Genomic DNA, 48,481 nt, shown 5'->3' on the forward strand with positions numbered 1-48,481 from the left:
TGACAGGACCCTTGAGCGACACCATCGCCTATCGCCTGAACGCGGCGCATGACGAAGGGCACAGCTTCCGCGATACGGTGAAGGTCGAGCGCAGCCTGTTTGCTCCGTCCTTCCTCTGGCTGGTGGGCGAGCACACGACCGTGTCGTATGAAATCGAAGCCGTGCGGCAGCGCGCGCCGTTTGACCGTGGCATCGTCGCCGTGAATGGCAGGCTGGGGGCGGTGCCAGTGTCGCGCTTCCTGGGCGAGCCGGCCGACGGCCCCATGACGGTCAAGTCGCTGGGACAGCAGCTGTTCATCCATCACGCGCTGTCCGACGACTGGACGGTGCAGGCGGGCGCTTCCTACCGCGACAGCGAATTGCGCGGTTATTCGACCGAGGCGAGCAAGCTGCTGGCCGATGGCCGCACCTTGCAACGCCAGCGCCGCCACCGCGATTTCTCGGCCACCGACGTGTCGGCACGCGTTGAAGTACTGGGCAAGTTCAGGACGGGCGCGTTGGCGCACGAGGTGCTGGCCGGCGTCGACGCCTATCATTTCGACGACCACCGGGTGCAGCTGCGCCGCAATCCCTCGGCCGCGAATGCCTATGCCATCGACATTTTCAATCCCGTGTATGGCGGCAAGGCCGATCCGCTGGCCTTGGCCGTCGACACGCAGGAAGGGCAAAAGGCGCAGGGACTGTATGCGCAGGACCAGATCGACCTGGGCGCGCAATGGAAGGCGCTGGTCGGCGTGCGCCGTGATAGCTACACGCAGGACGTGACGAATAATCGCCTGCACGTGAGCAACCGCCAGTCGCTGTCGGCCACCAGCCCGCGCGCGGGCCTCGTCTACCAGCCGTCGAAGGCGTGGTCGCTGTATGCGAGCGCGGCCAAGGGTTTCCGGCCCAACAGCGGCATCAGCATAGCCAACCAGGCGTTTCCCGCAGAGCGCAGCCGCTCGTATGAGCTGGGCGCCAAGCTGGAAACGGGCAAGCTGACGGGCACCGTGGCCGTGTACGACATCCGCAAGAGCAATGTGCTGACGACGAATCCCGCCAACACGGATTTCGCCGTTGCGGCGGGCGAGGTGGGCAGCCGGGGACTGGAGCTCGACGTGTCGGGTGAAGTGGAGCGCGGCTTGCGCGTCTCGGGCGCCTATGCCTACACCAACGCCACCGTTACGCGCGGCGACAATACGATCGTGACGGGCAGCCGCTTCGCCAATGTGCCGCGCCACAGCGCCAACCTGCTGGCCACGCAGCAATTCGCGCTGGGCACGGGCACGGCCAGCGTGGGCGGCGGCGTGCAATACGTGGGCGAGCGCCTGGGCGACGTCGCCGTCAGCAGCAAATTTACCCTGCCGGCCTATACGACGGCCAAACTGCTGGCGTCTTATTCGCCGACGGCGAAACTGCGCCTGGCCCTGAACGTGGAAAACCTGTTCAACCGCAGCTATTATGCGAGTTCCTACAGCCAGCTGTGGGTGGCGCCGGGGGCGGAGCGTACGGTGACGGTGAATGCGCATTACAGGTTTTGATGTATTCCCCCAACAGCAAAGTGCTGGGGGCGGACCTTAAGGTCCGACCCCAGTTTCTGCCGTTGGGGTACGCACGCGACTCTTACCCTTACATTAAAAATGAATAAATGACTGTTTCCCTGACTTCCCCCGCCACCCTGCGCACCCGCATCGCCGTCATCGACGTCATGCGTGGCCTCGTCATGCTGATCATGCTGTTCGACCATGTGCGCGAAACGTTCTTTCTGCATCACCAGGTCAGCGACCCCATGGATGCGGCCCACGTCGACCCGGCCCTGTTCTTCACGCGCCTGGCCGCCCACGTGTGCGCGCCCATGTTCGTCTTTTTGACGGGTTTGTCCGCCTGGCTGTATGCGCATCCGGCCGCCGGTCCGCGCAATGCCAGCGGTTTCCTGTTCAAGCGGGGCTTGCTGCTCGTCGTGCTGGAACTGGTGTTCGTCAATTTTGCCTGGATGGGTACTTTCACGCCGGCGATCCTGTATCTGCAGGTGATCTGGGTCATCGGCCTGGCCATGATGGCGCTGGCCGTGCTGCACAAGCTGCCGTTGAAAGTGCTGGTCGTGCTGGGCGTGGCGATCAGCGCCGGCCAGCATTTGTTTACCTGGCTGCACGCGGAAGAGGGTAGCCTTGGCTACTATCTGCTGACGGTATTGCTGCAACGCGGTTATCTGGTGGCCGATGGCGCCATGAAGATCAAGGTCAGCTATCCGCTGTTGCCGTGGATAGGCGTGATCGTGCTCGGCTATGCGGCCGGGCCCCTGTATGCACGGGGGCTGTCCGCTGAAGGACGCCGTCGCTTGCTGCTGGCGCTGGGCGGTGGCAGCTTGCTGCTGCTGGCCGTGCTGCGCGGCTTGAATATCTATGGCGAAACCTTGCCGTGGCTGGCCGGCGACACGGCCTTGCGCACGGCCATGAGCGTGCTGAACTTCACCAAGTATCCGCCGTCGCTGGACTTCCTGCTGTTCACTCTGGGCCTGGGCTTGCTGGGCATGGCCTGGCTGGAAAGCGTCGATAACTGGTTTACGCGCGCTTGCGCCACCTTTGGCGGCGCGCCCATGTTTTACTATTTGCTGCACCTGTATCTGCTGCTGGCCATCGGCATCACCTTGACGGCTGTGCTGGGCGCCAACCATGGCAACCGTTATGGCGTCGAGCACATCTGGCAAGTGTGGCTGATCGCGCTGGCCCTGATGCCCGTGCTGTACTTTCCTTGCCGCGCGTTCGCCAATTACAAGCGCACGTCGAAGCAGGCGTGGGTGCGCTACTTCTAAGCTCGCCTACTTGCAGTACAGCCTGTCAATGCTGTGCGACGATGCCAAGTAATGCCGCGTCTGCCACCCGATGGCCACCCGGTAGGCGCACGGTGGATCGAGCGCCACGTTGACGGGGAAGCCGCCATTGTTGCCTGATAAGTGAGGCCCGCCCGCGCCGCCGCGGAACAGGTAATTGCTCGGTGGCGGTGGCGGGGTGAAGCTGGCGGCCGGCAGCGGTGGCGGCGGGTGCGTGATGCCATTGTTGTTGGAAATCGTGATATTGAAAAAGCGCAGATGCGGGTGGTCGATCGTGTACAGGATATGCACGAGGCCGCCGGCGATGGGGTTGCAGGCATTGCTGCGCAGCTCTTCCAGGTCCAGCGCCACGATGACGGGCGAGTTGTCGAAGACGATGGAATCGAGTCCGTCCGTGGCCACGAGCGCCAGGCTGACGCCGTCGCGCACCTCGAAGCCCAGGCGGTAGCGGCGTATCGGTTCGCTCTCGGCCGCCGTCAAGCTGCGCCCCGCGTCGAGGATGGGCAAGCCGCCCGGCAGCTTGGCCGGGTGCAGACTGGTGATGGCCGGCGTATTCACGGTCAGCAAGTCAAACGTGCGCAGGAAGATGTTGGGCGCCACATTGACGATGGCCGTCGTGCCGTCGCGCATGTCCACGGTGACGGGCTTGCCGTCCACCCGTATCCAGCCGCCCGGTTTCAAATCGCCCGCATCGATGATGACGGGCGCCGAATCGCCGAGGCCCAGACCGTTCGTATAAAACACATAGCCGACGTGCGTGCCGAGCACTTGCGTCAACGGCGCCAGATTGGCGGGCGCCACCGAGGGGATGGCGGCCGGGTCGTCGCTGCCGCCGGGCCAGGTCCATTCGCCGATGAGAAAACGGTATTCCAGCGGGTTGGCGGGAATGGCGCTGTTGCGCAGCGGACAATTGCCCTTCAGGGTGACGCCGCCGGCGAACACATACGAGGCGCCGGGGCCGCCCGCATAGCCTTGCGCGGAAAAGCCTGCCAGCGAGGGAAACGGATGGATGTCGAAGATTTCCACCTGCTGCCAGTGGGGCACGCCTTCCACGTCCGGCGGCAAGACTTCTTTCGAGCACAATTCCACGCAGAAGCAGTGACCCACGTTTTCGCGCCCTGGCTGGCGGCCGTTGGCCTGCGTTTCCGACAGGATGGGGACGCTGCCCAGCTGCGCCGTGAAATACACGTCGGGGCCGCTGGCGAATTCCACGTTGATGAATGGAGAGAAAGGCGTCAAGGTGAAGTCGGACGTCAGGTAATCGATGCGGAAGTGCCCGCTGGCGTCCGTCACCGCGACACCGAGCGCATCGTCCTGCAGCCAGTCGGCGTCGAACGCCCGCACGGTGGCGCCCGCGATGGGCGCGTGGGGAGCGTCGCAGGTGCGCAGCCGGCCGCAGATGGTCCAGGCGCCGAAGCGGGCGCGCACGAGGCACCAGAAGCGTTGCGGCAGGCAATAGTCCCAGATGGCGAGGAAGTCGTTCTCTACCTGGCGCCAGCGGGGCTGGATGGTGGTGATGGAAAATTGCAGCGGCACGGGGTCTTTCGGCCCCGGTTTCAACCGCGGCACGGTAGGGCACAGGATATCGACTTCCACGGCCTCGCCCCGGTAATCGCCTGCCAAGGTGAAACTGTAGTTCCCGTCCTCGTCCGTGCGCGCTTCGGCCAGCAGGAACGGTGCTTTCGCCTGCACTTCCTCGTCGGTGAGGATGGCGAAGGTTTCCTTGGCGCTGGCCATGGCCAGAGCCGTGACGTTTTGCGACTCGCGCGGCCGGTACAGGCGCACGATGACGTGCGACAAGGCTTCAGGACACTCGGCACAGATCAGGCCGCACAGCTTGCCCCGCAGGATATAGGCCATGATGGCTCCCTTGCTGATGTGGACGGCGCGCCGCTCGGAATGGGGGCGCTGTTACCAAGCTAGCAAATGAGCAGCCGTCGGGCTTGATCTGGCTTAAACCTGCTTTCTATTTAATCAGCGCCAATACCTCGCGGAAACGCGGGTGCTTGCAGTCCCGCAGCCATTCGAAGGCCAGCATTTCCACCGTCACCAGATGGGCGCCCAGCTTGCCCAGGCGGGCCAGCGCCGCGTCGCGGCTGGCCCCCTGGCGCGAACCGACGGCATCGATGGCGATGATGACCTCGTACCTCAGCTCCAGCAGGCCGATGGCCGTCTGCAGCATGCACACATGGGCTTCGCACCCCGTGACGACGATCTGTTTGCGCCCTGGCGGCAAGATGTCCTGCAAGCCATCGAAACAGGCGCCGAAATGCGTCTTGTGCAAGGTCCGTTCGCACAGGGCGGCGATCTCTTCCACGTTCGGCCCCAGTCCCTGGCGGTTCTGTTCCGTGCCCAGCACGGGCACGTCGAGCAGCCGGGCAATCTTTGCCAGGCGCAGGTTTTGCGCCAGCACGAGGCCCGCATCGTGGATGGCCGGCATCAAGCGGCCTTGCAGGTCGACAATGACCAGAACGGCCTGGTTCGCATCCATCAGCATGGCGTTCTCCTTATTAGTATGTGGCGACAGTGTAGCGCGCGGCAGCGTGCTCAAGCTGGCCAGCTGGGCGTGGCCGTTTCGCCCATCAGATAGGCGTGATTCAAATCGATGGCGCTGCGCAGGTAGTTCCACAGGGCGCTGACCCGGGCGATATTGCGCCGTTCGCTCGGCGAGATCATCCAGAAGGCGCGCAGCAGGTCGATCTCGCCGTCGAGCACGGGCACCAGTTCGTTCGACTGCTGGGCCACGAAGCAGGGCAGGATCGCCAGCGCCTGGCCCGCGCGCGCCGCGTGGTACTGGGCGATGACGCTGGTGCTGCGAAACGCGCGCAGGGAATCGGGCGCCACGTTGTCCATGTAGCGCAGTTCCGAACTGAAGACCAGGTCGTCCACGTAGCCGATGATCGGGTGCTGCGCCAATTGCGCCACGCTGGTGATCGGCGCGTGGCGCGCCAGGTAGCCCGGCGTGGCGTACAGTTTCAGCCGGTAGTCGGACAGCTTCGTCACGACATACGGGCCGGACAGGGGGCGCTCGATGGAAATGGCCACGTCCGCCTCGCGTTTGGACAGGCTGACGAAACGGGGCACGGCGATCAAGTCCACGCTGATGTGCGGATAGCGGCCGCAAAACTGCGCCAGGTGGGGCGCCAGCACGATGGCGCCGAAGCCCTCGGTGGCGCCCAGGCGCACCTGGCCCGACAGCAGCCGGTTATGTTCGCCCAACTCTTCGGTGGCGGCAAACACCGTGCTTTCCATCGTTTCCGCGTATTCCATCAGGCGGTGGCCCTCGGGCGTCAGCTGGTAGCCCACGTAGTTGCGGTCAAACAGCTGCGTGCCCACCTGCTCCTCGAACTTGCGCATGCGCCGCGACACGGTGGAATGGTCGATGCCCAGCTTTTTCGCCGCATCGACGAGGCCGGCGCTGCGCGTCAGTTCCAGGAAGACCCGTACATTGTCCCAATCGAGCATGGCTTATCCTCTCTGTGCATTTTTGCAAAGGAATTATGCATTAATTTCACTTGAGCGCATATTTTTACACATGCAGAATGCATCTAAACATATAAGAAAACCATCCACCTGGAGACACGCATGAAAAAAACCGTTCTGGCCATGGGCGCGCTGGCGCTCACCCTGTCCTTTGGCGCGCACGCGCAGATTTCCGATGGCGTCGTCAAGGTCGGCATCCTGACCGACATGTCCGGCCCGTATTCGGCCATGGGCGGGCGCGGCTCCGTCGTCGCCAGCCAGATGGCCGTCGAGGATTGTTTGAAGGCCGAATGCAAGGGCATGAAGATCGAGATCCTGTCGGCCGACCACTTGAACAAGGCCGACATCGCCGCCTCCAAGGCACGCGAATGGATAGACCGCGACAAGGTCGACGCCATCGCCGATCTGACCAACTCCTCGGTGGCCCTGTCCGTGCAAAAGCTGATGAAGGAGAAGGGCGGCATCGCCATGTTCAGCGGCCCGGCCACGGGACGCCTGACGAATGAAGACTGCTCGCCGAACGGCTTCCACTGGATGTTCGACACGTATTCGCAGGCGGCCGGCACGGCGGCCGCGCTGACCAAGCTGGGGCAGAAATCGTGGTACTTCGTCACCGTCGATTATGCGTTCGGCCACTCGCTGGAAAAAGACGCCAGTGAAGTCGTCAAGCGCAATGGCGGCACCGTGGTGGGCGCCGTGCGCCATCCGCTGAACGCCTCGGATTTCTCGTCCTTCCTGGTGCAGGCGCAAGGCTCGAAAGCGCAGGTGATCGGCCTGGCCAACGGCGGCGCGGACACGGTGTCGGCCATCAAGCAGGCGCGCGAATTCCGTATCGGCAGCGGCAAGGACCAGCGCCTGGCCGCCTTGCTCGTGTTCCTGTCCGACGTGCATGCGCTGGGGCTGGAAACGGCCCAGGGCCTCGTCTACGCGGACGGCTTTTACTGGGATTACGATGACCGCAGCCGCGCGTTTGCCAAGCGTTTCGAGGCGCTCAACAAGGGCGCCAAGCCGACCATGGTGCAGGCGGGCGTGTATTCGAGCGTCTACCACTACCTGAAATCGGTGGCGGCGGCGAAAAGCGACGACTCGAAGATCGTCGCCCAGAAAATGCGCGAACTGCCGATCAAGGACGCCGTCATGAACAACGCCTCGATCCGCCCCGATGGCCGCGTCATCCACGACATGTACCTGGTGCAGGTGAAGACCCCGGCCGAATCGAAAGGCGCGTGGGACTACCTGAAAGTGCTGTCGACCATCCCCGCCGACCAGGCGTTCAAGCCGATGGATGCGGCCGCGTGCAACCTCGTTAAAAAATAATCACGGAGCCAAACAAATGAACCAAGCCCTCACCCAAGTCCCTACAGTCCCCCTGCACATCGCCGGCAAGCACCATGCGTCAAGCAGCACCGAATGGCGCGACGTCATCAACCCGGCCACGCAGGAAATCGTCGCCAAGGTGCCGTTTTCCACGCCGGACGAAGTCAACCTGGCCGTCGCCACGGCCAAGGAAGCCTTTAAAACCTGGCGCAACACGCCGCTGGCCGCGCGCATGCGCATCATGCTCAAATACCAGCACCTGATCCGCGAAAACATCGGTACTTTAGCCGAACTGATCACGCGCGAACACGGCAAGACCTTGCCCGACGCGGAAGGGGAGGTGATGCGCGGCCTGGAAGTGGTGGAACACGCGTGCTCGATCGCCACCCTGCAGCTGGGCGAGATCGCGGAAAACGCGGCCACCGGTGTCGATGTCTACAACATCTACCAGCCGCTGGGCGTGGGCGCCGGCATCACGGCCTTCAACTTCCCCGTCATGCTACCGTGCTTCATGTTCCCCATCGCCATCGCCTGCGGCAATACCTTTGTATTGAAACCGTCGGAGCAGGATCCGTCCTCGTCGATGTACCTGGTTGAACTGATGTACCAGGCGGGCTTGCCGGCCGGCGTGCTGAATGTCGTGCATGGCGGCGCGGACGTCGTCAACATGCTGTGCGACCATCCCGACATCAAGGCCGTGTCCTTCATCGGTTCCACCCATGTGGGCACGCATGTGTACCGCCGCGCCAGCGAATCGGGCAAGCGCGCGCAATCGATGATGGGTGCGAAAAACCATTGCGTGGTGCTGGCCGACGCCAACAAGGAGCAGGCGATCAATAACCTGATCGGCGCCGCGTTTGGCGCGGCCGGCCAGCGCTGCATGGCCAATTCCGTCGTGGTGCTGGTGGGCGAAGCCCGCTCCTGGCTGCCGGAAATCGTCGCCCGCTCGCAAGCGCTGAAAGTGGGGCCGGGCAGTGACCGCACGGCGGACCTGGGACCGATGGTGTCGAAAGCGGCCATGCAGCGGGCGGAAAAACTGATCCAGGCAGGCGTCGAGGAAGGTGCGCAGCTGCTGCTCGACGGCCGCGGTCACAAGGTGGCGGGCTACGAAGGCGGCAACTTCATGGGGCCGACGATTTTCTCGAAGGTGGCCGCATCGAACTCCGTCTACACGCAGGAAATCTTCGGCCCCGCCATGTGCGTCGTCGAAACGGATACGCTGGACCAGGCCATCGCCTTCATCAACGCCAATCCGAACGGCAACGGCACGTCGATCTTCACCTCGTCCGGCTGGGCGGGGCGCAAATTCCAAAATGAGATCGACGTGGGGCAGGTGGGCATCAACGTGGCCATCCCCGTGCCCGTCGCCTACTTCAGTTTCACTGGCTCGCGCGCGTCGAAGCTGGGCGACCTGGGCCCGAACGGCAAGCAGGCGCTGTATTTCTGGACCCAGACCAAGACCGTCACGGCGCGCTGGTTCGCCCCGGACGATGGCGGCAGCGGCGTCAATACCACCATCTCGATGAAATAAGGGGCTGCCATGGCGACCAACATCGTTTTCATCGGCCTGGGGAACATGGGCTTGCCCATGGCGCAAAACCTCGTGCGGGCGGGCCATGCGGTGACGGGTTTTGACCTGGTGCCGGCCAGCGTGCGGCAGTTTGCGGACGGCGGTGGCCTCGTGTCCGATGACCAGGCGGCGGCGATCCAGGCCGCCGACATCGTCATCACCATGCTGCCGGCCAGCCGCCACGTGCTGGGAGCCTACCTTGGAGACACGGGCATCCTGGCGCAGGCGCGGTCCGGCACCTTGCTGATCGACTGTTCGACGATTTCCACCGAAGCGGCGCGCCAGGTGGGCCGCGCCGCGCAGGAGAAGGGCTTGCCCATGCTGGACGCGCCTGTTTCGGGCGGCACGGCGGGCGCCACCAACGGCACCTTGACCTTCATGGTGGGCGGCGAAGCCTCCGCGCTGGCGGCGGCACGGCCCTATCTGGACGTCATGGGCAAGGCCATCTTCCACGCGGGCGGCTCGGGTTGCGGCCAGACGGTCAAGATCTGCAACAACATGTTGCTGGGGATACTCATGATCGGCACGAGCGAAGCGATACGCCTGGGCGTGGCCAATGGCCTCGATCCAAAAGTGGTGTCGGACGTGATGGCGAAAAGCTCGGGCCGCAACTGGACCCTGGAGGTGTATAACCCGTGTCCGGGCGTGGCGGAAAATGTGCCCGCGTCGCGCGGCTACACGGGCGGCTTCGGCGTCGACCTGATGCTCAAAGACCTGGGCCTGGCCGTGGAAAGCGCGCTGGCCAGCGGAGCCTCCGTGCCGCTGGGCGCCTTGTCGCGCAATTTATATAGTTTGCACAGCAAGGCGGGATCGGGCGCGCTGGATTTTTCCAGCATCTACCAGATGCTGGGCGAGAAGGCTTAAGGCTGTTGCGCCTGCAGGGCGGCCAGTTCCGCCCTGGCTTTTTCCAGCTTGCCTTCCAGCTTGGCGATCTTCTTCGGCTGTTTATTCGCTTCCTGGGCCAGGCGTAGCGAACGCTCCGTCTGGTTCACCTTGGCCTGCGCCTTGACGATCTTCTTGTTGTGGCGTTCGACCAGGCTGCTGTCGCGGCAGTGGGCGTTGACTTCATCGAGCGCGCGCGTGAGGCCCGCGACCTTGTCGGACAGGCCCTGTTCCTGCGCCTGGCGCATTTCGCTGCGGATGCTTTCGCGCTTGGCGGCGCAGCCGGCCAGCTGGGTGTCTGCGGCGCTGGCGCCCACGGAGGCTGCGGCCAGCAGCAGGGTCAAGGCGGTGGTGGCAAGGCGGTTCATGGCGTTCCTGGGTAAGTGGTGAGCCCGTGCAATGTAAGCCCGGCGGCTTGCCCTGTCAAACTTCCCGTACTGTGCGCGCCTGTCTGGCGCGGCATCGGCTACCATGCGTGTTTTCTTCTTCCCGACACCGCCGCATGCCCCAGAAATTCCTCTTGCTGCTGCCTTTTCTGCTGCCGCTGCCTGCCCTGGCGCAAACCTCGCCCACCTTGCTCGACCTGCAGCTGATCGCCATCAAGGCACGGGCGGATGTGGCCAGCCATAGCCCGGAAAGTATCGCCGAGTTTGCCGAGACGCGGCGGCTGGCGGAAACGGGTGACCTGGAGGCACAGCTGGAACTGGCGCGCATGCTGCAGCTGGGCGTCGGCGCGCCGCAAGACACGGCGCAGTCGATGGCCTGGATACGCAATTCGGCCGAAGGCGGCTATGCGCCGGCGCAAGCGGCTTTGGGCTTGGCGTATACCGTGGGCGGCAAGGTGCCCATCGACCGCGTGCAGGGCGAGTACTGGCTGCGCAAGGGCGTGGCGCAGGGCAACGCCGAGGCGCAAACCATCCTGGCGCTGGAATTCATCGATGGCGACAGCAGTGCAGAAGAGCAGGCGCTGGCCATCACCTGGCTGAAGGCGGCGGCGAACGAGCAGCACTTTGTGCCCGCCTACAATGCGCTGGGTGAGCACCTGATGCGCGCCGCCACCGACGAGCAGGACCGCAGCGAGGCTTTCCACTGGTATGACCGATCGGCGCGTGAAAAGGAGCCGGCCGGCATGCGCAACCTGGCCCGCGCGCACGAGCTGGGCCTGGGCGTGAAACAGTCGGACAAGCTGGCCCTGGTCTGGTACGAGCGGGCGGGATGGAGCGGCGACGTGCCCGCCATGCGGCGCATGGTCGATGTGTACGTCAAGGGCGAACTGGGACAACAGGCGAATGCCGAAGACGCCGCCGAATGGCGCGGTAAATTGGCTGAAAAGGAAAACAAATGAAGACCATGCTGTTCATCTTGAGCCTGGCCTTGGCGCAGAGCGTGCTGGCGCAGCCAGCGTCCCTGCAAAAGCCGCGCCAGCATCCGGCGCTCGTGGAATTCGACATGTCCGGCCAGGACGCCATGCGCGCAAAGGTGCAGGCCGTGATCGACCGCCCGGCCGACCTGTCGCCAGAGAAGGTCGCGGCCTTCGACAAGACACGCGCCGCTGCGGAACGGGGCGACACGGCCGCGCAGCTGAAACTGGCGCAGATGCTGCACGAGGGCGAGGGCACGCCGCGCGACTATGACGCCGGCCTGGCCTGGATGAAGAAATCGGCCGAAGGGGGCTATGGCCCGGCGCAGGCTTTCCTGGGCGTGGCCTATACCTTGGGACAGGGCGTGCCGGTCGACCGCAAGCTGGGCGAATACTGGTCGCGCAAGGGCGCCGCGCAAGGCGTGGAACTGGCCAACTTCATGGTGGCCCAGCACTTTGAAAACATCCACAGCAGCCCGGAAGAACAGGCGCACGGGCTGCACTGGCTCAAATACTATGCCGAAAACGGCTTCATCCCCGCCTACAATGAAATCGGCTACCGTCTGATGATGACGGCGAAGGACGAGACGCAGCGCAAGGAAGCGTTCGGCTGGTATATGCGGTCGGCCAAGGCGCTCGATCCGTCGGGCTTGAACAATGTGGCCTATTCGTATGAAGTGGGGCAGGGCGCACGGCAGAGCGACGAGGCGGCCCTGGGCTGGTACGAGATGGCGGCCATCGCCAAAAGCCCGCCGGGGCAGACGGGTTTTGCGCGGCTGCTGGAGCAGGGCCGTGGCGGCCCGACCCGGCAAGGGCCGGCGCCCAAACCGTTTGAGTTGTACCTGCTGGCCGCAAAGCAGGGCGATGCTGAAGCCATCGAACGGCTGGTCAAGGTGTACGATAAGGGCGAGCTGGGACAGGCGGCCGATCCCGCGCAGGCCGCACTGTGGCGTGAAAAGCTCAGGCTGGCCAAGACTCCCTGACCAGGCATGACGGCGTGGAAACGGCATGCTATCATCATTGTTATCGATAACAATATCATGAGAGAACCATGAATCCCGATTTCCGCTCCAAGGCGACGCTCGAAGCGCACATCCTGCATACGATGCACTTTTATCACCCGCGCGCCATCGATGCGAGCGGCGGCTTTTACCACTTCTTCCTCGACGATGGCACCGTGTACGACGCCAGCACGCGCCACCTGGTCAGCAGCACGCGCTTCATCTTCAATTACGCCATGGCCTACCGCCATTTTGGCGGCGACGAATACCAGGCGGCCCTGCGCCACGGCGTGGCCTTCTTGCGCGACGCGCACCGCGACCCGGCCACGGGCGGCTATGCCTGGCAACTGAAATGGCAGGACGGCGTCAAGACAGTCGAAGACGGCGCCAACCACTGCTACGGCCTCGCCTTCGTGCTGCTGGCCTATGCCCACGCCTTGCAGGCGGGCATGACGGAAGCGCGCGCCTACCTGGACGAAACGTTCGAATTGATGGAACAGCGCTTCTGGCTGCCCGAACACGGCCTGTACGCGGACGTGGCCAGCGCCGACTGGTCTGCTCTGGATGGCTACCGTGGCCAGAACGCCAACATGCATGCGTGCGAAGCGATGCTGGCCGCGTTCGAGGCGACGGGCGAGGCGCGCTATCTGCACCGCGCCGAGACGCTGGCGCACAATATCACGGTGCGCCAGGCGGGCCTGGCAAACGGCATGATCTGGGAACACTACACGCCCGATTGGGCTATCGACTGGGATTACAACCTGCACGACAAGAGCAATATCTTCCGCCCGTGGGGCTACCAGCCCGGCCACTTCACGGAGTGGGCCAAGCTGCTGCTGATCATGGAGCGCCACGCCAAGTTCATGGCCGGTCCGTCCGACTGGCTGCTGCCGCGCGCGCGCGAACTGTACGACACGGCCCTGGCCAAGGCCTGGGACGGCGCGCATGGCGGCATCCATTACGGCTTCGGCCCGCAAGATGAAATCTGCGACGGCGACAAATACTTCTGGGTGCAGGCGGAAAGCTTCGCCGCGGCCGCCGTGCTGGCCGCGCGCACCGGGGACGAGGCCTACTGGCAAAGCTACGACAAGATCTGGGACTACAGCTGGCAGCACTTCGTCGACCATGAACATGGCGCCTGGTACCGCATCCTGACGCCCGAGAACCAAAAAATCAGCAAGGAGAAAAGCCCGGCCGGCAAGGTCGATTACCACACCATGGGCGCCTGCTATGAAGTGTTGAACGTGATTGGCGGTGCGGCATGAGCGCCTCTTTTCCAACTTTTGTGTCGGCCGGCGAAGCGCTGACGGACATGCTGCGCACGGGCCCTGACACGTGGAGCAGCCAGGTGGGCGGCTCGACCTGGAACGTGGCGCGCGTGATGGCGCGCCTGGGCGTGCCCAGCGCCTTTGCGGGCGCCGTCAGCCGCGACGTCTTCGGCGATGCGCTGGCCGCTGCCACCGACGTGGCGGGGCTTGACATGCGCTTCCTGCAGCGCCATGCGAAGTCGCCGCTGCTGGCCATCGTGCATGAACTGCATCCGCCCACGTATTACTTCATCGGCGACGACAGCGCCGACCTGCATTTCGACGCGGCGCTCTTGCCGGCCGGCTGGATGCAGGGTGCGCAATGGGTGCATTTCGGCGGCATCAGCCTGGCGCGCGAACCGCTGGCGGGCAAGCTGGTGGCGCTGGCGCAGGAACTGAAGGCGGCTGGCGTGAAAATCAGCTACGACCCGAATTTCCGCATCATGATGGATGAGCGCTACGACGCCACCCTGCGCCGCATGACGGAGCTGGCCGACGTGATCAAGGTGTCCGATGAAGACTTGGCGGGCCTGTTCCGCCATGGCGACATCGATGGCGCGTTTGCCATGCTGCGCAGCTGGAATCCGCACGCCACGTATTTGTATACGCGCGGCGCGCAGGGCGCGGCCCTGTTCCAGGGCGAACGGACATGGCAGGCGGCGCCGCCCGTCATCGAGGTGGTCGACTCGGTGGGGGCGGGCGACGCCAGTATCGGCGGCTTGCTGTACAGCCTGATGTACCGCCCGGATGCCGACGGCGGCCAGCACTTGCGCTTTGCCGTCGCGGCCGGCGCGGGTGCCTGCCTGGCGGCCGGTGCCGCGCCGCCTTCGGTGGAGCTGGTGCAGTCGCTCGAGACACGCACGGTCGTCAGTTAAGTCAGCTTGGGCTGATCTGCATCAACAAGGTAGCCACGTTTGGGCTTGGCCTACCTTGTCGTAAGCCGTGCTCCTACATGGCCGCCGCAGGGCGCTGTCTAGAATGTGCACTTCATGTGTACAACTGGAGACAACATCATGGCCACCCAATCACCTCAGGCAGCTTCCGTTTCCCAAACACAGGCAGGCATGCCGGATATGGACGCGATCGAGCTGCTGACGCAAGATCATCAAACCGTCAAAGAACTGTTCGAACAGTATGAGGGCCTCAGCGACCGTTCGCTCGTCAGCAAGCGCAAGCTGGCCCTGAAAATCTGTGAGGAACTGAGCAAGCATGCGATGGTGGAAGAAGAAATCTTCTATCCCGCCGTGCGCGACGCCAGCCGTTCGAACGAAGATTTGATCGATGAAGCCACCGTCGAGCACGCATCAGCCAAGGAGCTGATCGCGCAAATCGTCGCCATGGCGCCCGGCGAAGACTTGTATGACGCCAAGGTCAAGGTCCTGTCCGAGCAAATCGATCACCACGTGCTGGAAGAGGAAGGCGAGATTTTCCCGCGCGCGCGCGACGCGGAAATCGACCTGGAAGCCATGGGCAGCCAGATCGCGGCGCGCAAGGCGGAAATCGAGCTGCCCGACATGCAGGCGTGAGCGCAATGGATGCGCGTGGCTAGCGCGCGCGTCCCGTCGATGCGCGTTCCATCAAGGTAAACGCCATCAAATGATGCGTGGCCGTCGCCGTTTCGCCGGCGCGGCGCTGGCGGATTTCGTCGATGACGAGACTGACGGCGGCGCGCGCCATGTCGGCGATGGGCTGGTGGATGGTGGTCAGCTCGGGCCAGACGGTGGTGGCGACGGGCGTGTCGTCGAAGCCGCACACGCTCAATTCCGCCGGCACCTGCAAGCCCATGCCGTGCGCCACGGCCAGGGTGGCGGCGGCCATGTCGTCGTTGCTGGCGAAGATGGCGCTCGGGTGCGGTGCCTGCGCCAGCAGCTGGCGCGCCGCGTCCAGCCCCGAACGATACGTAAAGTAACCTTGCGCCACCCTGTGCGGCGCCACTGGCAAGCCCGCTTCCCGCATGGCGTCCTCGAAGGCCTGGCGGCGCAGCAGGGCGGGCGTGTGCGCCGGGTCGCCTTCGACGAAGCCGATGTCGCGGTGGCCCAGCGCAAGCAAGTGGCGCGTCATGGCCAGCGCGCCTTCATAGTCGTCGATGCGCACGGCCGAGACGCCGGGCGAGGGACGCGCCGTGGCCACGGCGATGGCGGGGATGCCCATGGTATTGAGTTGCGCCAGCACGGCGGGCGAATCGCACAGGGGCGGCGGCACGAGGATGCCGTCCACGCCGGCCGCCACCAGGCAATCGATGCCGGCGCGCTGGCTGTCCTGGTCTTCGCAACGCTCGAGCAGCAGCTGGCCGCCGCCCTGGCGGCACTGGTCCATGGCGCCGACGAGAAATTCGCTGAGAAAGGCCGCGCTGGGGTTGCTGTATAGCAGGCCGATGCGCAGGGTGCCCGTGCGGGCCGCTCTGGCCGCCAGGTTGGGCTGATAGTGCAGGCTGGCGATCGCCGCCTCGACCTTGTCGCGCGTGGCCGTGCTGACGCTGGCGCGCCCGTTGATCACGCGCGATACCGTCATGGCCGATACGCCGGCCACGCGCGCCACGTCGTGCACGGTGGCCCCGCTGGCGGTGTCTGGTGCGGCGTGCGCCGCCTTATTCGAGGTGGCCACCGAATTTCAGCTTGCCGCTGATGCGCATGCCGTGCAATTGGCCTTCTTCCAGCTCGGCGGCGCTGGTGCGTTGCGCCGTGTCGCGCCGCGCCAGTCCCACCGACAGGATATCGAGCATCATCAGCTGCAGCAGGCGCACGATCATGGGCACGAAATTAAGGTTGCCTTCCGGGTGGTTCAAGGTCAGCAGCACGTCGGCCAGCTTGGCCAGCGGCGAACCGCTGGCCGTGATCGCCAGCACGCGCGCGCCGCAGCCCTGCGCCACCTTGACGGTGCGCAGCAGGTCGGGCAGGGCGCCCGAGCGGGAAATGACCAGCGCCACGTCGCCCGGTTTCAGCATGGCGGCGCTCATTTCCTGCGCCTGCGGGTCGGCAAAGAAGCTGCTGACGATGCCCAGGTTGAGCAGCTTGTGCTGCATGTCGTCGGCCACCACGCGGGCGCTGCCCACGGCCAGCAGCTCCACGCGCTGCGCGCTGCGCAGCAGTTCGATGGCCGCCGTCAGCGCCTTCACGTCGAGCATGTCGCGCATGGCCAGCGCGGCCGAGGCATTGTTGCCCAGCACCTTGCGCGCCAGTTCGGCGTCGGAGTCCGAGATCTCCACATGGCAGTGGGCCACCGTGATGGCGCCGCCCGTCAGGCCGGATGCCAGCTTCAATTTGAAGTCGGCCAGGCCCTGCACGCCGATCGAACGGCAAAAACGCATCACGGTGGGCTGGCTCACGCCCACCCGCTGGGCGATTTCCGCGATCGGCAGGGTCAGCATGGCGTTCGGTTCCTTCAGCACCCAGTCGGCCACCTTGCATTCCGATGGGCTCATGCGCCCGCGCGCCTGGCGCACGGATTCGAGCACGGGCGCGCCGGTATGGGCGCGCTTGAGCTTTTGCGCCAGGATGGCGGCGATGCCCAGGAAAGTCGGCAGTTCAGCCGTGATCAGGAAGGTGGGAATCTGCGCCAGGTATTCGTTCAGGCGGCCCTTTTGCTCGAAGCGGGCGCGGAACTGCGACTGTTCGAACAGGGGCCCCAGGCGCGGCACGATGCCTCCGCCTATATAGATGCCACCCAGCGCGCCCAGGGTCATGGCTACGTTGCCGGCGATGGAGCCGAGGATGGCGCAAAAGCAGTCCACCGCTTCCAGGCACACGTCGCATTCATTGTTCAGGGCGCGGCTGGTGATGTCGGCCGCCAGCAGCGGCGGCGCATCGGGCTTGCCGGCGCGCTCGGACAGGGCGCGGTAGATCAGTTCCAGCCCCCGTCCGGAAGCGAGACGTTCGGCCGAGACGTGCGACAACTCGCGCCAGGCGAAGGACAGCACGTCCATCTCGCGCTGGTCGCAGGGGGCGAAGCTGACGTGGCCTCCTTCGCTGCCCAGCGCGATCCAGCGGTCTTCCGCGGGGATCATGCCCGACACGCCCAGGCCCGTGCCCGAACCGAGCAAGCCGATGACGCTGTCGGCGCGCGCCATGCCGCCGCCGATCTGCAGGCGCTGGTCGGGCCGCAGATAGGGCAGGGCCATGGCCAGCGCCGTGAAGTCGTTCACCACCAGCAGGGTGTCGAGGCCCAGCGCGGCGCGCATCGCCTCGATCGAGAAGAACCAGTGATGGTTCATCATGCGGATATTGTCGTCGTCGATGGGATTGGCGATGGCGATGGCCGCATGGCGCACGCGCGCCGAACCGGCGGCGCGCGCCTCGCCGCTATCCATATAGGCGGTGATGGCGTCTAGCAGCGAAGCGTAGTCGTCGCAGGGCAGCACGGCTACCGCTTCCAGGTGGCCCTGGCGCGTTTCCAGCACGAAGCGGGCATTGGTGCCGCCGATGTCCGCCAGCAGGCGCGGCCCTTCACTGAAACGCTCCGCCGGATCGCTGCCTGCTACTTCCATTTTTTCATCAATTTTCATGGCGGTGCCTAGTCTCGTATGCGTGCACGGTCATGGCCGCGCACTGTCGTTATGGCAAAAACCAAGGATTTTAATTCGTATACGTGCCGCGTGCCGAAAAATGCGGGTTGCCTGCGCAAATGCTTTTCCATAGTGCCAGATGCGGTGGCGCCAGCGGGAAAAACAGGGCAGTCAACTCGCCTGTCGGTACGCAAATAAAGTGTCGCAGAGTAGTCGTAGGATTACAACATAATATGTTGATATTTGTTCGTAGTATAGTTACTATGTCCCTGCTGGAAAGAATTCTGGCCAGTACATTCGGCCACGAATGACTAGATAAAAAATAACTACTGAGGAGACTTACCATGCTGCATCGCAACATGTTGAAGGCCGTGTTGAAGACACTGCCGGCTGCCATCGTCTTAGCCATCGCCAGCGGTTCCGCTGCCGCCGATCCAATGTACCCATCCGACTCCGAAGGCTTCCACGGCTACTTGCGCGCTGGCGCCGGCAGCAATACCTCGGGCGACGGCGGTTCGCAAGGCTGCTTCGGTCTCGGCGGCAATACCATGAAATATCGTCTGGGCAATGAGTGCGACGCCTACACGGAATTCGGCTACACCAAGTCCGTCGCCAAGTCCGGCGGCGTGAACTACCTGGCCACGATTTGGGTCAACGCCTACGCGCCAAACTCGGATTTCGGCGACAACAAGCTGGGCATCGTCAAAGCCTATGTCGAAGCGCAGGGACTCGATTTCCTGAACGGCGGCACGGCCTGGATCGGTAAACGCTTCTACTACCGTCCTGACATCCACATGCTGGATCTGCAATACATCAACATGAACGGCACGGGCGCCGGCCTGGACCGCATTCCTGCCGGTCCTGGTAAATTCTCGTATGCCTTCTTCAAGGACAACGACATCAACGACCGCAATGCCGACGGCACCATCCGTGGCACCAAGTCGGCCGTGCGCCAGAACTTCATCTACGGCGAAATCCCCGTCAATGAAAACGGCACCCTGGACCTGGCCGCGACCTACATCATCGGCGAAGGCAAGGACACCGACGCTTTTGGCGAAAAGCACAACGGCTGGCAGTTGTCGGCATTCCACCGTCAAGGCAAGGTATTTGGCGGCGGCAATACCTTCGGCGTGCAGTACGGCGTCGGTCCTGGCACGGGCAAGGGCGCGCAGTTCGGCGCGTCGGGCGACACCGGTTTCGGTTCGGACGTGAAACGCACGCGCATCTTCAATGACATGGCGATCCAGCCGATGGCCAACTTCGGCATGGAATTTGTCGCCCTGTGGCAAAAAGACGAGTCGAAAGCCACCGGTTCCTCGACCTGGACGTCGGTCGGCGTGCGTCCCGTGTACGCCTTCACCGACAACTTCAAACTGGTGGGCGAACTGGGCACGGACCGCGTGACGCAATCGGGCGGCCAGCCAGCCAAGCGCTTGACCAAGCTGACCATCGCACCGACGATCTCGGCCGGTCCTGGCCTGTGGTCGCGTCCTGAACTGCGCGCTTTCGTGACGTACGGCAAATGGAACGATGCGGCTACCGCCTCGGTCAACGCGTCGAACAACGGCGGCCCGATCTATAACAACAATACCAGCGGCACTTCCTACGGTTTCCAGGTAGAAACCTGGTTCTAAGTTTGCAGGCGTTGTAAGTCAAGTTCAACCTGGCGCATCCTTCGCGGATGCGTTTTTGGCGCCGTCCCGTGATATAAATGCAATGTAGTCATGTCATGGATCACGGCGCCGTCTTTACACCAAGATGATGCCCGTTTACAAGCGGGTCTGAGCACAAGAGCGCCGGTACAGGCGCAGATTTCACCTTTTTCGGCCCCCGTATGCCGAAGCCCCCTAAAAGCTTGATCAAAAAAGGAATGTGGAGATGAAACTGAAATTCAAGATTACCCAACTGGCCGCATTGACCACCCTGGCATTCGCTGGCAGCGCCTTTGCGACCGACGTGGAAGTGTTGCACTACTGGACCTCCGGCGGCGAAGCGAAGTCCGTGGGCCAATTGCAGCAAATCGTGAAGGAAAGCGGCTTCGGCTGGAAAGACTTCGCCGTGGCTGGCGGCGCTGGCGAAAACGCCGCGACCGCGCTGAAAACCCGTGTCATTTCCGGCAACCCGCCGACGGCCGCCCAGATCAAGGGCCCATCGATCCAGGAATGGGGCGCTGAAGGCGTGCTGGCCAATATCGATGATGCCGCCATTCCAGGCAAATGGGATGCCGTGCTGCCGAAAGTCGTCGCCGACATCATGAAGTACAAGGGCCACTACGTTGCCGCTCCCGTCAACGTCCACCGCGTCAACTGGATGTGGGTCAATCCGGAAGTGCTGAAAAAAGCCGGCGTGGCCACCACCCCGACGACCTGGGATGCGTTCTTCGACGCAGCCGAGAAAATCAAGAAATCGGGCGGCATCGCGATCGCCCACGGCGGCCAGCCTTGGCAGGACGCCACCGTGTTTGAATCCGTCGCGCTGGGCGTGGGCGGCACGGAGTTCTACAAGAAAGCCATCCTCAAGCTGGATCAGAAGGAATTGACCGGCCCGACCATGCTCAAGGTGTTCGACACCCTGGGCAAGGTCAAGACCTACATCGACAAGGATGCGGCAGGCCGCGACTGGAACCTGGCCACCGCCATGGTCATCAACAACAAGGCCGGCTTCCAGTTCATGGGCGACTGGGCCAAGGGCGAGTTCACGGCTGCAGGCAAGGTGCCGGGCAAGGACTACCTGTGCGTGGCCGCTCCTGGCACGGACAAGGCTTACACCTTCAACATCGATTCGTTTGCCATGTTCACGCAAAAGGATGCGAATGCGAAGAAAGGGCAGATCGCCCTGGCCAACGCCATCATGAATCCGAAGTTTCAGTCGATCTTCAACTTGAACAAGGGTTCCATCCCTGTGCGTTCCGGCGTATCGAAGGACAAGTTTGACGCTTGCGCCCTGAAATCGATGGAAGACATGGACGCCACCAACAAGACCGGCGGCCTGGTGCCGTCGTTCGCCCACGGCATGGCGCTGCCATCGGCCACGCAAGGCGCCGTGACCGACGTCATTGCCAAGTTCATGAACACCAACATGAGCTCGAAAGACGCGGTTGCAGCCTTGGCCAAAGCGGCAAAAGTGAAGTAATCACGACGGCGCTGGCACGCTCGCCGGCGCCCGCTGCATTGCATGCATCGCAGGCGTCCGCCCTGGCTTCGACCAGGCCGGCGCCACACGCAGTTCTCTCTACGGCTCTCCTATGTCCATACGCAAGCAATTCGACCGATGGATACCGCAGATGGTGTTGGGCCCCACGCTCATCGCCAGCCTGGTATTCGTCTATGGTTTTATCTTTTTGACCGGTTGGCTGTCGCTGACCGAATCGCGGCTGATGCCGAACTACGAGTTCGCCGGCCTGGTGCAATACGTCGAGCTGTTCGACAACGAGCGCTGGTGGACCTCGCTCAAGAACCTCGGCATCTTCGGTGTCCTGTTCATCGGTTGCAGCATCGCCATCGGCCTGTTCCTGGCCATCCTGCTGGACCAGAAAATCCGCGCCGAAGGCGCGTTGCGCGCCATCTACCTGTATCCGATGGCGCTGTCCTTCATCGTCACCGGCACGGCCTGGAAATGGATGCTCAATCCCAGCCTGGGCCTGGAAAAGGTCATGCACGACTGGGGCTGGACCTCGTTTACCTTCGACTGGCTGGTGAACTCCGACATGGCAATCTACACGGTGGTGATCGCCGGCGTATGGCAGTCGTCGGGCTTTGTCATGGCCCTGTTCCTGGCCGGCCTGCGCGGCATCGATGACGAGATCATCAAGGCGGCGCAAGTCGACGGCGCATCCTTGCCGACGATCTACTGGCGCATCGTGATTCCCGCCATGCGTCCCGTGTTCTTCAGCGTGCTGCTGATCCTTGCGCATATCGCCATCAAGAGCTTCGACCTGGTCATCGCACTGACGGCTGGCGGACCTGGCAACTCCTCGTCCGTGCCGGCCATCTTCATGTACCAGTTTTCCTTCACCCGCGGCCAGCTGGGCCTGGGCTCGGCATCGGCAATGATGATGCTGGCCACCATCGTGGCCGTGCTCGTGCCGCTGATGTACCTGGAAACGCGCAGCGCAAAGGCGATGAGATGACACACACTCCTACACGTAACAACAAACTCACCCTGGGACGGGTGGTGTTATACCTGCTGCTGATCCTGTTCGCGGTGTACTACATCGTGCCCCTGTATGTGACCCTGTCGACGTCGTTCAAGTCGCTCGACGAGATCCGCAGCGGCAACCTGCTGGCCTTGCCGCACGTGTGGCAGTTCGATTCCTGGTCCAAGGCCTGGTCTTCGGCCTGCACGGGCGTTACCTGCGACGGCATGCAGCCGTTCTTCTGGAACTCGATCAAGATGGTGATTCCCGCCGTGCTGATCTCGACCTTCCTGGGCGCCTTCAACGGCTATGTGTTCGCGCACTGGCGCTTCCGCGGTTCGGAAATCCTGTTTGCCGCCTTGCTGGTGGGCTGCTTCATTCCCTTCCAGGTGGTGATCCTGCCGATGGCGCGCCTGCTGGGCGAATTCGGCCTGGCCAATACCACCACGGGCCTCGTCTTCGTGCATGTGGTGTATGGCACTGCCTTCACGACCCTGTTCTTCCGTAACTACTACATCGGCGTGCCGGAAGAGCTGATCAAGGCGGCCCGCATCGACGGCGCCGGCTTCTTCCTGATCTTCCGCAAGATCGTGCTGCCGATTTCGGGTCCGATTTTCGTCGTCTGCATCATCTGGCAATTCACGCAGATCTGGAACGACTTCCTGTTCGGCATCGTGTTCGCCAGCGGCGATTCGCAGCCGATCACGGTGGGCTTGAACAACCTGGTCAACACGTCCACGGGCGTGAAGGAATACAACGTCAACATGGCCGCCGCGGTGATTGCCGCGCTGCCGACCCTGCTGGTCTATCTGGTCGCAGGCCGTTATTTTGTGCGCGGTCTGACCGCAGGCGCAGTCAAAGGTTAAGGAAAGAATATGTCCAGTTTATCGATACGCAGCATCCGCAAGGTGTACACGAATGGCGTCGAAGTCCTCAAGGGCATCGACATCGAGATCAAGGACGGCCAGTTCCTGATCCTCGTCGGCGGCTCCGGCTCCGGCAAGTCGACCTTGCTCAACATGGTGGCCGGCCTGGAAAGCGTCACGTCCGGCGAAATCCTCATCGACGGCAAGGTCGTCAACGACTTGCCGCCGAAGGACCGCGACATCGCCATGGTGTTCCAGTCCTACGCGCTGTACCCGTCGATGACGGTGCGCGAAAACATCGCGTTCGGTTTGAACGTGAAAAAAGTGCCGAAGGCGGAACAGGAAGAAATCGTCGCCCGCGTCGCCGAAACCCTGCAGATCACGCACTTGCTGGACCGCCGTCCGGCGCAGCTGTCGGGCGGCCAGCGCCAGCGCGTGGCCATGGGCCGCGCCATTTCGCGCAAGCCGTCGCTGTTCCTGTTCGACGAACCGCTGTCGAACCTGGACGCCAAGCTGCGCGTGGAAATGCGCGCCGAGATCAAGCTGCTGCACCAGCGCCTGAAGGCCACCATCGTCTACGTCACGCATGACCAGATCGAGGCGATGACCATGGGCGACCTGATCGCCGTCATGAAGGACGGGGTGGTGCAGCAACTGGGCACGCCGCAGGAAATCTACGACAACCCGGCCAACCTGTTCGTGGCCGGCTTCATCGGCTCGCCGTCGATGAACTTCATCACCGTCAAGCCTGTCATCGAAGGCAACGAGGTGTTTGTCGCCATCGAGAACGCGGGCAAGAGCCTGCGCCTGGCCTTGCCGTTCGCCGCCGACAAACTGCGCAGCTATGCGGGCCGCGACGTGATCCTGGGCGTGCGCCCGGAGCAGATCACGGACATGAGCAGCGCGCACGGCGACGTGGGCCAGGAACTCGGCTGCCTGATCGACCTGGTCGAGCCGACCGGCCCCGACACCTTGCTGACGACGCGCCTGAACGGCGCTGCCGTGACGTGCCGCACGCACCCGCGCGAAGCCGTGCTGCCGGGGCAGACCATGCAGCTGTCGTTCAACCTGTCGAAAGCGGCCATGTTTGATCCGGCCAACGGCGAGCGCATCGCGTAAGCAGCACCTGCAACAGAAAACGGCCCGCTTGTCGCATGACAGGCGGGCCGTTGTCGTTTACGCCGCCGCGCTTATTGCGCCAACGATTTCTTGTACGCGATGGCGTGGCGCAGCTTGCCCTTGTCGTCGATCAGCTCATCGAATTCTTCCCGGTTGACTTCCCGCAGGGCGCCCAGTTCGCGCGCGCTCTTGCCGCCGCTGACGATATCGTCTGGCCGCAGCGCCACCATCGCCTGCGCGGCCAGCAGGATCGCATTCGCATACGCGGTGGCGTCGCGCAGGTCGACGCGCGCCAGGTCCAGTGCGGGAACTCCGCGCAACCAGTCGGCCCAGTAAAACTCGAGAAATTCCGTGGCGTGCTCCGGCGGCTCGTAGCCGATCCCGCGCGTAAAGTAGACGAGCGAGCGGTACGGGTCGTCACCGAGTGTGCGCAAGCCGACGGCGGATGGCAGTTGCCGCGGCGTGATGGCCTGGTTGCGGCCATTTTTCAGCCACACCTTGTTTTCCGCGCGCATGCGGGTCCAGAATGCCGCTTCGCCCAGCGCGCTGAAATTGTCGCTGACCTTGACCCAGACCTGCAATTGATGATTGCGCCCGCCGTCGGCATCGCGGAAGGTGGAAAACGTGTGGTGGCCATCGGTCAGATACACGATGCCGCGCGGGCCGATGACGACGGTCTTCATGTCGTCCGGACGGCTGCCCACGGCCGCCTTGCAGCGGTAGCCGGCCGGTGGCGTGGCCAAGGTAGCGCCGGGCACATTGGCCGTGTTGGGCAAGACGTCGCCCTGGCCATTGGCTTCGCACAGGTCGGCGAATTTCTTTGGCTTGGCGATGTCGGCGATGTGTTTTTCTTCGGCCGCATAGCGTCCCAGCTTGTAATACACCTGGTCGTAGCCGATGGCCGGCTGGGTCGGATGCAATTCATCGAGGCGCACCTGCAGGATGCGCGGATGGGCGGCGCTGCCCACGACGGTGGCCATCAGCGCCTGCTGGCGCGCGCTCAGGACCTGTGCCGGCGCGACGACGGCGTCGCGGGCCGCCGCCATGCTGGCGAAAGCGAGGGCCAGTGCGGCGGCGGCCCGGGGAAATGCGGCGTGCATGCGACCTCCGAAGTGAGCGGTATGGCGTGCAGCATAGCGCGGCACGCGATTTCGCGCAGTCCGACAGGCGCATGCACTGCGCCATATCAAGACAGCTTCTTAAAACCACGTCTCCACTTGCAGGCCGAACGAGGTGCCGCTGGTGGCGTTGCCGTACACGGGGCCCGATTCATTGGCCTTGTTGACGGCGGCCGTGGCGGCATCGTTCCATTTGCCGTAGGTGACGAAGGCGCGCAGCTCGGGGCGCGACCAGTAACCCTTGCCCGCCGTCAGGGTAGGGGCGAAGGTCAGCTTGGTCAGGCGCTGCGCGGCGCCGCCCGTGGGCGAGGTCACGCGGTCCGTGCCCAGCTCGAACTGCAGCTTGAAGTTGTCGTTGACGGCATACACGGGGCGCACGCCCAGGGAGGTCCAGGTCGAGCTGCCGCCCGTGGCGTCGGACTTGTCTCGCTGCACGATGGCGATCATTTCCGCGCTCCATTCCGGCGTCGGCTGTATCCACAGCGAATTGAAGATGCGCAAGCGCGTGACGTCGCTGCCGTTGCGGATCGAGCCCGTCGTGCCCATGCGGTCGCAGCACTGGCCGCCGGCGCCCGTGCCCGGCCCGACGCCGTACTGGATGCCGAAGGTGTTGGCGCCGCCCCATACTTTATCCTGCTTGTGCAGCACGGTGGCTTGCCAGCCGCTGTGCGAGGTGCTGTCCTTCTTGTCGGGCGTGATGAGGGTGGTCAGCACTTCCAGCGTGCCATCCTGGTTGATGGGGATGCCCTGGTAGACGAGGTTTTGCCGGATGGCCGAGTTGCCGGGCTTGTCGTTATCCTTGAAGAAGCCATAGCTGATGCGGCCCGGTCCCAGCTTGTACTGGTCGATGCCGCCGCCCGTGCCGTTCATATTGATGTATTGCAAGTCCAACATGTGGATGTCGGGACGCATGTAGTAGCGCTTGCCGATCCAGGCCGTGCCGCCGTTGAGGATTTCGATGTTTTTCGCTTCCACGTACATCTTCGACATGCTCAGGTCCGAATCGCTGACGGCGGAACTGGGCGTATAGGCGGCCACCATGATATGGCCGACGAAGCTGACGCCATTGGGCGACTTGGCCATTTCCTTCTGGTATTCGAATTCGCCATAGGTGTCGCATTCGTTGCCGAGCCGGTAGCGCATGGTGTTGCCGCCCAGGCCGTAGCAGCTTTGCGGGCCGCGGCTGTCCGTGCTCGAGCCGAGGCCGGCGCGGAAGTAGCCGTGGTATTCGCCTTCGGCATCGCTGGCGTGGGCGGCGCCGCAGGCCAGCAGCATGGCGCAGGCCAGGGCCAGCGAGGTCTTGATCGGGTGTTGCATGGAGTCTCCTTGTCGTTATCAAAATGCGTGCTTGGGCACGTCGTACCGGATCGCTGCCGATCCAATCGGGGGGCTGCCTGGGCGGGAAGCTCAGGCGGCCAATATCTGTTTCGATGAAATCAGGTTGCCGGGCTGGCGCCGCGTGCGCGCCACGCCTTGGGCGTCGAACAAATGGAAGGCGCTGCTGGCGGCCGAGACCGTGAACGGCTGGCCCAGCGGCACGCGGTTGTTGCCGTCGCCGCGTATCACCAGTTCCTGGCCGTTGTCCAGCGCCAGGTAAATGAAGTTGGCTTCGCCCAGGTGTTCGACCAGGCTGACGACGCCCTGGAACTGGGCGCTGCCGTCGCCGTTTTCCAGGATGTGTTCGGCCCGCAGGCCCACCGTGACGGCGTCGCCCGGCAGCAAGCCGGCCGGATCGACGAGGGCCGTGACTTCCTGGCCGCTGGACAGCGCCACGCGCACGCCATCGTCCTGCGCGGCGATGACCTTGCCTTCGAAGAAATTCATCATCGGCGCGCCGATGAAGCCGGCCACGAAGCGGTTGGCCGGCTGCTGGTACAGTTCCAAAGGCGTGCCCGCCTGCTGGATATGGCCGCCATGCATGACGACGATCTTGTCGCCCAGGGTCATCGCCTCGACCTGGTCGTGCGTCACATACACGATGGTGGCGTTCAACTGGCGGTGCAGCTTGGCAATTTCCAGCCGCGTCTGCACGCGCAGGGCCGCGTCGAGGTTCGACAGCGGCTCGTCGAACAGGAACAGCTGCGGTTCGCGCACGATGGCGCGGCCGATGGCCACCCTCTGGCGCTGGCCGCCCGAGAGTTCGCGCGGCAGGCGTTCCAGCAGGTGGTCGATCTTCAGGATGGCGGCCGCGTGGCGCACGCGCTGGGCGATGGCTTCCTTGCTGGCGCCGGCGATCTTCAGGCCGAACGCCATGTTGCGGTACACGCTCATGTGCGGATACAAGGCATAGCTCTGGAAGACCATGGCGATGCCCCGTTCGGCTGGCGGCAAGTCGTTGACGACCTTGCCTCCGATGGACAAGGTGCCTTGCGAAATGCTTTCCAGGCCGCACAACATGCGCAGCAAGGTCGATTTGCCGCAGCCGGAAGGGCCCACCAGCACGACGAATTCGCCGTCGCGGATGTCGAGGTCGATGCCGGCCAGCACATTGTGGCGGCCGTCGTAGGATTTGGTCAGTTGTTGCAGGCTTACATGGGCCATGGCGCACCTATTATTTGACCGCGCCGGACGTCAGGCCGCGGATCAGTTGACGAGAGAAAATGACGTACATCACGAGCACGGGAATGACGGCCAGCGACAGCGCCGCCAGCACCGAGTTCCAGTCCGTCACGTATTGCCCGATGAATTGCTGTACGCCCAGGGTGACGGTCTTGGTGCGGTCCGATGGCGCCAGGATCAGCGGGAACCACAGGTCGTTCCAGGCGGGAATCATGGTGAACACGGCGACCGTGGCGATGGCGGGGCGGATCAGGGGCAGGATCACCTGGAAGAAGATGGCGAATTCGCCCACGCCGTCGCAGCGCGCCGCATCCTTCAGTTCGCGCGGCACCTGGCGCACGAATTCGGACAAAATCATCACGGCCAGCGGCAGGCCCTGCGCCGTGTACACGAGCACCAGCGCCGTCAAGGTGTTGATCAGGTCGAGCCGCACCACCAGTTCCAGGATGGAGACCGTGCCGAGGCGGATGGGGATCATGATGCCCAGCGCCAGGTACAGGGTCAGCAGGCGGTTGCCTGTAAACGTGTACTCGGACAAGGCCCAGGCCGCCATGGCGCCGAACAGCACGATCAGCAACAGCGAGACGAGCGTGACAAACAGGCTGTTGCCGAAGTACAGCAGGAAATCGGAATTGGCCAGCACCTTGTGAAAGCCCACGAGCGAAAAGGTGGCGGGCGTGGGCAAGGCCAGCGGATTGTCGAAGATGGCGGCCCGCGTCTTGACCGAGTTGATCAGGATCAAGACGATGGGGAACAGGGCGATGATGGTGTAGCCGGCCAAAATCGCATGCACGGCGGCGCGGCCCAGGGGGCGGGTGGAAACGTTGCGCATGGCGGCCCTTACAGTTCGTAGCGTGTCAGCTTGCGCTGCACGAAAAAGAAATACACGCCCACGCCCACGAGGATCACGAGGAACATCATGGTGGCCACGGCGGCGCCCATGGTGGGGCTGCCCAGCTGGGCCTGGTAACCGAAGAAGGTGCGGTAAAAGAAGGTGCCGAGGATGTCGGTGGCGTAGTTCGGTCCCGCCAGCGCGCCTTTCACGGAATACACGAGGTCGAAGGCGTTGAAGTTGGCGACGAAGGTGAGGATGGTCACCAGCCCCAGGGTGGGCCAGATCAGCGGCAGCTTGATTTGCCAGAAGATGCGCATGGCGCTGGCCCCTTCCGCGTGGGCCGCCTCGATGATTTCCTCGGGCACGGCCAGCAGGGCCGCATAGATCAGCATCATGGGGATGCCGATGTATTGCCAAACGGAAATGAGGGCGATGGTCAGCAGGGCCGTCGATTCCTGGCCCAGCCAAGGCGCGAAGTAGCTGCCGATGCCCACGCCATCCATCAGCGACTGGCCCACGCCCCACAGCGGCGACAGGATCAGCTGCCAGATGAAGCCGATGATGACGACGGACAGCAGGGTCGGCAGGAAGATCAGGGTACGGTAGCTGCGCTCGCCCTTCAAACCCTTGAGGCTGAAGAGGGTGGCCAGCAGCAGGCCGATGGGATTTTGCAGCAGCATGTGGATGAGGAAGAACTTGCAGTTGTTCCACATCGCATTCCAGAAACTTTGCGACCATTGCGGGTCGAACAGGATGGTGGCGTAGTTGGCCAGGCCGGCAAAATGGTGCTGGCCGCTCTCATCGGTCGTGTACAGGCCCAGGCGCAGGGTATCGGCCAGGGGCAGGGCGCTGAACAGCGAGTAAATGACCAGCGCCGGGGCCAGGAACACGAGGACGTGCCATGGGAAAGCTTTTTTCACGGCGAAACTCCAGACGAAGAAAAGCACCGGCGGCGGGGCCGCCGGCAAAACCGTGCCACCGGCTGCCGCATCGCACTGCTCAGGCCGGTTGCGCGGGGAGGGTAGGGGGATTTATTGCTGTTGCGGCTTGTACCATTTGGCAAAGCCGGACTGGATCTGGCGCGCCGCGTCTTTCGGCGCCAGCTTGCCGTTCAAGACCTGGGCGTTGACGTTCCATAGCTCGTTTTCCATGCTCGGCTCGCCACGGTTGAGGATTTGCGCGTTCAGGCGGATGGTCGAGGCGCAACTGGCACGCCAGCCGTTCATTTGCTTGGCCAGCGGGTCCTTGATGGAGATCAAATGGTTCGACAGCGAGAAGAAGCCCGTCACCTTGTTGGTGTAGATGTCGGCGAATTCCTGCGAACCGAGCCAGGCGAGGAATTTGTAGGCGTCTTCCTTGTTCTTCGACTTCTTGTTGACGCTCATGCCGATGTCCGTGTGGTCCGAGATATAGCACTTGTCGCCGGCCTTGCGCACGGGCGGGTTGAAGGCGCCCAGTTCCAGTTCCGGGTCTTGCTTGAAGTAAGCGATGTCCCAGGAGCCGGACGGGTAGATGGCGGCCTTTCCCAGCGCGAACTGGTTCTGGCTGTCGCCATAGGTTTGCGCGCTGGCGCCCTTGGACAGGTAGCTGCCCAGCCGTGCCTCATATTCCCAGGCGGCAACGAATTGCGGGTCGGTAAATTTGGCCTTGCCGGCGATCAGCGCCTTGCGGCCCTCTTCGCCCTTCCAGTAATTGGCGCCGATGCTGGTAAATACCACCTGGTTCGCTTCCCACTGGTCCGCCGTGCCCAGGGCCAAGGGCGCATATTTGCCGCTCTTCTTGACCGTTTCCAGTACCTTGAAGAATTCCTCTTCCGTGGCGGGCGGCTGCAGTTTCAGTTCGCGGAAGATTTTCTTGTTGTACAGGAAGCCATGCATGACGGACGCGATCGGCATGCAGAAGGTGTCCTTGCCGTCGTCCGTCTGCCATGCCACCTTGGCCGAGGCGGGGAAGTTGTCCATGCCAGCCTTGCCGTCGAGCTTTTCCAGCTGGCCCCGCTTGTACAGGGCCAGCGAGACGTCGAACGGGCGGCAGGCCAGCAAGTCGCCGGCCGTGCCGCCGCTCAGGCGCGCGTTCAGGGTGGAATCGTATTCCGTGGGGGCGGTGGGCGAGAACTTGATCTCGATGCCAGGATGTTTTTTCTGGAAGGCGGGAATGAGCACCGTTTCCCACAGGGTCTTGTCATCCACGCGCCAGCTTTCGATGGTGAGCGTGCCCGCCTGTGCCGTGCCGCTGGCCAGCAGCAGGGCCAGCAATGTGTTGCGCGCGGCCGCGCCGCCTTTTGCATGCAGTTGCATGTTGTCTCCTTGTTGGTGTTGGTCTTGTTTGGCTGCCTGTTACGCTGCAGTTGGCGGACAGTAGCATCGGGGGAAATGTGACGCCAGCACCCGGCATTGCACTGGTGGATATCGCTTATCCTGTTGATTTAAAAGGATAAATTCATAATGCCTACATCTTCCTGCTTACCTTTCCTTACCGATGTCCGCTGCCGTGGCGCGCCGCGCGGGGCGTCCGGCGCGTGGCGCCCCTTGTGCGCTGCGCAAGGTAGTGCAACAAAAGCTCACGTTTCTTTACAAATCAGGGGTCTAAATTACCAACCTGCTGTTTTGTAGTTGGGCTATAGTTTGTCGCGACAAGAAAAAGGGGACAGGATTGAAGACGCCGCCGCGCAGCACCGCCGACCGCCATGCCGGGGCCGCCCGCCGTCGCGGCGTGGCGGCGCTGGCGCTGCTTGCCTTCATGTGCAGCAGCGTGCCGGCGCGGGCCGAAGCGCTGCAAGTACTGCATTGGTGGACCTCGATCGGCGAACGCCGCGCCGCCGACGTGCTGGTGGCGCGCCTGGCGCAGGAAGGCGTCGAATGGCGCGACGCGGGCATCGCGGGCGGCGCAGGCGTCGGCGCGGGCAAGGTCTTGAAGAGCCGCGTGCTGGCCGGCAAATCGCCGGAAGTCATGCAGCTGATCGGCTATACCCTGGGCGAGTGGAGCGACCTGGGTTTGCTGCTGCAGCTCGACAGCGTCGCCGCCAGCAACAACTGGCGCGCCACCATGTATCCCACCGTATGGGGCTTGCTGCAAAATCGCGGCCATACGATGGGCGTGCCGGCCGGCATCCACCGCATCAATACCCTGTTTTACAACCGCAAGATCTTCCAGCGCCTGGGCCTGGCCGTGCCGCGCAGCTGGAGCGACTTCGAGCGCGTGGCCGGCAAGCTGCGCCAGGCCGGCATCACGCCGCTGGCGCAAAGCAGCGAAGCGTGGCAGGTAGCCACCCTGTTTGAAACGCTGGTGCTGGCCGAATCGGGACCCGCGTATTACCGCGCCCTGTTTGTCGAGAAGAAAGCCGAGGCGTATGCCGACCCGCGCCTGCGCCACGCCTTGCAGCGCTTGAGGTCCCTGAAGCAATGGATGGGCACGCCGTTGCGCGAACAGGGCTGGCCCGAAATGGCGCGCCAGGTGGGCGATGGCGAGGCGGCCATGTACATCATGGGCGACTGGGCGAAGGGCGAGCTGAACGCCTGGGGCCGCGCCACGGACGAAGTGTTCGGCTGCGCCGCCGCGCCCGACACGGGCGACTACCACCTGTACAGCATCGATACGCTGGCCATGTTCGCCTCCGATTACACGCACCAGGGCGCGCAGGAAAAGCTGGCGCAGGTGGTCGCTTCGCTGCCCGTGCAGCTCGAGTACAGCCAGGTGAAGGGTTCGATTCCCGCCTTGCGCCAGGCCGACATGTCGCGCCTGGACAGCTGCGGGCGCGCCTCGGCGCAGGCATTCGCGCGCGGCGCCGCGTTCCAGGCACCCAGCCTCGTGCACCGCATGGCCACCGATGAAACCAGCAAGGACGCCATCATCGCCGAAGTGCACCGTTATTTCCTGGACGAGACGATCAGCGCGGCCGACGCCCAGCGCCGCATCGGCAGCATGTTGCAGGCGCTGAATAAAAAAGGACGAGACCATGTCACGCAAAATCCTGGTCGTTGACGACGATCAAAAGACCCGCATGCTGTTGAAGGCCTACCTGGAAAAGAACCAGTACGAGGTGGGCCTGGCGCACGATGGCGCCACCTTCCTGGCCGAATTCCACCGCCACGTCGACAGCCTGTCGCTGGTGATCCTCGACGTGATGCTGCCCGATACGGATGGCTTTGCGCTGTGCAAGGTGGTGCGCGCCCGCTCGAACGTGCCCATCATCATGTTGACGGCCAGCTCCGACGAGACGGACCGGGTGGTGGGGCTGGAACTGGGGGCCGACGACTACATCGCCAAGCCCTACAGCCCGCGCGAATTGCTGGCACGCATCAAAGCCATCCACCGCCGCACGGGCATCGACGCCGCCGCGCCGCCCCGCTATTACCGCTTCGTCGGTTTCACCCTCGACACGCTCGAGCGCACGGTGACGGATGCCGATGGCGAAGCGCTGCAGCTGACGGGCCTTGATTTCCAGCTGCTGCGCTACTTTGTCGAGCATCCGGGCGATATCCTCGACCGCAGCGTGCTGTGCGAACAGACGCGGGGGCGCGACGCGGGGCCGCTCGACCGCTCGCTTGATGTGCAGGTGAGCCGGCTGCGGCTGCGCTTGAAGGACGATGGCAAGCAGCCCATGCTGATCAAGACGGTGCGCGGCGCCGGTTATGTGTTTTCGGCCGACGTGAGCAGTGGACATGCCTGAGCGGGGCGCGCGCCGGCTGCTCGAGCGCCTGTTGCCGCCATCGCTGCTGGGCCGCCTGTCCGTGGTGATGGTGGCCGGCGTGCTGGCCACGCAACTGGTGGGCAACCTGATCTGGGCCACGCAGCTGCGCCGCGATTCGGCCGTGGAGGCGCGCATGGCGTCGCAGCACCTGGCCCGCAGCGCCGCCAGCACCATCCGTTTCTTCCTCAGCTTGCCGGCCAATTACCGCCCCATCCTGATCCAGCAATTTCGCGAGATGGGCGGCACGCGCTTCTTTGTCAACGTCAACCAGGGGCCGCTGGCCATTCGCGAAATCGCCCCGCACGCGCTGGCCGATACGGTGGTGGCCACGGTGGGCGCGGCGCTGAAGAGCGACTTGCCGCAGCTGGCCGGCTACCGCGTGGGCTTCGCCTGGCCGAGCGACCTGGTGGTGGCCGACAGCGGCGCGCACATCGGCGACTTGCCGGAAAACTGGGTGCAGCATATCTTGCTGCTGAAACCGAATCCCGCTCCCGTCCTCGTGATCCAGGCCGAGCTGGAGCCGGGCAACTGGCTGTACCTGGCGGCACTGATGCCCAATCCGTATTTCTTGCAAAGCAGTAATCCGTGGACACTCGACCGGGTATTGCTGCAAGCGTTGTCGCTGGCGGCCGTGCTGCTGCTGTCCATCCTCGTCGTGCGCTGGACCACACGGCCGCTGGCGGCCCTGTCGGACGCGGCCGAAGCGTTTGGCCGTGGCGAGACGCCGCCGCCCCTGCCGCAGACGGGCAGCCGCGAGTTCGTGCAGACGGCGCGCGCCTTCAGCGGCATGCGCGAGCGTATCCAGCGCTACCTGGAAGACCGCGAACGGCTGTTCGTTTCGATTTCGCACGACTTGCGCACGCCCATCACGCGCCTGAAATTGCGCACGGAATTGCTCGACGACGATGTGCTGCGCAACGAATTCCACGATGACCTCGATGAGCTGGACATGATGGTCAAGGGTGCGCTGCAATGCGTGAAGGATAGCGATATCCATGAAAACGCCACCGAGGTGCGCCTGGACCCCTTGCTGCAGCGCATGGTGCGCGGGACCCAGCTGGCTGGCCATGAAGTGCATTACGTGGAGACGGATCTGAGCGTGAAGGCCAAGCCCCTGGCCCTGAAGCGCGCCATCGGCAACTTGCTGGACAATGCCCTGTTTTACGGCAAGACGGCCCATTTGTCGGCGTGCCGCGAGGGCGCCAACGTGGTCATCCGCATACGCGATGACGGCCCCGGCGTGGCCGAAGAGGCGTTCGCCAGCCTGTTCCAGCCCTATGTGCGCCTGGAACATGGCCGCGAACAAAACGCGCATGGCATGGGATTGGGGCTTGGTATCGCGCGCAGCATCGTCCAGGCCCACGGCGGCGAGCTGACCCTGGCCAACCACCGTGACGGCGGCCTGGAAGCTACCATCCGCCTGCCTGCCCAGTGAGCGACGTCAGCTTTGTCCGGCCAGCAGCGCACTGGGCACGCGCGGCGAGGACATCAGGTCGCGGAAGGCGGCCCAGTGCTCGGCACGCGTCGCGCCCTGGCGCTCGACATAGGCTTTCGCCATGTCCTGGCCCAGATTGTAATTGATGACGTAGGCGCCCATGGCGTCATAGAACTGCAGGCGCTGCGCGGATTTCTCGGCCGGGTACAGGCGCACGTTGACCAGCCATTCCAGCGCTTCTTCGCGGTTCAGGCTGCCTTCGAGGTACTGGCGCGCGATGTCGTTGTCGGCGTAGCCGAGTTTGGCCAGCAGCGCGTTGAGTTGCGCATAGCGGGGTGCCAGCGCCGGATCGAGGCCGGCCAGCGGGTACAGCACCTGCTGTTCGAAAGCCAGCCGTTCTTCATCCGTAAAACTCAGTTCGATGCCGTAATTGGCCGTGCCTTCGGCGAGCAGGGATTGCGGCGAATACAAGGGATAGATGCAGTATTCCATCCAGCCCTTGCCGCGCACCAGGTCGCGTTCCAGCAGCACGTTGTAGACGTGGTGGCCCGGATACGCTTCGTGGCAGCCGAGGTCGACGGCGCGATCGATGTACACGGGCAAGTCCGTATTGATCTGGATCACACTCTGGTAGTTGCCCTTGTACCAGTTGTAGCCGCTCCACGGCTTGTCGGTGACAAATTCCAATATGAAATCTTCGCCTTCGGGCAGGACGATGTACTGCAAGGTACGCTCGCGGCCCGCGCGGATGGCCGCATCCATGACGGCGTGCAGCTTGTCGGCGGGAATGATGAGTTGCGCGCGCAAGGCGTTGACCCTGTCGCTGACCGTGCCGTCGCCAGGCAGCAGGGCGTCGATTTGCGCCACCAGTGCTGCGTAGTACGCGCGGCTGTGATGGGGCGAGACGGCGTCGTACAGGCGCGCGCTTTCCGTATCGAAATCAAGGCGCGATCCCTGTAGCATCTCCGCGCGCGCCATGACGGCTTGCAGCTGCTTGCGCAGGTTGACGGCGCGCAGGCAGGGCGCGTCGGCCAGCAGGGCCAGCGCCTCGTCCGTTTCGGTCTTGATGCCGCTTAAACCCAGTTGCTGTTCTAGCGCTTCCTGTTGCCATGCGGGCGGGCCGTAATAGGCGTCCACATACGAGGCATCGTGCTGGCCCATGGCCAGGACCAGTCTGACGTAGCGTTCGGCCACGTCGGAGAGGAGGGGAGAGTGGCTGTCGTGCTGCGTCATGGCGGCATGCTTCCTGGCGGTTGAACAGGCGCTTATTGTATAGCGCATCGGCATGCGAATACGGCGCGCGCACACGACATCATTTCTCTATAACAATTAGAAAAACGCATCTTGATGTACATCAGTGACCTCTGCATTTGCGGCCTGCGCATGCGGGTTTGGTAGCAAGATGGCGTGGTCTTCTTTTTTATGCGTACACGTGATTTTCCCCTTGATCTTTCTTCGTTTATGGACGAATATGATGTACGAGATCCGGCACTACCTGACATCATCGGGCAGGGATTTATATACGGAATGGCTGAAACGCCAGCGCGATAATACGGCCAGGGTGGCCATCGTGCGACGTGTGCTGCGCATGATGCCCGGTAATTTTGGCGATCATAAATTTTGCCACGACGGCGTGTGGGAATTGCGCATCGATGTGGGGCCTGGCTACCGTATCTACTATGCCATTGCCGGTGAGCAGATCATTTTATTATTGTGCGGTGGAGACAAGCGCACGCAGTCGAAAGATATCGAATATGCCTGTGCCTGCTGGCACGACTGGAAGGAGAGAGGACATGAACGAGGACATCCGCAAACCACCGAGAGACCGCTCGCATGATGAAGCGATGGCCGAACTGTACCGCGATGATCCCGCCTTCGCCCTTGAACTGATCAACAATATCCTCGTCGATGGCGACCACGGCGAACTCCTGAGCGTGCTGCGCCAGCTGACGCGCGCCTTTGGCGGCGTGCCCGCCGTGGCGCAGGCGGCAAAACTCAATCCTACCCAGCTGTACCGCACCTTGTCGCCCGATGGCAATCCCTCCCTGAGCACCTTGACGGCCATCCTCGATGCCATGGGCTTGCGGCTGGCCGTGGAACCCAGGCAGCCCGAACGTCCATTTCCCGCACCGGCCGCCTGAGTCCCTGCTTTGGGATTAAAACTCCACGGGCCGTGCCTCGCGCATCGCTTGCGTCATGGCCAGGCCGATGCGCGTCGCTTCTGTTGCATCGTGCAAGGTCAATGACAAGGTGCGCCGGCCCAGTGCCGCATCCGTGAATTCCTGCGCCTCGATCAAAAAGGCGTCGGCGAAGCGGGCATAGAAGTCGGGCGTGCACTCATTGCGTACGCCATGCGCATCTGAAATTTCCACTCGGTTCAGGCGCGGATTGCTGCCCACGGCCAGGCGGCCGCCCGTGCCGAACACTTCCGTCAGGGTTTCATGGCCATGCGCCATGGTGCGCGAGGCCATGAAGCTGGCCATGCTGCCATCGGAAAATTCGACCGTCGCCAAGCCGTTGTCGACGTCGCCGAACGCCTGCAAGCCCTTATGGATGGCGTTGGTGCCGCTCGCATACACGCGTTTGGGCACGGGATTGCCCAGCAGCCAGCGCGCCAGGTCGATATCGTGCACGCTGCAATCGAGGAAGATGCCGCCGCTGGTGGGGGCGAAGCGCATGAAGGCGCCGCTGGGGTCGTTCTGGTCGCAGGTTTGCGAACGCACCAGATACGGCTTGCCGATGCGTCCCTGGGCGATCTTTTGCTGGGCGTCATGGTAGCTGGCGTCGAAACGGCGCACGAAGCCGATCATGATGGTCAGTTGCGGGTGGCGCGCCGCTTCCGCTTCCACCTTCAGGCAGTCGGCCAGGTTCAGGGACAGCGGCTTTTCGCAAAACACGTGCTTGCCGGCGCGCAGGGCGGCGATGATCTGGTCCGCATGCAGCGAGGTGGGCGTGACGAGGAAGACGGCATCCAGGCCCGGGTGGGCCAGCAGGGCGTCGTAATCGGCATAGCCGGTAGTGATGCCCAGCGTGCTGGCGCCCCAGTCCAGTTCGGCTGGAACGGGGCTGCAGGCGGCCACGACTTCGGCATTCGGCACGCGCTGCGCCAGGTTGATGGCGTGGCGCTGGCCCAGCCGGCCCAGGCCGACGATGCCGACTTTTAATGTTGGGGATGACATGGTGTCTCCAGATTTTTATTGTTGTTTATAAAGTTACGACGCCAGGGTCACGACACGCCCCTCGCGCCACGACAGGGTGGCTGCTTCGGCCAGTTCCAGTGCCTTCAAGCCATCATGGACGGTCGTGCGCAGCGGCGTGCCGTGGGTGAGGGCGTCAAAAAAGTGCGCCATTTCCTGCGCGTAGGCCACGCGGTAACGTTCCAGGAAAAAATCTTCCGGCTTGTCCACGCTGACGTTCACCGGGCCATAGGCCGTCACTTCCGTCGGCTTGTGGTTGCCCGCCTGCAGCATGCCGGCGCTCCCCAACACCTCAAAACGCTGGTCGTAGCCGTAGGCGGCGCGGCGCGAGGCATTGATCTGGCACAAGCGTCCCTTGGCCGTGCGGATGGTGACGACGGCCGTGTCCAGGTCGCCAGCCTCGCCGATGGCGGGGTCGACCAGGCAACTGCCCGTCGCGTGCACGCTGACGGCTTCATCGTTGAGTATCCAGCGGAAGATGTCGAAATCGTGGATCAGCATATCCTTGAAGATGCCGCCCGACACTTTGATGTAGCTGACCGGTGGCGGACCCGGATCGCGGCTGGTGACGATGAGTAACTCCGGCGTGCCGATTTCGCCCGCTTCGATGCGTGTCTTGACGGCATTGAAGGTGGGGTCGTAGCGGCGCTGGAAGCCCAGCATGCACAGCACCTTGGCTTCCTTGACGGCGGCGGCGCAGGCGCGCGCCCGGTCGATGGTCAAATCGACGGGTTTTTCGCAAAAGATGGCCTTGCCGGCGGCGGCCGAGCGCAGGATCAGATCCGCGTGCGTGTCCGTGCTGGACGCGATGACGACGGCCTTGATGGCCGGGTCGGCCAATGCCGCCTCGACCGTGGCGCTGCTGCCGCCGTGCAGGCCTGCCAGCGCGGCGGCCGCTTCCTGGTTGACGTCGACCACGTACTTGAACTGCACGCCGGGTTGGGCGGCCAGGTTGGCCGCGTGGATTTTGCCGATGCGTCCGGCGCCGAACAACGCTACTTCAATCATCATGTTCTCCTGGGGTGTGGATTTCTTCGATGTCGAGCTCTAATTTGTATGCCAGCGCAATGAACAGCGCCTGGCACAGGCAGATGGTGCTGGTCAGCGAGCGGAAGGCGAAGGCACTGCCCTCGGTGACGGTGAGCAGCGCGTCGGCGGCCCGCGCGAGCGGGGCCAGCTTGCTGTCGGTAATCACTAGGACCTTGGCGCCCTTGTCTTGCGCCGCCTTGATGCACTGCTGGGTTTCCTTGCCGTAAGGCGAGAAACTGATGGCGATCGCCACATCGCGTTCGCGCACGCTGCGCATCTGTTCGCGGTGCATGCCGCCCAGTCCGCTAATCAGGTGCACGCGCTTGTCCGTGTGTTCCAGCGCATAGGCGATGTAGGAGGCGATCGGAAAGGACCGGCGCACGCCGATCACATAGATATTTTCCGCTTTCAGCAGCAGGTTGACGGCCGCTTCCAGCTGGGCGTCGTCGAGTCCGGCTGCCAGGTCGTCGAGACCGGCGCGGCTGGCACCGACGAATTCGCGCGTCAGGTCGCCTGCGCTGAGCGCGGCGTCGCGCGTGGAAATGAGCTTGCGGATGCGCTGCTGGTAGTCGGGCGTGGCGCCGGCCTGGTCCGTATAAGCCTGGCGGAACACGTCCTGCATTTCGGAAAAGCCCGTGTAGCCGAAGCGCTGCGCGAAACGCACGATGGCGGACGGCTGCACGTCGCAGGCGGCGGCGATGTCGCTGATGCGTTCGAGCATCAGGCTGGCCCGGTGCTTTTCAATGTATTGGGCGATGACTTTCAACTGGCGCGACAGGTTGTCGTACTCGGCGGCAATGTGCTGCATCAGCTGTTCGATGGGGGCGGTGGCTGCCATGATGTTTTCCTTGGTGTGCTTGCTGGGCCGCTGTCTCCGTGCGGCTGGTTCTGGCGAGAATTATAGGAGGGAATCTTGAAAATAGAAATGAATTTCTATTTAAATTTATTTTGAAAATTTTATTGCATTTGTCTTTTTTGTGGCCTAAGCTGTGCGCAGTGCATCGGTTCGTGTGCCGCAAGGCCAAGCCGGTGACACCCTTCATAAAAGCTCGCAACTATAAAAATTAATCCGTCTAGGAGACATTCATGCATAGCAATAAAAGCAAGGGTTTGATGAAGTGCCTGGCCATCGCCAGCCTGGGACTGAGCCTGGGTTTGAGCACGGGCGCCAGCCATGCTGCCGGCGAGAAATTCGTCATGGTCAGCCACGCGCCGGACTCCGATTCCTGGTGGAACACCATCAAGAACGCCATCAAGCAAGCCGGTGAAGATTTCAACGTGTCCGTCGACTACCGCAATCCGCCGAATGGCGACCTGGCCGACATGGCGCGCCTGATCGAGCAGTCGGCCGCGCGCAATTACGATGGCTTGATCGCCGACATCGCCGACTTCAGCGTGCTGCAAAAACCGCTGGGTACGGTAGTGGCCAAGAAAATCATGCTCGTGACCATCAATTCGGGCACCATCGCGCAAAGCGAACAGTTGAAAGCCATCATGCACGTGGGCCAGCCCGAATATGACGCGGGCCTGGGCGCCGGCAAGCGTGCCAAGGAAGCGGGCATCAAGTCGTTCGTGTGCGTGAATCACTATGCGATGAATGCGTCGTCGTTCGAACGCTGCCGCGGTTTTGCCGACGCGCTCGGCGTCGACTTCAAATCGTCCACGCTCGACACCAATGGCGTCGACCCTGGCGTCATCGAAAGCAAGGTCAGCGCCTATCTGCGCAGCAATCCCAAGACCCAGGCCGTGCTGGCGCTGGGGCCGGACTCGGCGCCAGCCGCCATGCGCGCCGTCGAGAAGCTGGGGCTGAAAGGCAAGATGTACTTCGCCAGCTTCGACTTGTCGGAAGAAATCGCCAAGGGCATCAAGGATGGCAGCATCCAGTTCGCCATCGACCAGCAGCCCTACCTGCAAGGCTACATTCCTGTCGCCGTGATGGCCATCATGAAACAGCAAAAGATCACTGACCTGGCCAAGGTCAAGGAAATCCTGATCGCCAATCCGAAATACCAGGCGCGCCTGGCGGAATACGGCCTGACCCCGATCTACGGTCCACGCCACATCAGCTCCGGCCCCGGTTTCGTGACCAAGGAAAACATTTCCAAGGTCGAAAAATACGCGGGCCAATACCGCTAATCCACACAGTCGCCACCGGGTTTGCCCAGCGCCGCACCGCTTCCCGCGGGCGGCGCATGGGAGGAACACGCCTGGCGCCAGCGATGCTGGTGATAAGTAATTGCATCAAGTAACACTGAAAGGACTTTGTATGACTGCGCTCAAATCCAGCCTGGCCAGCCCCGGCATGAATCCTCCTCCGCCTCCCGGCGCCTCCAGCAAGCCAGTTGCCGCCGCCGACGAGCGCGTGGGCACGACCAGCTGGGCCAAACGGTTTTTTGGCCGCCCCGAGTTCGCCTCGATTTCCGGCGCGGTGCTCGTGTTTGCCTTCTTCGTCATCACGGCCGGCGACTCCGGCATGTTCAACCTCGATGGCGTCGTCAACTGGATGCAAGTGGCGTCCTACCTGGGCATCATCGCCATCGGCGCCTGCCTGTTGATGATCGCCGGTGAATTCGACCTGTCGATCGGCTCCATGATCGGCTTTGCCGGCATGATGATCGCCATCCCGACGATTTATTTCCACTGGCCACTGTGGGCCGCCATTATTTTCGCCTTCGCCGGTTCCATGGCGCTGGGCTGGCTCAACGGCTACATCGTCATCAAGACGCGCTTGCCATCGTTCATCGTTACCCTGGCATTCCTGTTCATCCTGCGCGGCCTGACCCTGGCCTTGTCGATCATGTTCGCCAACCGCACCATCGTCAGCGGCGTGGGCGACCTGGCGGCGCAGGACTGGCTGGCCAGCCTGCTGTTCCACGGCAATGTGGCCACTGGCCTGTTCCAGTGGATGGGCGCGCATGGCTGGATCACCGTGCTCGACGACGGCTCGCCGCTGGTGAAAGGCATTCCGAAAGTCATCGCCTGGTGGCTGGTGCTGGCCGCCGGTGCCGCTTTTGTTCTGTCGCGGACCCGCTTCGGCAACTGGATGTTCGCCGTGGGCGGCGACGCCAACGCGGCCAAGAATGTGGGCGTGCCGGTGCGCAAGGTGAAAATTTCGCTGTTCGTCTTCACGGCCTTCTGCGCCTGCCTGTTTGCCACCTTGCAAGTATGCGACGTGGGTTCGGCCGCCGCCGACCGCGGCATGCAAAAGGAATTCGAAGCCATCATCGCGGCCGTCATCGGCGGCGCCTTGTTGACGGGCGGCTACGGTTCCGTCGTCGGCGCCTGCTTCGGCGCGCTGATCTTCGGCGTGGTGCAGATCGGCATCACTTATACCAACATCAATTCGGACTGGTTCCGCGTGTTTCTCGGCGTGATGCTGCTGATCGCGGTGCTGTTCAATAACTTTGTACGCTCACGCGTCACGGAAGCGAGATAAATCATGAGCGAGCATATTCTTGCCCTGGAAAATGTCAGCAAGCGTTTCGGCTCCGTGCTGGCGCTGCAAAACATCACCATGCGGTTGAAGGAAGGCGAAGTGCATTGTTTACTGGGCGACAACGGCGCCGGCAAGTCGACCCTGATCAAGACCCTGGCCGGCGTGCACAAGCCCACCGATGGCCAGTACCTGGTCGACGGCAAGCCCGTCGTCTTCAATTCGCCCAGCGAAGCGCTGGACATGGGCGTGGCCACCGTCTACCAGGATCTGGCGCTGGTGCCGCTGCTGTCCGTGGCGCGCAATTTCTTCATGGGCCGTGAGCCGATGAAAAAGCTGCTGGGCCTGGTGCCCGTGATGGATATCGATTATGCGGCCGAGACGGCGCGCGCCAAGCTGGCCGAGATGGGCATCATGGTGCGCGACCCGCACCAGGCCATCGGCACCATGTCGGGCGGCGAGAAGCAATGCCTGGCCATCGCCCGCGCCATCCACTTCGGCGCCAGGGTGCTGATCCTCGACGAGCCGACGGCCGCCCTGGGCGTCAAGCAATCGTTCAATGTGTTGAAACTGATTTACAAGGCGCGCGAGCGGGGCATTTCCGTAATCTTTATTACGCATAATGTGCACCATGCGTATCCGGTGGGCGACTCGTTCACGTTGTTGAATCGGGGCAAGTCGCTGGGCACCTTCACCAAGGATACGGTGAGCAAGGATGCCTTGCTGGACATGATGGCAGGCGGCGCGGAAATGCAAACGCTGATGAGTGAACTCGACGGTGTCACGATTTAAGGATAGCCATGAATAATTCCACACAATTTGCCCAGGGGCGGGCGCTCGACGTGATCTGCCTGGGCCGCCTGGCCGTGGACCTGTACGCGCAGCAGATCGGCAGCACCCTGGAAGACGCCACCAGTTTCGCCAAGTACCTGGGCGGTTCGTCGGCGAATATCGCCTTCGGCACGGCCCGGTTGGGCTTGAAGTCCGCCATGCTGTCGAAAGTGGGCGACGACCACATGGGCCGTTTCCTGACCGACACTTTGGCCAAGGAGGGTTGCGACGTCAGCCACGTGGGCATCGACCGCGACCGTCTCACGGCTTTGGTGATGCTGGGCATCAAGGACAAGAACACCTTCCCGCTGATTTTCTACCGTGAAAATTGCGCCGACATGGCCATCGAAGCGTCCGCAGTCGACGCCGCCTTTATCGCCTCGAGCAAGGCGCTGCTGATCACCGGCACGCATTTTTCCACGACTGCCATGCACGCCGTCAGCACGCAGGCACTCACATTGGCCCGCGCCAATAACGTGCGCACCGTGCTCGACATCGATTACCGGCCCGTGCTGTGGGGCCTGTCGGGCAAGGCCGATGGCGAAACGCGTTTCGTCTCCAACGAAGGCGTGACGCGCCACCTGCAGGCGATCCTGCCGCAGTTCGACCTGATCGTCGGCACGGAAGAGGAATTCATGATTGCCGGCGGCGGCGCCGACATCATGGCGTCCTTGCGCGCCGTACGGGCCGCCACCCTGGCCACCCTCGTTGTCAAGCGGGGCCCGCTGGGCAGCGCCGTCATCGACAATGTGGTGCCGCACAGCCTCGATGATGCATATAATTACCGTGGCGTGCGCGTGGAAGTGCTCAATGTGCTGGGCGCGGGCGACGCCTTCCTGTCGGGCTTCCTGAAAGGCTGGTTGCGCGGCGAGGATTACGAAGCGTGCTGCCGCTATGCGAATGGCTGCGGCGCCCTCGTCGTGTCGCGCCACGGCTGCGCGCCAGCCATGCCGTCGCCCGTTGAGCTCGACTATTTCCTCGCCAATGCGGCCAAGCTGACGCAACCGGACCAGGACGCGACCTTGTCCCGCTTGCATCGTACGACGGTCACGCGCAAAGAGTGGAACGAGCTGTGCGTATTTGCCTTTGACCATCGCACGCAATTTTTTGAGCTGGCGCAGCAGACGGGCGCACCCGAAGCGGCCATCGCGGCCCTGAAACAATTGATGGTGCAAGCCGTGGCGCAGACGGAAACGGCTTTGCAGCTTGCAGGCAAGACGGGCGTGCTGATCGATGGCCGCTATGGCGTCGATGCGCTCAACGATGCGACGGGACGCGGCTGGTGGATAGGCCGTCCCGTGGAATTGCCGGGATCGAATCCGCTGCAATTCGACTGGGGCCGTTCCATCGGCTCGCACCTGCTCAGCTGGCCGAAGGAACACGTGATCAAGTGCCTGGTGCAGCTGCACCCGGACGATGCCGTGGAAAACCGGCTGGAACAGGAAGCGCAGATCAAGGCCCTGTACGACGCGGCGCAAGTGAGCGGTCACGAACTGTTGCTCGAAGTCATACCCTCGGAAGCCTTGCCGCAGGGCGACGATACGGTGTTACGTGCCGTCAAGCGCCTGTACAACCTGGGCATCTATCCCGAATGGTGGAAGCTGGAAAGCATGTCAGCCCAGCAATGGCAAGCCATCGATGCCCTCGTGCATGAGCGCGATCCGTATTGCCGTGGCGTCGTGTTGCTGGGCTTGAACGCGCCGATCGCCGCCCTTGCCGACAGTTTCGAGCAAGCCAGCGCCAGTACGACGTGTCGCGGTTTCATGGTGGGCCGCACCATCTTCCAGGAACCGAGCCGCCGCTGGCTGGCCGGCGAACTCGACGATGCCGGCCTGATCGCCGCCGTGCGCGCCAATTTCGAGCAGCTCATTGGCCTGTGGCAGCGTACACGCAACCGTCTGGAGCGTGCGGCATGACTACACAAAATAAGACGATTCGTTTGACGATGGCCCAAGCCCTGGTGCGCTACCTGGCCGCCTTGCGCACGGAAGAGGGCGAACCTCTGTTCGGCGGCGCCTTTGCCATCTTTGGCCACGGCAATGTCGCCGGCATCGGCGAAGCGCTGTACCAGTACAAGGATGTGTTCCCCACCTACCGCGCCCACAATGAACAGGCGATGGCGCATTCGGCGATTGCCTATGCCAAAGCCCACATGCGCCGGCGCATGATGGCCGTGACCAGTTCCATCGGCCCGGGCGCCACCAACTTGCTGACGGCCGCCGCCCTGGCGCACGTCAACCGCTTGCCCGTACTGCTGTTGCCGGGCGACGTGTTCGTCTCGCGCGCGCCGGACCCGGTGCTGCAGCAACTGGAAGACGGCACGGATGGCAGCGTTTCCGTCAACGATGCGTTCAAGCCGCTGTCGCGCTATTTCGACCGCATCGTCTATCCGGAGCAGTTGCTGACGGCCTTGCCACGGGCGATTGCCGCCTTGACAGACCCGGCCGCTTGCGGTCCCGTCACCTTGTCTCTGCCGCAAGACGTGCAGACGATGGCGCATGACTATCCCGTGGATTTCTTTGAACCGCGCATTGTGCGTTTCCGCGCCTTGCCGCCTGTCGAGCAGGAACTGGAAGAGGCGGCGCTGCTGTTGAAAAACGCGAAGCAGCCGCTGATCGTCGCCGGTGGCGGCGTGCTGTATGGCAAGGCCAGCGCCGCCCTGCAGGCGTTTGCCGAGCGCCATGGCATTCCCGTGGCGGAAACCCAGGCCGGCAAAAGTTCTCTGCCATGGGACCATCCGCTGCAGCTGGGCGCCATCGGCGTGACGGGCTCGCCTGCGGCGAATGCCCTGGCGGCGGACGCGGACGTGGTGCTGGCCATCGGCACGCGCCTGCAGGATTTCACCACCGGGTCGAACTCCCTGTTTGCGCAGGCGCAACTGGTGAGCCTGAACGTCAACCGTTTTGATGCACTGAAACGCCGCGGCCTCGGTGTGCAGGCGGACGCGACCTTGGGCTTGCAAGGCCTGTCGCGGCTGCTGGGCAGCTGGAATAGCGCGGGCCAGTGGATGGACCGGGCGCAGCAGGCAGGGAACGCGTGGCGCGAGACGGTCAAAAGCATCACGGGCCGGCGCGACGTGGCCGGCTTGCCGTATGACGGCGAAGTCATCGGCGCCGTACAGCGCTCTTCCGCAGATTCCACCGGCAACGACATCGTCGTTTGCGCGGCGGGGACTCTGCCGGCCGAGCTGCATAAACTCTGGCGCACGTCGACGCCGGGCGGCTACCATATGGAGTACGGCTACTCGTGCATGGGTTACGAGATCGCCGGCGGCCTTGGCGTCAAGATGGCCAAGCCGGAATCGGAAGTCATCGTCATGGTGGGTGACGGCAGCTATCTGATGATGAATTCGGAAATCGCCACCTCCGTCATGCTCGATAAAAAACTCATCATCGTCGTGCTCGACAACCGCGGTTACGGTTGCATCAACCGGCTGCAGCAGGCGTGCGGCAATCCTTCGTTCAACAATATGTTGCCCGACAGCGCCCCGCACATCGACTTTGCCCTGCATGCGCAATCGCTGGGCGCGCTGTCCGAACACGTGGCCAATATCGCCGAGCTGGAGCAAGCGATGCTGCGCGCCCGTGCCGCACCCCGCACGTATTTGATCTGCATCGATACAGACGACACGCGCACGACCGAAGAGGGCGGTTGCTGGTGGGAAGTGGCCGTGCCCGAGGTCTCCACCCAGCCAGCCGTGCAAGCTGCGCGCGCCCGTTATGAACTTGACCGCCAAGGACAACAACAATGAATGCACCGACATGGAATGTGAAGATCGGCATCAACCCGATCTCGTGGATGAACGACGATTTGCCCAGCCTGGGCGGCGAAACGCCGCTGGAAACAGCGTTGAAGGAAGGCGCTGAGATCGGCTACGTGGGTTTTGAATTGGGCAACAAGTTTCCGAAAGATGCGCCAGCGCTGAACGCCGTGCTGGGGAAATACCATCTTGCCTGTGTTTCCGGCTGGTATTCGGGACGGCTGGCGCACCGGTCGGTCGAGGAAGAGATCGCTTCCGTGGCGTCGCATTTACGGCTGCTGGCCGACAGCGGCGCCACCGTCATGGTCTACGGCGAAGTGGCCGACGCCATCCAGGGGGAAGCGCGCCCGCTGTATAAACGCCCGCGTTTCCAGTCGCAGCAGCAATGGCAGGAATACGCCAACAAATTGACGGCCTTTGCCGCCCATCTGCTGGCGCACGGCGTACGCCTCGCGTATCACCATCACATGGGCGCCTACGTGGAAACGCCGGCGGACGTGGATCAATTGATGGCCTTGACGGGAGCCGAGGTCGGCTTGCTGTTCGACACGGGTCACATCACCTTTGCCGGCGGCGATGCGCTGGCGGTGCTGAACAAACACATTGATCGCATCTGCCACGTGCATTGCAAGGACGTGCGGCCGAACGTGGTAAAACTGGCGAGAAATGGCCACTGGAGTTTCCTGCAGGCCGTCATCAATGGCGCTTTCAGCGTGCCGGGCGACGGCAGCATCGATTTCCCCGCCATCCTCACGCGGCTGTACCTGCACGGTTATGCGGGCTGGCTGGTGGTGGAAGCGGAGCAGGATCCGGCCGTCGCGCCCAGCTACGCCTACGCGAAGATGGGCCACGATTACCTGGCCAAGCTCGTCGAGGCGATTCCCCGCGTGAAACGGGAGGCGGCATGAGCCCGCTGCTCGTCAAGGCCCGTCCAGGTTCCACCATCGTTGAGGTAACGCCGGAATCGGCCGGCTGGACGCATGTCGGTTTCGCCGCGCACCGTCTTCCAGCGGGCGAGTCCTTGCAGCTGGACACGGGCAAGCGCGAATTGTGCATCGTCGTGCTGACGGGCACGGTCACCGTCCAGGCGGGTGGACAGACCTGGGAAAATATAGGTAATCGCCAGAGCGTCTTCGAGGATCGTTCGCCGTACGCCGTGTATGTCCCGCTGGATACGGCGGTCGGCATCACGGCCGTGGGCAATGCCGAAGTGGCCTTGTGCAGCGCACCGGGCATCACCCACC

43 protein-coding genes (1 of these 43 only partly in view) are annotated in these 48,481 nt (G+C 63.3%); 27 read left to right on the forward strand and 16 right to left on the reverse strand.

The genetic code is table 11. The features are described from left to right. Both ASN89_RS22400 and ASN89_RS22405 read left to right on the forward strand, forming a co-directional pair. Positions 1–1,520, forward strand: partial view of a TonB-dependent siderophore receptor gene (locus ASN89_RS22400; protein ID WP_058050815.1) — the 3' portion only. The gene continues 571 nt to the left of window position 1, outside the view; 1,520 of the gene's 2,091 nt are visible here — the last part of the coding sequence; its start codon lies beyond the left edge, outside the window; its stop codon occupies positions 1,518–1,520. Between the two features lie 107 nt (positions 1,521–1,627). Beyond that, the gene (locus ASN89_RS22405) at positions 1,628–2,791 is read left to right on the forward strand and encodes a DUF1624 domain-containing protein (RefSeq protein ID WP_058050816.1); all 1,164 of its coding nucleotides are present in this window, start codon (positions 1,628–1,630) and stop codon (positions 2,789–2,791) included. 6 nt (positions 2,792–2,797) lie between these two features. Here ASN89_RS22405 and ASN89_RS22410 read toward each other — a convergent pair whose 3' ends face one another. The 3 genes from ASN89_RS22410 to ASN89_RS22420 all read right to left on the reverse strand — a co-directional run bounded on the left by ASN89_RS22410 (position 2,798) and on the right by ASN89_RS22420 (position 6,274). Further along, a complete protein-coding gene (locus ASN89_RS22410; protein WP_058050817.1) occupies positions 2,798–4,669 on the reverse strand; it encodes a carboxypeptidase regulatory-like domain-containing protein in 1,872 nt (623 codons plus the stop codon). Between the two features lie 106 nt (positions 4,670–4,775). Further along, the gene (locus ASN89_RS22415) at positions 4,776–5,306 is read right to left on the reverse strand and encodes an isochorismatase family protein (protein ID WP_058050818.1); all 531 of its coding nucleotides are present in this window, start codon (positions 5,304–5,306) and stop codon (positions 4,776–4,778) included. A 50-nt stretch (positions 5,307–5,356) separates the two neighbouring features. Beyond that, positions 5,357–6,274, reverse strand: coding sequence for a LysR family transcriptional regulator (locus ASN89_RS22420; protein ID WP_046683753.1), 918 nt, complete (start codon positions 6,272–6,274; stop codon positions 5,357–5,359). Positions 6,275–6,394: 120 nt separating this feature from the next. Here ASN89_RS22420 and ASN89_RS22425 point away from each other — a divergent pair, with 120 nt between their 5' ends. Genes ASN89_RS22425 through mmsB form a run of 3 tightly spaced genes read left to right on the forward strand, consistent with a single transcriptional unit; the run spans position 6,395 to position 10,043 of the window. Further along, positions 6,395–7,609: an ABC transporter substrate-binding protein gene (locus ASN89_RS22425; RefSeq protein WP_058050819.1), complete on the forward strand. Its 1,215-nt coding sequence runs from the start codon at positions 6,395–6,397 to the stop codon at positions 7,607–7,609. A 16-nt stretch (positions 7,610–7,625) separates the two neighbouring features. Beyond that, the gene (locus ASN89_RS22430) at positions 7,626–9,140 is read left to right on the forward strand and encodes a CoA-acylating methylmalonate-semialdehyde dehydrogenase (RefSeq protein WP_058050820.1); all 1,515 of its coding nucleotides are present in this window, start codon (positions 7,626–7,628) and stop codon (positions 9,138–9,140) included. Positions 9,141–9,149: 9 nt separating this feature from the next. Next, positions 9,150–10,043, forward strand: coding sequence for a 3-hydroxyisobutyrate dehydrogenase (gene mmsB, locus ASN89_RS22435; protein ID WP_058050821.1), 894 nt, complete (start codon positions 9,150–9,152; stop codon positions 10,041–10,043). Here the strand turns inward: mmsB and ASN89_RS22440 are convergent. After that, a complete protein-coding gene (locus ASN89_RS22440; RefSeq protein ID WP_058050822.1) occupies positions 10,040–10,429 on the reverse strand; it encodes a DUF1090 family protein in 390 nt (129 codons plus the stop codon). The genes mmsB and ASN89_RS22440 overlap by 4 nt on opposite strands. A gap of 134 nt (positions 10,430–10,563) precedes the next feature. Here ASN89_RS22440 and ASN89_RS22445 point away from each other — a divergent pair, with 134 nt between their 5' ends. From ASN89_RS22445 to ASN89_RS22465, 5 genes are all read left to right on the forward strand, one after another. Then, on the forward strand, positions 10,564–11,406 hold the full coding sequence (locus ASN89_RS22445; RefSeq protein WP_058050823.1) for a tetratricopeptide repeat protein: 843 nt from the start codon (positions 10,564–10,566) through the stop codon (positions 11,404–11,406). Further along, positions 11,403–12,404 (forward strand): tetratricopeptide repeat protein, encoded by a 1,002-nt coding sequence (locus ASN89_RS22450; protein WP_058050824.1) that lies wholly within the window; start codon positions 11,403–11,405, stop codon positions 12,402–12,404. Before ASN89_RS22445 ends, ASN89_RS22450 begins: the two co-directional genes overlap by 4 nt. A 68-nt stretch (positions 12,405–12,472) precedes the next feature. After that, a complete protein-coding gene (locus ASN89_RS22455; RefSeq protein ID WP_058050825.1) occupies positions 12,473–13,687 on the forward strand; it encodes an AGE family epimerase/isomerase in 1,215 nt (404 codons plus the stop codon). Continuing rightward, positions 13,684–14,604: a carbohydrate kinase family protein gene (locus ASN89_RS22460; protein WP_058050826.1), complete on the forward strand. Its 921-nt coding sequence runs from the start codon at positions 13,684–13,686 to the stop codon at positions 14,602–14,604. The genes ASN89_RS22455 and ASN89_RS22460 overlap by 4 nt, the downstream gene beginning before the upstream one ends. Positions 14,605–14,802: 198 nt before the next feature. Then, positions 14,803–15,255, forward strand: coding sequence for a hemerythrin domain-containing protein (locus tag ASN89_RS22465; RefSeq protein ID WP_235502044.1), 453 nt, complete (start codon positions 14,803–14,805; stop codon positions 15,253–15,255). A gap of 19 nt (positions 15,256–15,274) precedes the next feature. Here the strand turns inward: ASN89_RS22465 and ASN89_RS22470 are convergent, their stop codons facing one another. Together ASN89_RS22470 and ASN89_RS22475 are read right to left on the reverse strand one after the other, a co-directional pair. Then, positions 15,275–16,333: a LacI family DNA-binding transcriptional regulator gene (locus ASN89_RS22470; protein WP_082654698.1), complete on the reverse strand. Its 1,059-nt coding sequence runs from the start codon at positions 16,331–16,333 to the stop codon at positions 15,275–15,277. Further along, positions 16,317–18,230, reverse strand: a complete 1,914-nt coding sequence (locus tag ASN89_RS22475) for a glucokinase (RefSeq protein WP_046683762.1) — start codon at positions 18,228–18,230, stop codon at positions 16,317–16,319. Before ASN89_RS22475 ends, ASN89_RS22470 begins: the two co-directional genes overlap by 17 nt. Positions 18,231–18,574: 344 nt before the next feature. Between ASN89_RS22475 and ASN89_RS22480 the strand changes: the two genes are divergently transcribed. The 5 genes from ASN89_RS22480 to ASN89_RS22500 all read left to right on the forward strand — a co-directional run bounded on the left by ASN89_RS22480 (position 18,575) and on the right by ASN89_RS22500 (position 24,350). Next, positions 18,575–19,864 (forward strand): maltoporin, encoded by a 1,290-nt coding sequence (locus ASN89_RS22480; RefSeq protein ID WP_082654699.1) that lies wholly within the window; start codon positions 18,575–18,577, stop codon positions 19,862–19,864. Between the two features lie 244 nt (positions 19,865–20,108). Continuing rightward, on the forward strand, positions 20,109–21,362 hold the full coding sequence (locus ASN89_RS22485; protein ID WP_035817882.1) for an ABC transporter substrate-binding protein: 1,254 nt from the start codon (positions 20,109–20,111) through the stop codon (positions 21,360–21,362). A 112-nt stretch (positions 21,363–21,474) separates the two neighbouring features. Continuing rightward, positions 21,475–22,359, forward strand: coding sequence for a carbohydrate ABC transporter permease (locus ASN89_RS22490; RefSeq protein WP_010397323.1), 885 nt, complete (start codon positions 21,475–21,477; stop codon positions 22,357–22,359). Further along, the gene (locus ASN89_RS22495; protein WP_034757607.1) at positions 22,356–23,231 is read left to right on the forward strand and encodes a carbohydrate ABC transporter permease; all 876 of its coding nucleotides are present in this window, start codon (positions 22,356–22,358) and stop codon (positions 23,229–23,231) included. Before ASN89_RS22490 ends, ASN89_RS22495 begins: the two co-directional genes overlap by 4 nt. A 9-nt stretch (positions 23,232–23,240) precedes the next feature. Then, positions 23,241–24,350 carry an ABC transporter ATP-binding protein gene (locus ASN89_RS22500; protein WP_046684848.1) on the forward strand — a complete coding sequence of 370 codons (1,110 nt, stop codon included), beginning with the start codon at positions 23,241–23,243 and terminating at the stop codon, positions 24,348–24,350. A gap of 71 nt (positions 24,351–24,421) precedes the next feature. Here the strand turns inward: ASN89_RS22500 and ASN89_RS22505 are convergent, their stop codons facing one another. From ASN89_RS22505 to ASN89_RS22530, 6 genes are all read right to left on the reverse strand, one after another. Continuing rightward, positions 24,422–25,450 carry a ParB/Srx family N-terminal domain-containing protein gene (locus ASN89_RS22505; RefSeq protein WP_058050828.1) on the reverse strand — a complete coding sequence of 343 codons (1,029 nt, stop codon included), beginning with the start codon at positions 25,448–25,450 and terminating at the stop codon, positions 24,422–24,424. Between the two features lie 99 nt (positions 25,451–25,549). After that, the gene (locus ASN89_RS22510) at positions 25,550–26,785 is read right to left on the reverse strand and encodes a maltoporin (protein ID WP_058050829.1); all 1,236 of its coding nucleotides are present in this window, start codon (positions 26,783–26,785) and stop codon (positions 25,550–25,552) included. A gap of 90 nt (positions 26,786–26,875) precedes the next feature. Beyond that, entirely contained in the window at positions 26,876–28,009 is a 1,134-nt protein-coding gene (locus tag ASN89_RS22515; protein ID WP_058050830.1) for an ABC transporter ATP-binding protein, read from the reverse strand. A gap of 10 nt (positions 28,010–28,019) precedes the next feature. Next, positions 28,020–28,859, reverse strand: a complete 840-nt coding sequence (locus ASN89_RS22520) for a carbohydrate ABC transporter permease (RefSeq protein ID WP_058050831.1) — start codon at positions 28,857–28,859, stop codon at positions 28,020–28,022. An 8-nt stretch (positions 28,860–28,867) separates the two neighbouring features. Beyond that, positions 28,868–29,782 (reverse strand): carbohydrate ABC transporter permease, encoded by a 915-nt coding sequence (locus tag ASN89_RS22525; RefSeq protein WP_034758088.1) that lies wholly within the window; start codon positions 29,780–29,782, stop codon positions 28,868–28,870. Positions 29,783–29,893: 111 nt separating this feature from the next. Continuing rightward, positions 29,894–31,159, reverse strand: coding sequence for an ABC transporter substrate-binding protein (locus ASN89_RS22530; RefSeq protein ID WP_046684852.1), 1,266 nt, complete (start codon positions 31,157–31,159; stop codon positions 29,894–29,896). A 355-nt stretch (positions 31,160–31,514) separates the two neighbouring features. Between ASN89_RS22530 and ASN89_RS22535 the strand changes: the two genes are divergently transcribed. From ASN89_RS22535 to ASN89_RS22545, 3 genes are read left to right on the forward strand one after another with little or no spacing between them, the layout of a single operon-like run. Then, positions 31,515–32,843, forward strand: coding sequence for an ABC transporter substrate-binding protein (locus ASN89_RS22535; protein WP_058050832.1), 1,329 nt, complete (start codon positions 31,515–31,517; stop codon positions 32,841–32,843). Beyond that, on the forward strand, positions 32,818–33,531 hold the full coding sequence (locus ASN89_RS22540; RefSeq protein WP_034757625.1) for a response regulator: 714 nt from the start codon (positions 32,818–32,820) through the stop codon (positions 33,529–33,531). The genes ASN89_RS22535 and ASN89_RS22540 overlap by 26 nt, the downstream gene beginning before the upstream one ends. Beyond that, positions 33,524–34,987, forward strand: coding sequence for an ATP-binding protein (locus tag ASN89_RS22545; protein ID WP_058050833.1), 1,464 nt, complete (start codon positions 33,524–33,526; stop codon positions 34,985–34,987). The genes ASN89_RS22540 and ASN89_RS22545 overlap by 8 nt, the downstream gene beginning before the upstream one ends. 6 nt (positions 34,988–34,993) lie before the next feature. On the opposite strand, the gene ASN89_RS22550 is transcribed toward ASN89_RS22545, so the two are convergent. Further along, complete coding sequence (locus tag ASN89_RS22550) at positions 34,994–36,220, reverse strand: hypothetical protein (protein WP_058050834.1); 1,227 nt, start codon at positions 36,218–36,220, stop codon at positions 34,994–34,996. A 241-nt stretch (positions 36,221–36,461) separates the two neighbouring features. On the opposite strand from ASN89_RS22550, the gene ASN89_RS22555 reads away from it, so the two are divergent. Together ASN89_RS22555 and ASN89_RS22560 are read left to right on the forward strand one after the other, a co-directional pair. Further along, positions 36,462–36,824, forward strand: a complete 363-nt coding sequence (locus ASN89_RS22555) for a type II toxin-antitoxin system RelE/ParE family toxin (RefSeq protein WP_046685506.1) — start codon at positions 36,462–36,464, stop codon at positions 36,822–36,824. After that, entirely contained in the window at positions 36,781–37,128 is a 348-nt protein-coding gene (locus ASN89_RS22560; protein ID WP_046684854.1) for a DNA-binding protein, read from the forward strand. Before ASN89_RS22555 ends, ASN89_RS22560 begins: the two co-directional genes overlap by 44 nt. Positions 37,129–37,143: 15 nt before the next feature. On the opposite strand, the gene ASN89_RS22565 is transcribed toward ASN89_RS22560, so the two are convergent. Genes ASN89_RS22565 through ASN89_RS22575 form a run of 3 tightly spaced genes read right to left on the reverse strand, consistent with a single transcriptional unit; the run spans position 37,144 to position 40,051 of the window. Beyond that, the gene (locus ASN89_RS22565) at positions 37,144–38,166 is read right to left on the reverse strand and encodes a Gfo/Idh/MocA family oxidoreductase (protein ID WP_058050835.1); all 1,023 of its coding nucleotides are present in this window, start codon (positions 38,164–38,166) and stop codon (positions 37,144–37,146) included. A 33-nt stretch (positions 38,167–38,199) separates the two neighbouring features. Beyond that, on the reverse strand, positions 38,200–39,192 hold the full coding sequence (iolG, locus tag ASN89_RS22570) for an inositol 2-dehydrogenase (RefSeq protein WP_058050836.1): 993 nt from the start codon (positions 39,190–39,192) through the stop codon (positions 38,200–38,202). After that, complete coding sequence (locus tag ASN89_RS22575; RefSeq protein ID WP_034757651.1) at positions 39,185–40,051, reverse strand: MurR/RpiR family transcriptional regulator; 867 nt, start codon at positions 40,049–40,051, stop codon at positions 39,185–39,187. The genes iolG and ASN89_RS22575 overlap by 8 nt, the downstream gene beginning before the upstream one ends. Positions 40,052–40,299: 248 nt before the next feature. Between ASN89_RS22575 and ASN89_RS22580 the strand changes: the two genes are divergently transcribed. The 7 genes from ASN89_RS22580 to ASN89_RS22610 all read left to right on the forward strand — a co-directional run. Then, complete coding sequence (locus tag ASN89_RS22580) at positions 40,300–41,349, forward strand: sugar ABC transporter substrate-binding protein (RefSeq protein ID WP_034757655.1); 1,050 nt, start codon at positions 40,300–40,302, stop codon at positions 41,347–41,349. 166 nt (positions 41,350–41,515) lie between these two features. After that, entirely contained in the window at positions 41,516–42,649 is a 1,134-nt protein-coding gene (locus ASN89_RS22585) for an ABC transporter permease (RefSeq protein WP_058050845.1), read from the forward strand. 3 nt (positions 42,650–42,652) lie between these two features. Continuing rightward, the gene (locus tag ASN89_RS22590; RefSeq protein WP_046684857.1) at positions 42,653–43,438 is read left to right on the forward strand and encodes an ATP-binding cassette domain-containing protein; all 786 of its coding nucleotides are present in this window, start codon (positions 42,653–42,655) and stop codon (positions 43,436–43,438) included. 8 nt (positions 43,439–43,446) lie between these two features. Then, on the forward strand, positions 43,447–45,393 hold the full coding sequence (locus ASN89_RS22595; protein WP_058050837.1) for a bifunctional 5-dehydro-2-deoxygluconokinase/5-dehydro-2-deoxyphosphogluconate aldolase: 1,947 nt from the start codon (positions 43,447–43,449) through the stop codon (positions 45,391–45,393). Further along, positions 45,390–47,228 (forward strand): 3D-(3,5/4)-trihydroxycyclohexane-1,2-dione acylhydrolase (decyclizing), encoded by a 1,839-nt coding sequence (gene iolD / locus ASN89_RS22600; RefSeq protein WP_058050838.1) that lies wholly within the window; start codon positions 45,390–45,392, stop codon positions 47,226–47,228. Before ASN89_RS22595 ends, iolD begins: the two co-directional genes overlap by 4 nt. Then, positions 47,225–48,145, forward strand: coding sequence for a myo-inosose-2 dehydratase (gene iolE, locus ASN89_RS22605; RefSeq protein ID WP_058050839.1), 921 nt, complete (start codon positions 47,225–47,227; stop codon positions 48,143–48,145). Before iolD ends, iolE begins: the two co-directional genes overlap by 4 nt. Then, positions 48,142–48,481 (forward strand): 5-deoxy-glucuronate isomerase (locus ASN89_RS22610; RefSeq protein ID WP_200969105.1); only part of this gene is annotated, 340 nt, incomplete at its 3' end. The genes iolE and ASN89_RS22610, both read left to right, overlap by 4 nt.

The sequence above is a fragment of the Janthinobacterium sp. Ant5-2-1 genome (genome assembly GCF_001445815.1).
In the GTDB taxonomy this organism is placed as follows: Bacteria; Pseudomonadota; Gammaproteobacteria; order Burkholderiales; family Burkholderiaceae_D; genus Janthinobacterium; species Janthinobacterium lividum_E.

What these genes read in the sequence shown, in the direction of transcription:
- ASN89_RS22405 (WP_058050816.1), top strand. Translation starts at nt 1,628, where the DNA reads ATGACTGTTTCCCTGACTTCCCCCGCCACCCTGCGCACCCGCATCGCC.
- ASN89_RS22410 (WP_058050817.1), bottom strand. Translation starts at nt 4,669, where the DNA reads ATGGCCTATATCCTGCGGGGCAAGCTGTGCGGCCTGATCTGTGCCGAG.
- ASN89_RS22415 (WP_058050818.1), bottom strand. Translation starts at nt 5,306, where the DNA reads ATGCTGATGGATGCGAACCAGGCCGTTCTGGTCATTGTCGACCTGCAA.
- ASN89_RS22420 (WP_046683753.1), bottom strand. Translation starts at nt 6,274, where the DNA reads ATGCTCGATTGGGACAATGTACGGGTCTTCCTGGAACTGACGCGCAGC.
- ASN89_RS22425 (WP_058050819.1), top strand. Translation starts at nt 6,395, where the DNA reads ATGAAAAAAACCGTTCTGGCCATGGGCGCGCTGGCGCTCACCCTGTCC.
- ASN89_RS22430 (WP_058050820.1), top strand. Translation starts at nt 7,626, where the DNA reads ATGAACCAAGCCCTCACCCAAGTCCCTACAGTCCCCCTGCACATCGCC.
- mmsB (WP_058050821.1), top strand. Translation starts at nt 9,150, where the DNA reads ATGGCGACCAACATCGTTTTCATCGGCCTGGGGAACATGGGCTTGCCC.
- ASN89_RS22440 (WP_058050822.1), bottom strand. Translation starts at nt 10,429, where the DNA reads ATGAACCGCCTTGCCACCACCGCCTTGACCCTGCTGCTGGCCGCAGCC.
- ASN89_RS22445 (WP_058050823.1), top strand. Translation starts at nt 10,564, where the DNA reads ATGCCCCAGAAATTCCTCTTGCTGCTGCCTTTTCTGCTGCCGCTGCCT.
- ASN89_RS22450 (WP_058050824.1), top strand. Translation starts at nt 11,403, where the DNA reads ATGAAGACCATGCTGTTCATCTTGAGCCTGGCCTTGGCGCAGAGCGTG.
- ASN89_RS22455 (WP_058050825.1), top strand. Translation starts at nt 12,473, where the DNA reads ATGAATCCCGATTTCCGCTCCAAGGCGACGCTCGAAGCGCACATCCTG.
- ASN89_RS22460 (WP_058050826.1), top strand. Translation starts at nt 13,684, where the DNA reads ATGAGCGCCTCTTTTCCAACTTTTGTGTCGGCCGGCGAAGCGCTGACG.
- ASN89_RS22465 (WP_235502044.1), top strand. Translation starts at nt 14,803, where the DNA reads ATGGACGCGATCGAGCTGCTGACGCAAGATCATCAAACCGTCAAAGAA.
- ASN89_RS22475 (WP_046683762.1), bottom strand. Translation starts at nt 18,230, where the DNA reads ATGAAAATTGATGAAAAAATGGAAGTAGCAGGCAGCGATCCGGCGGAG.
- ASN89_RS22480 (WP_082654699.1), top strand. Translation starts at nt 18,575, where the DNA reads ATGCTGCATCGCAACATGTTGAAGGCCGTGTTGAAGACACTGCCGGCT.
- ASN89_RS22485 (WP_035817882.1), top strand. Translation starts at nt 20,109, where the DNA reads ATGAAACTGAAATTCAAGATTACCCAACTGGCCGCATTGACCACCCTG.
- ASN89_RS22490 (WP_010397323.1), top strand. Translation starts at nt 21,475, where the DNA reads ATGTCCATACGCAAGCAATTCGACCGATGGATACCGCAGATGGTGTTG.
- ASN89_RS22495 (WP_034757607.1), top strand. Translation starts at nt 22,356, where the DNA reads ATGACACACACTCCTACACGTAACAACAAACTCACCCTGGGACGGGTG.
- ASN89_RS22500 (WP_046684848.1), top strand. Translation starts at nt 23,241, where the DNA reads ATGTCCAGTTTATCGATACGCAGCATCCGCAAGGTGTACACGAATGGC.
- ASN89_RS22505 (WP_058050828.1), bottom strand. Translation starts at nt 25,450, where the DNA reads ATGCACGCCGCATTTCCCCGGGCCGCCGCCGCACTGGCCCTCGCTTTC.
- ASN89_RS22510 (WP_058050829.1), bottom strand. Translation starts at nt 26,785, where the DNA reads ATGCAACACCCGATCAAGACCTCGCTGGCCCTGGCCTGCGCCATGCTG.
- ASN89_RS22515 (WP_058050830.1), bottom strand. Translation starts at nt 28,009, where the DNA reads ATGGCCCATGTAAGCCTGCAACAACTGACCAAATCCTACGACGGCCGC.
- ASN89_RS22520 (WP_058050831.1), bottom strand. Translation starts at nt 28,859, where the DNA reads ATGCGCAACGTTTCCACCCGCCCCCTGGGCCGCGCCGCCGTGCATGCG.
- ASN89_RS22530 (WP_046684852.1), bottom strand. Translation starts at nt 31,159, where the DNA reads ATGCAACTGCATGCAAAAGGCGGCGCGGCCGCGCGCAACACATTGCTG.
- ASN89_RS22540 (WP_034757625.1), top strand. Translation starts at nt 32,818, where the DNA reads ATGTCACGCAAAATCCTGGTCGTTGACGACGATCAAAAGACCCGCATG.
- ASN89_RS22545 (WP_058050833.1), top strand. Translation starts at nt 33,524, where the DNA reads ATGCCTGAGCGGGGCGCGCGCCGGCTGCTCGAGCGCCTGTTGCCGCCA.
- ASN89_RS22550 (WP_058050834.1), bottom strand. Translation starts at nt 36,220, where the DNA reads ATGACGCAGCACGACAGCCACTCTCCCCTCCTCTCCGACGTGGCCGAA.
- ASN89_RS22555 (WP_046685506.1), top strand. Translation starts at nt 36,462, where the DNA reads ATGTACGAGATCCGGCACTACCTGACATCATCGGGCAGGGATTTATAT.
- ASN89_RS22560 (WP_046684854.1), top strand. Translation starts at nt 36,781, where the DNA reads ATGAACGAGGACATCCGCAAACCACCGAGAGACCGCTCGCATGATGAA.
- ASN89_RS22565 (WP_058050835.1), bottom strand. Translation starts at nt 38,166, where the DNA reads ATGTCATCCCCAACATTAAAAGTCGGCATCGTCGGCCTGGGCCGGCTG.
- iolG (WP_058050836.1), bottom strand. Translation starts at nt 39,192, where the DNA reads ATGATTGAAGTAGCGTTGTTCGGCGCCGGACGCATCGGCAAAATCCAC.
- ASN89_RS22575 (WP_034757651.1), bottom strand. Translation starts at nt 40,051, where the DNA reads ATGGCAGCCACCGCCCCCATCGAACAGCTGATGCAGCACATTGCCGCC.
- ASN89_RS22580 (WP_034757655.1), top strand. Translation starts at nt 40,300, where the DNA reads ATGCATAGCAATAAAAGCAAGGGTTTGATGAAGTGCCTGGCCATCGCC.
- ASN89_RS22585 (WP_058050845.1), top strand. Translation starts at nt 41,516, where the DNA reads ATGAATCCTCCTCCGCCTCCCGGCGCCTCCAGCAAGCCAGTTGCCGCC.
- ASN89_RS22590 (WP_046684857.1), top strand. Translation starts at nt 42,653, where the DNA reads ATGAGCGAGCATATTCTTGCCCTGGAAAATGTCAGCAAGCGTTTCGGC.
- ASN89_RS22595 (WP_058050837.1), top strand. Translation starts at nt 43,447, where the DNA reads ATGAATAATTCCACACAATTTGCCCAGGGGCGGGCGCTCGACGTGATC.
- iolD (WP_058050838.1), top strand. Translation starts at nt 45,390, where the DNA reads ATGACTACACAAAATAAGACGATTCGTTTGACGATGGCCCAAGCCCTG.
- iolE (WP_058050839.1), top strand. Translation starts at nt 47,225, where the DNA reads ATGAATGCACCGACATGGAATGTGAAGATCGGCATCAACCCGATCTCG.